51 protein-coding genes (1 of these 51 cut by a window edge) are annotated in these 57,145 nt (G+C 71.3%); 31 read left to right on the top strand and 20 right to left on the bottom strand.

The genetic code is table 11. The features are described from left to right. Together A6R01_RS02875 and A6R01_RS02870 are read right to left on the bottom strand one after the other, a co-directional pair. Window positions 1-867: the 5' portion of a type IV toxin-antitoxin system AbiEi family antitoxin domain-containing protein gene (locus A6R01_RS02875; protein WP_292603352.1), read on the bottom strand. 69 nt of this gene lie to the left of the window's left edge; only the first 867 of its 936 coding nucleotides appear in the window; the start codon lies at window positions 865-867; the stop codon falls past the left edge of the window. A 176-nt stretch (window positions 868-1,043) separates the two neighbouring features. Next, complete coding sequence (locus A6R01_RS02870; RefSeq protein ID WP_292603350.1) at window positions 1,044-2,207, bottom strand: steroid 3-ketoacyl-CoA thiolase; 1,164 nt, start codon at window positions 2,205-2,207, stop codon at window positions 1,044-1,046. Between the two features lie 237 nt (window positions 2,208-2,444). Here A6R01_RS02870 and A6R01_RS02865 point away from each other — a divergent pair, with 237 nt between their 5' ends. Genes A6R01_RS02865 through A6R01_RS02855 form a run of 3 tightly spaced genes read left to right on the top strand, consistent with a single transcriptional unit; the run spans window position 2,445 to window position 6,245 of the window. Then, window positions 2,445-3,683, top strand: coding sequence for a cytochrome P450 (locus tag A6R01_RS02865; RefSeq protein ID WP_292603348.1), 1,239 nt, complete (start codon window positions 2,445-2,447; stop codon window positions 3,681-3,683). 44 nt (window positions 3,684-3,727) lie between these two features. Continuing rightward, entirely contained in the window at window positions 3,728-4,972 is a 1,245-nt protein-coding gene (locus A6R01_RS02860; protein WP_292603346.1) for a cytochrome P450, read from the top strand. Between the two features lie 25 nt (window positions 4,973-4,997). After that, window positions 4,998-6,245, top strand: a complete 1,248-nt coding sequence (locus A6R01_RS02855) for a SpoIID/LytB domain-containing protein (protein ID WP_292603344.1) — start codon at window positions 4,998-5,000, stop codon at window positions 6,243-6,245. An 18-nt stretch (window positions 6,246-6,263) separates the two neighbouring features. Here the strand turns inward: A6R01_RS02855 and map are convergent, their stop codons facing one another. Genes map through A6R01_RS02835 form a run of 4 tightly spaced genes read right to left on the bottom strand, consistent with a single transcriptional unit; the run spans window position 6,264 to window position 10,169 of the window. Beyond that, window positions 6,264-7,031 (bottom strand): type I methionyl aminopeptidase, encoded by a 768-nt coding sequence (map, locus tag A6R01_RS02850; RefSeq protein ID WP_292603342.1) that lies wholly within the window; start codon window positions 7,029-7,031, stop codon window positions 6,264-6,266. Between the two features lie 31 nt (window positions 7,032-7,062). Then, entirely contained in the window at window positions 7,063-8,223 is a 1,161-nt protein-coding gene (locus A6R01_RS02845) for a thiolase domain-containing protein (protein ID WP_292603340.1), read from the bottom strand. Further along, complete coding sequence (locus A6R01_RS02840) at window positions 8,220-9,179, bottom strand: thiolase domain-containing protein (protein WP_292603338.1); 960 nt, start codon at window positions 9,177-9,179, stop codon at window positions 8,220-8,222. The genes A6R01_RS02845 and A6R01_RS02840 overlap by 4 nt, the downstream gene beginning before the upstream one ends. Before the next feature lie 27 nt (window positions 9,180-9,206). Beyond that, complete coding sequence (locus A6R01_RS02835) at window positions 9,207-10,169, bottom strand: Zn-ribbon domain-containing OB-fold protein (RefSeq protein WP_292603336.1); 963 nt, start codon at window positions 10,167-10,169, stop codon at window positions 9,207-9,209. 58 nt (window positions 10,170-10,227) lie between these two features. Between A6R01_RS02835 and A6R01_RS02830 the strand changes: the two genes are divergently transcribed. The 3 genes from A6R01_RS02830 to fadD8 are packed head-to-tail and all read left to right on the top strand — an operon-like array spanning window position 10,228 to window position 13,575. Next, a complete protein-coding gene (locus A6R01_RS02830) occupies window positions 10,228-11,271 on the top strand; it encodes an LLM class F420-dependent oxidoreductase (RefSeq protein ID WP_292603334.1) in 1,044 nt (347 codons plus the stop codon). 1 nt (window position 11,272) lies between these two features. Further along, the gene (locus tag A6R01_RS02825; protein WP_292603332.1) at window positions 11,273-11,911 is read left to right on the top strand and encodes a PaaI family thioesterase; all 639 of its coding nucleotides are present in this window, start codon (window positions 11,273-11,275) and stop codon (window positions 11,909-11,911) included. 59 nt (window positions 11,912-11,970) lie between these two features. Further along, a complete protein-coding gene (fadD8, locus tag A6R01_RS02820) occupies window positions 11,971-13,575 on the top strand; it encodes a fatty-acid--CoA ligase FadD8 (RefSeq protein ID WP_292603330.1) in 1,605 nt (534 codons plus the stop codon). An 812-nt stretch (window positions 13,576-14,387) separates the two neighbouring features. Here the strand turns inward: fadD8 and A6R01_RS02815 are convergent. Continuing rightward, window positions 14,388-15,170 (bottom strand): crotonase/enoyl-CoA hydratase family protein, encoded by a 783-nt coding sequence (locus A6R01_RS02815; RefSeq protein ID WP_292603328.1) that lies wholly within the window; start codon window positions 15,168-15,170, stop codon window positions 14,388-14,390. Between the two features lie 46 nt (window positions 15,171-15,216). Here A6R01_RS02815 and A6R01_RS02810 point away from each other — a divergent pair, with 46 nt between their 5' ends. From A6R01_RS02810 to A6R01_RS02800, 3 genes are read left to right on the top strand one after another with little or no spacing between them, the layout of a single operon-like run. Beyond that, entirely contained in the window at window positions 15,217-16,857 is a 1,641-nt protein-coding gene (locus A6R01_RS02810; protein WP_292603326.1) for an acyl-CoA synthetase, read from the top strand. 53 nt (window positions 16,858-16,910) lie between these two features. Then, window positions 16,911-18,017 carry a nitronate monooxygenase family protein gene (locus A6R01_RS02805; RefSeq protein ID WP_292603324.1) on the top strand — a complete coding sequence of 369 codons (1,107 nt, stop codon included), beginning with the start codon at window positions 16,911-16,913 and terminating at the stop codon, window positions 18,015-18,017. 59 nt (window positions 18,018-18,076) lie between these two features. Beyond that, window positions 18,077-19,555 (top strand): hypothetical protein, encoded by a 1,479-nt coding sequence (locus A6R01_RS02800; RefSeq protein WP_292603322.1) that lies wholly within the window; start codon window positions 18,077-18,079, stop codon window positions 19,553-19,555. 12 nt (window positions 19,556-19,567) lie between these two features. Here A6R01_RS02800 and fadD1 read toward each other — a convergent pair whose 3' ends face one another. The 4 genes from fadD1 to A6R01_RS02780 are packed head-to-tail and all read right to left on the bottom strand — an operon-like array spanning window position 19,568 to window position 25,182. After that, window positions 19,568-21,136, bottom strand: coding sequence for a fatty-acid--CoA ligase FadD1 (gene fadD1, locus A6R01_RS02795; protein WP_292603320.1), 1,569 nt, complete (start codon window positions 21,134-21,136; stop codon window positions 19,568-19,570). Window positions 21,137-21,190: 54 nt separating this feature from the next. After that, window positions 21,191-22,798 carry a long-chain-fatty-acid--CoA ligase gene (locus A6R01_RS02790; RefSeq protein ID WP_292603318.1) on the bottom strand — a complete coding sequence of 536 codons (1,608 nt, stop codon included), beginning with the start codon at window positions 22,796-22,798 and terminating at the stop codon, window positions 21,191-21,193. 53 nt (window positions 22,799-22,851) lie between these two features. Beyond that, entirely contained in the window at window positions 22,852-23,955 is a 1,104-nt protein-coding gene (locus tag A6R01_RS02785; protein ID WP_292603317.1) for an acyl-CoA dehydrogenase family protein, read from the bottom strand. Between the two features lie 39 nt (window positions 23,956-23,994). Beyond that, complete coding sequence (locus tag A6R01_RS02780; protein WP_292603316.1) at window positions 23,995-25,182, bottom strand: acyl-CoA dehydrogenase family protein; 1,188 nt, start codon at window positions 25,180-25,182, stop codon at window positions 23,995-23,997. A gap of 187 nt (window positions 25,183-25,369) precedes the next feature. Between A6R01_RS02780 and A6R01_RS02775 the strand changes: the two genes are divergently transcribed. The 3 genes from A6R01_RS02775 to A6R01_RS02765 are packed head-to-tail and all read left to right on the top strand — an operon-like array spanning window position 25,370 to window position 27,959. Beyond that, entirely contained in the window at window positions 25,370-26,557 is a 1,188-nt protein-coding gene (locus tag A6R01_RS02775) for a Rieske 2Fe-2S domain-containing protein (protein ID WP_292603314.1), read from the top strand. 1 nt (window position 26,558) lies between these two features. Further along, window positions 26,559-26,864 (top strand): hypothetical protein, encoded by a 306-nt coding sequence (locus A6R01_RS02770; RefSeq protein WP_292603312.1) that lies wholly within the window; start codon window positions 26,559-26,561, stop codon window positions 26,862-26,864. Between the two features lie 6 nt (window positions 26,865-26,870). After that, window positions 26,871-27,959, top strand: a complete 1,089-nt coding sequence (locus A6R01_RS02765) for a ferredoxin--NADP reductase (protein ID WP_292603310.1) — start codon at window positions 26,871-26,873, stop codon at window positions 27,957-27,959. Between the two features lie 25 nt (window positions 27,960-27,984). On the opposite strand, the gene A6R01_RS02760 is transcribed toward A6R01_RS02765, so the two are convergent. Both A6R01_RS02760 and A6R01_RS02755 read right to left on the bottom strand, forming a co-directional pair. Continuing rightward, window positions 27,985-28,659 (bottom strand): MBL fold metallo-hydrolase, encoded by a 675-nt coding sequence (locus tag A6R01_RS02760; RefSeq protein WP_292603308.1) that lies wholly within the window; start codon window positions 28,657-28,659, stop codon window positions 27,985-27,987. Beyond that, entirely contained in the window at window positions 28,659-29,384 is a 726-nt protein-coding gene (locus tag A6R01_RS02755) for a maleylpyruvate isomerase family mycothiol-dependent enzyme (RefSeq protein ID WP_292603306.1), read from the bottom strand. The genes A6R01_RS02760 and A6R01_RS02755 overlap by 1 nt, the downstream gene beginning before the upstream one ends. A 201-nt stretch (window positions 29,385-29,585) precedes the next feature. On the opposite strand from A6R01_RS02755, the gene uvrA reads away from it, so the two are divergent. The 11 genes from uvrA to A6R01_RS02700 all read left to right on the top strand — a co-directional run bounded on the left by uvrA (window position 29,586) and on the right by A6R01_RS02700 (window position 42,220). Next, window positions 29,586-32,639 (top strand): excinuclease ABC subunit UvrA, encoded by a 3,054-nt coding sequence (gene uvrA, locus A6R01_RS02750; protein ID WP_292603304.1) that lies wholly within the window; start codon window positions 29,586-29,588, stop codon window positions 32,637-32,639. 73 nt (window positions 32,640-32,712) lie between these two features. Next, window positions 32,713-33,237: a Rieske (2Fe-2S) protein gene (locus A6R01_RS02745; RefSeq protein ID WP_292603302.1), complete on the top strand. Its 525-nt coding sequence runs from the start codon at window positions 32,713-32,715 to the stop codon at window positions 33,235-33,237. Between the two features lie 123 nt (window positions 33,238-33,360). After that, window positions 33,361-35,379, top strand: coding sequence for an excinuclease ABC subunit UvrC (gene uvrC, locus A6R01_RS02740; protein ID WP_292603300.1), 2,019 nt, complete (start codon window positions 33,361-33,363; stop codon window positions 35,377-35,379). 7 nt (window positions 35,380-35,386) lie between these two features. Next, window positions 35,387-36,256, top strand: a complete 870-nt coding sequence (gene rapZ, locus A6R01_RS02735; RefSeq protein WP_292603298.1) for an RNase adapter RapZ — start codon at window positions 35,387-35,389, stop codon at window positions 36,254-36,256. 1 nt (window position 36,257) lies between these two features. Then, complete coding sequence (gene yvcK / locus A6R01_RS02730) at window positions 36,258-37,286, top strand: uridine diphosphate-N-acetylglucosamine-binding protein YvcK (RefSeq protein ID WP_292603443.1); 1,029 nt, start codon at window positions 36,258-36,260, stop codon at window positions 37,284-37,286. Window positions 37,287-37,318: 32 nt separating this feature from the next. Further along, window positions 37,319-38,305 (top strand): DNA-binding protein WhiA, encoded by a 987-nt coding sequence (gene whiA, locus A6R01_RS02725; protein WP_292603296.1) that lies wholly within the window; start codon window positions 37,319-37,321, stop codon window positions 38,303-38,305. A gap of 228 nt (window positions 38,306-38,533) precedes the next feature. Then, entirely contained in the window at window positions 38,534-39,529 is a 996-nt protein-coding gene (gap, locus tag A6R01_RS02720) for a type I glyceraldehyde-3-phosphate dehydrogenase (RefSeq protein ID WP_292603294.1), read from the top strand. 14 nt (window positions 39,530-39,543) lie between these two features. After that, window positions 39,544-40,749 (top strand): phosphoglycerate kinase, encoded by a 1,206-nt coding sequence (locus tag A6R01_RS02715; RefSeq protein ID WP_292603441.1) that lies wholly within the window; start codon window positions 39,544-39,546, stop codon window positions 40,747-40,749. 3 nt (window positions 40,750-40,752) lie between these two features. After that, window positions 40,753-41,544, top strand: coding sequence for a triose-phosphate isomerase (tpiA, locus tag A6R01_RS02710; RefSeq protein WP_292603292.1), 792 nt, complete (start codon window positions 40,753-40,755; stop codon window positions 41,542-41,544). A gap of 49 nt (window positions 41,545-41,593) precedes the next feature. Next, the gene (secG, locus tag A6R01_RS02705) at window positions 41,594-41,824 is read left to right on the top strand and encodes a preprotein translocase subunit SecG (RefSeq protein ID WP_292603290.1); all 231 of its coding nucleotides are present in this window, start codon (window positions 41,594-41,596) and stop codon (window positions 41,822-41,824) included. A gap of 36 nt (window positions 41,825-41,860) precedes the next feature. Beyond that, a complete protein-coding gene (locus A6R01_RS02700) occupies window positions 41,861-42,220 on the top strand; it encodes an RNA polymerase-binding protein RbpA (RefSeq protein WP_292603289.1) in 360 nt (119 codons plus the stop codon). Between the two features lie 90 nt (window positions 42,221-42,310). Here the strand turns inward: A6R01_RS02700 and pgl are convergent, their stop codons facing one another. Genes pgl through tkt form a run of 4 tightly spaced genes read right to left on the bottom strand, consistent with a single transcriptional unit; the run spans window position 42,311 to window position 47,957 of the window. Further along, window positions 42,311-43,045, bottom strand: a complete 735-nt coding sequence (pgl, locus tag A6R01_RS02695; protein WP_292603287.1) for a 6-phosphogluconolactonase — start codon at window positions 43,043-43,045, stop codon at window positions 42,311-42,313. Further along, complete coding sequence (gene pgi / locus A6R01_RS02690) at window positions 43,042-44,691, bottom strand: glucose-6-phosphate isomerase (RefSeq protein WP_292603439.1); 1,650 nt, start codon at window positions 44,689-44,691, stop codon at window positions 43,042-43,044. Before pgi ends, pgl begins: the two co-directional genes overlap by 4 nt. A gap of 2 nt (window positions 44,692-44,693) precedes the next feature. Then, on the bottom strand, window positions 44,694-45,800 hold the full coding sequence (gene tal, locus A6R01_RS02685; RefSeq protein WP_292603285.1) for a transaldolase: 1,107 nt from the start codon (window positions 45,798-45,800) through the stop codon (window positions 44,694-44,696). A 51-nt stretch (window positions 45,801-45,851) separates the two neighbouring features. Continuing rightward, complete coding sequence (tkt, locus tag A6R01_RS02680; RefSeq protein ID WP_292603283.1) at window positions 45,852-47,957, bottom strand: transketolase; 2,106 nt, start codon at window positions 47,955-47,957, stop codon at window positions 45,852-45,854. An 86-nt stretch (window positions 47,958-48,043) separates the two neighbouring features. On the opposite strand from tkt, the gene A6R01_RS02675 reads away from it, so the two are divergent. After that, window positions 48,044-48,964: a heme o synthase gene (locus A6R01_RS02675; protein WP_292603281.1), complete on the top strand. Its 921-nt coding sequence runs from the start codon at window positions 48,044-48,046 to the stop codon at window positions 48,962-48,964. 93 nt (window positions 48,965-49,057) lie between these two features. Here A6R01_RS02675 and A6R01_RS02670 read toward each other — a convergent pair whose 3' ends face one another. The 3 genes from A6R01_RS02670 to A6R01_RS02660 are packed head-to-tail and all read right to left on the bottom strand — an operon-like array spanning window position 49,058 to window position 51,644. Continuing rightward, window positions 49,058-49,924: a COX15/CtaA family protein gene (locus A6R01_RS02670; protein WP_292603279.1), complete on the bottom strand. Its 867-nt coding sequence runs from the start codon at window positions 49,922-49,924 to the stop codon at window positions 49,058-49,060. A gap of 2 nt (window positions 49,925-49,926) precedes the next feature. Continuing rightward, a complete protein-coding gene (locus A6R01_RS02665; RefSeq protein ID WP_292603277.1) occupies window positions 49,927-50,703 on the bottom strand; it encodes an ABC transporter permease in 777 nt (258 codons plus the stop codon). Continuing rightward, entirely contained in the window at window positions 50,700-51,644 is a 945-nt protein-coding gene (locus A6R01_RS02660; RefSeq protein WP_292603275.1) for an ABC transporter ATP-binding protein, read from the bottom strand. The genes A6R01_RS02665 and A6R01_RS02660 overlap by 4 nt, the downstream gene beginning before the upstream one ends. Before the next feature lie 56 nt (window positions 51,645-51,700). Between A6R01_RS02660 and A6R01_RS02655 the strand changes: the two genes are divergently transcribed. From A6R01_RS02655 to sufC, 7 genes are all read left to right on the top strand, one after another. Further along, window positions 51,701-52,069 carry a hypothetical protein gene (locus tag A6R01_RS02655; RefSeq protein ID WP_292603273.1) on the top strand — a complete coding sequence of 123 codons (369 nt, stop codon included), beginning with the start codon at window positions 51,701-51,703 and terminating at the stop codon, window positions 52,067-52,069. Continuing rightward, window positions 52,062-52,514, top strand: a complete 453-nt coding sequence (locus tag A6R01_RS02650; protein ID WP_292603271.1) for a hypothetical protein — start codon at window positions 52,062-52,064, stop codon at window positions 52,512-52,514. The genes A6R01_RS02655 and A6R01_RS02650 overlap by 8 nt, the downstream gene beginning before the upstream one ends. Before the next feature lie 47 nt (window positions 52,515-52,561). Beyond that, window positions 52,562-53,269, top strand: a complete 708-nt coding sequence (locus tag A6R01_RS02645; RefSeq protein WP_292603269.1) for a metalloregulator ArsR/SmtB family transcription factor — start codon at window positions 52,562-52,564, stop codon at window positions 53,267-53,269. Continuing rightward, a complete protein-coding gene (gene sufB / locus A6R01_RS02640; protein ID WP_292603267.1) occupies window positions 53,266-54,684 on the top strand; it encodes a Fe-S cluster assembly protein SufB in 1,419 nt (472 codons plus the stop codon). Before A6R01_RS02645 ends, sufB begins: the two co-directional genes overlap by 4 nt. 61 nt (window positions 54,685-54,745) lie before the next feature. Further along, entirely contained in the window at window positions 54,746-55,927 is a 1,182-nt protein-coding gene (gene sufD / locus A6R01_RS02635; protein WP_292603265.1) for a Fe-S cluster assembly protein SufD, read from the top strand. Further along, window positions 55,927-56,262 carry a non-heme iron oxygenase ferredoxin subunit gene (locus tag A6R01_RS02630; protein ID WP_292603263.1) on the top strand — a complete coding sequence of 112 codons (336 nt, stop codon included), beginning with the start codon at window positions 55,927-55,929 and terminating at the stop codon, window positions 56,260-56,262. The genes sufD and A6R01_RS02630 overlap by 1 nt, the downstream gene beginning before the upstream one ends. A gap of 76 nt (window positions 56,263-56,338) precedes the next feature. Beyond that, a complete protein-coding gene (gene sufC, locus A6R01_RS02625) occupies window positions 56,339-57,097 on the top strand; it encodes a Fe-S cluster assembly ATPase SufC (RefSeq protein ID WP_292603261.1) in 759 nt (252 codons plus the stop codon). Window positions 57,098-57,145 lie beyond the last annotated feature (48 nt).

Here is a 57,145-nt window from a genome sequence, read left to right as displayed (position 1 = left end):
CCAGGTCATGCGGAGCACGGTCCAGCCCTCGTCGCGCATGCGGTCCTCTCGGAGCTTCTCGCGCACCACGGCTTGCTCGATGGTCTCCCCGGGCCTGCGGAGGCGGTGGTACTTCGTCATCCCGTCGAACTCGACGATGAGTCGCTGCCCGGGCCAGGCGAAGTCGACACGTCCGATGAATGCGCCCGTCTCGTCGCGGATCTCGAGCTGGAGGACGGGCGTCGCCAGACCGTGGTCCTGGAACAGCAGGCGCGCCCGCGACTCACCGACACTCTCACTGCCGACTTGGGACTGGTCCACCTTCAGGAGGACGTCGAGGTGGGCAGACCACTGCTGCCGCCTGCCCAAGGACAGAGCGAGCTCTGCCTTCGTCACCAGGCCCGTGTGCAGGAAGTGATCCAGGAGCGCCACGGCGGGGGAGCGGGGGAGCACCGCGGCTGCGTCAAGTGCGGTGCGGACTGGCGTGGTGATCCAGTGCTCGTCAAGCCGCCTCACGTCATGGACGTCGCAACGCCCTTGGTGGTGGTGCACCGACGCCTGACGTCGCTCACCGGCCGAGTACAGGTCGGTGAGGTGTACGTACTTGAGGGGGATGGCCCAGTCGGGTGCGCCGTACGCCATCGCCGCGCTGGTGTGCGAGAGGGCGACGTCGTCTCCGTACATCTGCAGCACTCCTCGTGCCAGCATCAGGTGCCGTTGAGGAGGTGGGGCCGCCTCCCAGCGCGTCGGGTCGACGTACACGCCGTGGCGAACCCTGAGCAGCGACCCTGCCCGCCGCAGCCTGAGGATGGCTTGGTCGTGGACCCCTGCGGCCACCAGGTCGCGGCGCAGCGTGACGCCGTGCTCGTCGAAGAGGTGCTCGATCATGCGCCCAGCATGGGAGCCGGCGCGGATCGCCGCAGCCGGTCATCCACAGGCGCCTGCGAGCGAGGCCTGCGAGGTGCGTCGGCGCCCCGCTGAACCTCACGCCGCACCGATGAAGCTGCGTCCGGCCTCCGTGAGGTTCATCGGGGCGCCGATCAACCTTCCAGCGCGGCGACCCCTCAGAGCCGCTCGATCACGGTCCCGGTCGCCATGGCACCACCGGCGCACATCGAGATCAGGGCGGTGGAGGCGTCGCGGCGCTCGAGCTCGTGCAGGGCGGTGGTGATGAGGCGGGTGCCGGTGGAGCCGACGGGGTGGCCGATGGCGATGGCGCCGCCGTTGACGTTGACCTTGTCCATGTCGACCTCGTGCTCGCCGGCCCACGAGAGCACGACCGAGGCGAAGGCCTCGTTGACCTCGAACAGGTCGAAGTCGGAGATCGACATGCCGGTGCGGTCGAGCACGCGGCGGGTGGCGTCGACCGGGCCGTCGAGGTGGAAGTACGGGTCGGAGCCGACCAGGCAGTGCGTGACGATCCGGGCGCGGGGCTTCAACCCCAGCGAGGCGGCGAGGTCGGAGTCCATCAGCAGCACCGCGGAAGCGCCGTCGGAGATCTGGGAGGAGGTGCCGGCGGTGTGCATGCCGTCGGGCAGCACCGTGCGCAGTCCCGACAGTCCCTCGAGCGTGGTGTCGCGCAGGCCCTGGTCGGTGTCCACCAAGCGGCGCTCGCCGGTGGGCTTGCCCTCCTCGTCGAGCACGGGGGCGTCGTACGCCGCGATCTCGCGCTTGAAGCGACCCTCGTCGACGGCGACGCGGGCCTTCTGCTGCGAGGCGAGCCCGAAGGCGTCGAGGTCCGCGCGGGTGATGCCCCGGTGCTTGGCGATCCGGTCGGCGGCCTCGAACTGGTTGGGCATGTCGATGGTCCAGTCGTCCGGACGCGGGTCGCCCATCCCCGGCGGCACGTTCGCCCCCAGCGGGATGCGCGACATGGCCTCGACGCCGCACGCGATGCCGACCGTGATGGTGCCGGCGGAGATCATGTCGGCGACCAGGTGCGTGGCCTGCTGGCCGGACCCGCACTGGGCGTCGATGGCGGTGCCGCCGGTGTGCTGGGGGAGCCCCGCGTGCAGCCACGCGCGTCGCACCATGTCGTTGGACTGCTCCCCGGCCTGGGTCACGCAACCGCCGACGACCTGCTCCACGAGCTCGGGGTCGACCCCGGCCCGCGACAGCACCTCGCGCTGCACGAACCCGAGCAGCTGGGCGGGGTGCACGCCGGCCAGCCAGCCCTTGCGCTTGCCGAGGGGGGTGCGGACGGCGTCGATGATCACTGGGGTACCCATGAGGCAAAACTAGAACACGTTCTCGTACGTCGACAAGGCCCGCCACCCCGTGGCAGTCGAGTGCCACCTCGGGTCGCACCGTTGCTGACCTACCGACGGTATGTAATGCTGCTCACTAGAACATGTTCCACCTGCCGTGCTCGACGCGACCGGGTGCGGACACCCCACGACCTGCACACGACCGCACGAGCCCAGCGCCCCACCACGGCGCGACCGCCACCACCAAGGGAGTCCCCAGTGACGATCGCCGACACCCCGCTCGCAGCCTTCGACCCGACCGATCCCGACGTGCTCGCCGAGCGGGTGCCGCACGAGGAGATGCTCGCCATGCGGCGTACGGCGCCGGTGTCGTTCGTGGCCCAGGACGAGGACGCGCGGGCCGGCTTCCCCGACCACCAGGGCTTCTGGGCGCTGAGCAAGCACGCCGACGTGGCCGCGGTGTCGAAGAACCAGACCGACTTCTCCACCCAGGCCAACGGCGTGATCATGCGCTTCGCCCCGGGCATGACCAAGGAGGAGCGGGAGCAGTCCGGCTTCCTGCTCATCAACCACGACGCCCCGGACCACACCAAGCTGCGCCAGATCGTGTCCCGGGCCTTCACCCCGCGCGCGATCAACGCCCTGCACGACGACCTCAAGGCCCGCGCCCAGAAGATCTGGGCCGACGCGGTGGAGTCCGGCAGCGGTGACTTCGTGGAGCAGGTGGCGGCCGAGCTGCCGCTCCAGGCGATCGCCGACCTGCTCGGGGTGCCGCAGGAGGACCGCGGCAAGCTGTTCGAGTGGTCGAACCAGATGATGTCCTACGACGACCCGACGGTCGAGGGTGACCAGATGGTCGCCTTCATGGAGATCCTCGCCTACTCGATGGCCCTGGCCGACGAGCGCCGCAAGAACCCCCAGGACGACATCGTCACCAAGCTGGTCACCGCCGACGTCGACGGTCGCGGCCTGACCGACGACGAGTTCGGCTTCTTCATGATCCTGCTGGCCGTCGCCGGCAACGAGACCACGCGCAACGCGATCACCTGGGGCATGCACGCGTTCGCCACCAACCCGGACCAGTGGGAGACCTTCGTCGCCCAGCGGCCGGCCACCGCGACCGACGAGATCATCCGCTGGGCGACCCCGGTGACCGCGTTCCAGCGCACCGCGCTGCGTGACGTCGAGGTCGGTGGCGTCACGATCCCCGAGGGCGAGCGGGTGGGGTTGCTCTACGCGAGCGCCAACTTCGACGAGGACGTCTTCACCGACCCGTTCACCTTCGACGTGCTCCGCGAGCACAACCCCCACCAGGCCTTCGGCGGCCACGGTGCGCACTACTGCATCGGCGCCAACCTCGCGCGCATGGAGGTCGACCTGATCTTCAACGCGATCGCTGACAGCGGCGTGCGCGTCGAGCTCCTCGGCGAGCCCGCGCGGCTGCGCAGCGGCTGGCTCAACGGGGTCAAGAGCCTGCCCGTCGCCTACCACCGCTGACACCCCACTCCCGTCCGTCCCGCCACGCCCACCCGAGGAGTTCCATGTCCGTCGCCGACGTCCTGCCCGAGGGCTTCACCGACTTCACCGACCCGTTCCTGCTCGAGCGCGGCATCCCGCACGAGTCCTTCCGGGCTGCCCGCCAGCAGTTCCCGGTCACCTGGGTCGAGCAGGCGCCGGGCTCGTACGACGGCATGTCGGTCGAGTCGGGGTCCGGCTACTTCGCGGTGACCCGGCACGCCGACGTCGCGGCGGTCTCGAAGAACTCCAAGGACTGGTCGACCGAGGAGAACGGGGCGATCATCCGCTTCTCCGAAGGCATGCAGCGCGAGCAGGTCGAGCTGCAGCGCACGATCCTGCTCAACCAGGACCCGCCGCACCACACCCAGCACCGCGCGATCGTCAGCCGAGGCTTCACGCCCCGCTCGATCGCCGAGCTGGAGGAGACGATGGAATCCCGCTCGCGTCAGATCGTCTCGGACGCGGTGAAGCAGGGCAGCGGCAACTTCGTGGAGCAGGTGGCCGCCGAGCTGCCGCTGCAGGCGATCGCCGACCTCATCGGGGTCCCGCAGGAGGATCGGCACAAGATCTTCGACTGGTCCAACCAGATGCTGGCCTCCGACGACCCCGACATCCAGGGGGAGCCGGACGTCGCGGCCGCCGAGATCCTGGCCTACGCGATGATGATGGCCGCGGACCGCAAGGCCAACCCGCGCGACGACATCGTCACCAAGCTCGTCAACGCGCACATGGGCGACCGCGGCCTGACCGACGACGAGTTCGGCTTCTTCGTGATCCTGCTGGCGGTCGCCGGCAACGAGACCACGCGCAACGCCATCACCCACGGGATGAACGCCTTCTTCGAGAACCCCGACCAGTGGGAGCTGTGGAAGTCCGAGCGTCCGGACACCATGGTCGACGAGGTCGTGCGTTGGGCCAGCCCCATCAGCGTCTTCCAGCGCACCGCGCTTAACGACACCGAGGTCGGTGGGGTGCCGGTCGCCAAGGGCCAGCGCGTGGGCCTGTTCTACGCCAGCGCGAACTTCGACGAGGACGTCTTCACCGACCCGTTCCGGTTCGACATCACCCGTGACCCCAACCCGCAGCTCGGGTTCGGCGGCCACGGCGCGCACTACTGCCTCGGCGCCAACCTGGCGCGGCAGGAGATCCGGCTGATCTTCCACGCGCTCGCCGACCTCGCCCCCGACATCAGCCGCCTGGCCGAGCCCTCCCGGCTGCGCCACGCCTGGGTCAACGGCATCAAGGACCTCCAGGTCTCCTACACCTGAGCAACTCGCTGCCGATGGGAGAGGGGTGACCCGCTCCTCTCGGCTTCTCGTGGCGCTCGCGCTCCTCGCCGGCACTCCCTGGCCGGCGCAAGCGGTGCCACGGGGCGACGAGGCCGTCCTGGAGCAGGTGCCTGCCCGTGAGCGGGACCGCACCGACCTGGTGCCGGTCCCGCAGCGGGCCTGGGTCGTGCTGCGCGGCCACGGCTGGGGCCACGGCCACGGGATGAGCCAGTACGGCGCCGGCGGAGCCGCCGAGGCCGGACTCACCTGGCGCGAGATCCTCGACTTCTACTACCCCGGCACCGACACAGGCCACGCCGACGGTGAGATGCGGGTCCTCGTCACCGCCGACACCACGCCCGACCTCGTCGTGCGGCACCAGTCCGGCCTGACGCTGCTCGACGGCGCCGGGGGAGCCGCAGCGCTGCCCGCCGGCGTGACCGACCAGTGGCGGATCACGCCGACGGCGACGGGTACGGTCCTCCAGCGTCGTACGACGCAGGGCGGCGCGGTCCGCTGGCGCAAGGACCGCGCGGTGGGCGCGGGGGCGGGGTTCACCGCCGGCGGCGCTCCGGTGATGCTGGTGACCCCGTCCGGCGAGGTCAGCTACCGGGGGCGACTGGTCTCGGTGCCCGGCTCCGACGGGCGCGACACCGTCAACGTGCTGGGGCTCGAGGACTACGTCCGCGGTGTCGTCACCCGCGAGATGCCCGCGTCCTGGCCCGCCCAGGCCGTCGCCGCCCAGGCGGTGGCTGCCCGCACCTACGCCGTCCGGTCCCGGGCCGGTGCGGCCGGTCGCACCTACGACGTCTGCGACACCACCGCCTGCCAGGTGTACGGCGGAGCAGCCGGTGAGTCCGCGGCCGGGTCGGCGGCGGTGTCGGCCACCGCGGGGACGATCCTGACCTGGCAGGGCGCTCCGGCGCTCACGATGTACTCCTCCAGCAACGGCGGCCGCGCGCTCGGCGTGGACGGCATCCCCTACCTGGTCGACCAGCGCGACCCGCACGACGACTGGGCGCCGAACCCGAACCACACCTGGATGCGGCGGATCGCCGACGACACCCTCGAGGCCCGGTGGCCCGTCGTGGGCGAGCTCACCGGCATCCGCGTGCTCTCCCGCGAGGGCGGGGGCGAGTGGGGTGGCCGCGCCCTCGCCGTCCGGCTCGTCGGGACCGCCGGAGCGGTCACCGTACCCGCCTCGGAGCTGAAGGCGGCGCTGGGCCTCAAGGAGCGGTGGTTCACCCTCGTCGGCGCGCGCCGACGCTGGTGACCGGTCGGCGGAGCCGGTTCAGTCGCGCGCGGTCAGGACGAGCGGCCCGTCCTCGGTGATGGCGACGGTGTGCTCCATGTGCGCGCCGCGGGAGCCGTCGGCGCTGCGCAGGGTCCACCCGTCGGCATCGGTGTAGATCTCGTCGGTGGTGTGCAGGAACCACGGCTCGATCGCGATGACCAGGCCGGGCTGCAGCTTGAAGCCGCGACCGGCGCGGCCGTCGTTGGGGATGTGCGGGTCGCCGTGCATGGTGCGCCCGACCCCGTGCCCGCCGAACTGGGTGTTGATCGACAGCCCGGCCTCACGGGCGACGCCGGCGATCGCGGCGGAGATGTCACCGATCCGGTTGCCGGGGCGGGCTTGCGCGATGCCGGCCTCGAGCGCCCGCGTGGTGACCTCGATGAGCCGCAGGTCCTCCTCGCGCGGGGTTCCCACAACCACCGACAGGGCGGAGTCCGACACCCAGCCGTCGACCGAGGCCGCGAAGTCGACCGAGAGCAGGTCGCCGTCGGCGAGCACGTAGTCGTGGGGCAGACCGTGCAGCACGGCGTCGTTGACCGACGTGCACAGCACCTTGCCGAACGGCGAGGCCCCGAAGGAGGGGTGGTAGTCGATGTAGCAGGACTCCGCGCCGGCCTCGCGGATCATGTCGTGGGCCAGCGCGTCGAGCTCGAGCAGGTTGACCCCCGGGGCGGCCTTCTCAGCCAGCGCGGTGAGCACCGAGGCCACGAACCGCCCCGCGGGGCGCATCTGCTCGATCTGGGCCGGCGTCCTGAGCTCGATCATGACGCCGACCCTACCGAGGAGGGACGCGACCTCAGTTGCTCGGCTTCTCCGAGCCCACGACCCACATGGCGAAGAACTGTGAGCCACCGCCGTAGGCGTGCCCGAGAGCCCGTCGGGCCCCGTCGACCTGGTGCTCGCCGGCCGCACCGCGCACCTGCAGGGCCGCCTCGCCGAAGCGCAGCATCCCCGAGGCGCCGATCGGGTTCGAGGACATGACGCCACCGGAGCAGTTGACCGGGATCCTGCCGTCCATGGCCGTCGCGCCGGACTCGGTGAGCCTCCACCCGGCGTACTCCTCGGCGAAGCCCAGCGACTCCAGCCACATCGGCTCGAACCACGAGAACGGCACGTAGATCTCGGCGGCGTCGATCTCGTCGATGGGTGAGGTGATGCCGGCCTGCTTCCACAGGGCGGCCGCGGCGTCGCGCGAGGCCTGCGGGTTGACCTGGTCGCGCTCGGCGGCCGTGGTGGCCTCCGAGCGCATGACGGTGCCGTGGATCCACGCCGGGTTGGCCGACGACCTCGCGGTGTCCTCGTCGACGATCACCAGGGCGCACGCGCCGTCGGAGGAGGGGCAGGTCTCGTCGTAGCGGATTGGGTCCCACAGCATCTGCGAGGCCAGCACCTGCTCGACGGTCTTCTCCTCGCGCAGGTGGGCGTAGGGGTTCTTCAGCGCGTTGGTGCGGTCCTTCGCGGCCACGATCGCGCCCACGTGGGTGGGGGCCTCGGAGCGGCGGATGTAGGAGCGCACGTGCGGGGCGAAGTAGCCGCCCGCGCCGGCGTGGACGGGCATGTTGAACGGCACGGGCACCGACAGCGCCCACATCGCGTTGGACTCCGACTGCTTCTCGTAGGCCACGGTCAGGACGCGCTTGTGCACGCCGGCCTGGACGAGGGAGGAGGCAACGATCGCGGTCGAGCCACCCACCGAGCCGGCGGTGTGGACGCGCAGCAGCGGCTTGCCGGCCGCGCCGAGCGCCTCGGCGAGGAACAGCTCCGGCATCATCACGCCCTCGAACAGGTCCGGCGCCTTGCCGACGACGATCGCGTCGATGTCGTCGAGGGTCATGTCCGCGTCGAGCAGCGCCCGGTCGATGGCCTCGCGGCACAGACCGGCCATCGAGACGTCCTTGCGCTGGGCGCGGTGGTGGGTCTGGCCGACGCCGATCACCGCGGCGGGCTGCTTGCTCATCGGTTACCTCCGGTGGTCGAGCCCGTCGAGACCTCGAGGGTGCACATGAAGTTCTGCTGCAGCGCCGGGCCGCTGGTCGCGTGGGCGAGCGCCTTGTCGGACTCCCCGGCCCAGATGCGGCGCGCGGCCTCGCCGACGCGGATGCCGCCGGCGGAGAACATCGGGTTGCTCGCCAGCGCCCCGCCCGAGGGGTTGATGGTCACGTCGTCGGCCAGGCCGGCCTCCCGACGCAGCACCAGCTCCTGGTGGCTCGTCGACAGGCCGGTGAGCCACGCCGGTCGGTCGCACACCTCGCGGGCCCGGTCGCCGGCGGCCAGCACGATCGCAGCGGCACCGTCGGTCACCGGGGCGCAGTCGTGCTTGCGCAGCGGGTCGGCGTACATCGGGCGCGCCAGCAGCTCCTCGACCGAGGAACCGCCCTTGCGTAGCGCCCAGTCGTTCTTCTCGGCGTCGGTGAGCGAGCGGTTCACGACCTCGGCCATGGCGCGCTCGTCCCACAGGCCGGCGTCCATGCCGGCGCGGGCCTGCAGGCCGGCCAACGACACGGTGTCGGGCCACAGCGGGGTCATCGTGTAGGGCTCGAGCTGCAGCGACAGCGTGCGGCGCAGCACGCCGGCCGAGGACTTGCCGAAGGCGTAGACCAGCGCGGTGTCGACCTCGCCGGTCTGGATCTTGATCCAGGCCTCGTACATCGCCCAGGCCAGGTCCATCTCGACGTGCGACTCGTTGACCGGCGGGATGACGCCGATCGCGTCGACGGCCTGCACGAAGGAGAAGGAGCGGCCGGCCAGGTAGTCGGAGGACCCCGAGCACCAGAAGCCCACGTCCTTGCGGGTCCAGCCGGTCTGCTCGTAGCACTCCTTGAACAGGGGGACGAGCAGCTCCACGCACGTGGGCGACCCGTCGAAGTCCCTCATCTGTCGCTGGGCGAACCCGACGACGGCGACGTCTCTCATGTGATCTCTTCCCGTCTCTTCCGCCGCTTACAGGTGCTGCTTGTAGGTCTCGAAGTCCGCGTCCGGCTCACCGGTCGGCGCGAAGTGGCTGATGTTCTCGATCGTGGTGCCCCACTCGTCCTCGGGCTTCCACACCGCCTTGACCCGCATGCCCATCCGCACCTCGTCGGCGGGGCAGTCGAGGATCAGGTGCAGGACGGCGATGTCCGCGCCGTCGAGGAGGATGTACGCCGAGACGTACGGCGGGGTGATCCGCTGGCCGAGGAACGGCACGTTGACGATGCAGAAGGTCGTCACGGTGCCGGTGTGGGACAGCTCGACCTCCTCCGCGGTGGGGGTGCCGTCCGAGGGGCACGCCGCGCGCGGCGGGATGTAGACCTTGTTGCACGTGGGGCAGCGCTGGCCGACGATCCGGCCCTGCTCCAGGCCGCGGTAGAACGCGGACTCCTCGGGGCTGGCGGCGTAGGTGTAGTCCAGGCTGACCGGCACGACGATCCCGGTGACGGGATCGACCGCACCGCTCGGCGCCACCACCGGGGCGGCCTCCTCGCCGGCGGGCAGCGGCTCGAGACATGCGATGTCGGTGATGGCTCCGACCCGCTCCTCGGCCCACCGCACCCGCACCCGCATGCCGGTGGACACCTCGTCGGGGGACGAGACGTCCAGCGCGTGGAGGAAGGGCTTCGTCGCACCGTCGAAGGTCACCAGGACGTAGGCGAAGGGACGGTCGAAGGGCTGGTGCTTGACCGGCTCGGGCACCCACGTCCAGGACGTGACCGTCCCGACGGGGGAGACCTCGACGAAGTCCTCGAGCGCCTGGTGCGTCACCGGGTCGTACTCCGGGGGCGGCACGACGACCTGCCCGTCGGAGGTGCGGCCGGCGACGACGACGCCGTCGCGGAGACCGGTGAGGAACCGGCCGAGCACAGGACCGGTGGAGCGGGTGTAGTCGAAGGCGACCGTCACCGGCGCCGACAGGGTGCGGGACATGCCTCAAAACTAGAACGTGTTCTATGCCGATGGCAACTGTTCTGGCAGGGTGTCCCTCATGAAACTGGGACTTCAGCTGGGTTACTGGCAGGCGCAGATGCCGACGCACCACGGCGACCTCGTGCAGGCCGCCGACGAGTCCGGCTTCGACGCGATCTTCACCGCCGAGGCCTGGGGCTCCGACGCGTTCACGCCGCTGGCCTGGTGGGGTCGGGAGACGAGCAACGTGCGTCTCGGCACCTCGATCGTGCAGATGTCGGGCCGCACCCCCACCTCCATCGCCATGCACGCGCTGACCCTCGACCACCTCTCCGGCGGCCGGCTCGTGCTCGGCATGGGCGTGAGCGGCCCCCAGGTCGTGGAGGGCTGGTACGGCCAGCCGTTCAAGAAGCCGCTGGCCCGCACCCGCGAGGTCGTCGACATCATCCGCCAGGTGCTGCGCCGCGAGGGCCCGGTCACCAACGACGGCCCGCACTACCCGCTGCCCTACACCGGCGAGGGTGCGATGGGCCTGGGCAAGCCGCTCAAGCCCATCACGCACCCGCTGCGCGCCGACGTCCCGATCTGGCTCGGCGCCGAGGGCCCCAAGAACGTCGCGCAGACCGCCGAGATCGCCGACGGGTGGATCCCGATCTTCTACACGCCCAGGTCGGCGGGGATGTACCAGGACTGGCTCGACGAGGGCTTCGCCCGTCCCGGCGCCCGGCGCACCCGCGAGACCTTCGAGATTGCGGCGACCTGCCACCTGCAGATCGTGAAGGACGAGGCCGAGAAGCGCGCCGCGCTCGACGCGATGAAGCCCTTCGCCGCGCTCTACATGGGCGGCATGGGCGCCCAGGAGATGAACTTCCACAACCAGGTCTTCGTGCGGATGGGCTACGAGCAGCTCGCCGAGGAGGTGCAGAAGCTCTTCCTCTCCGGGGAGAAGGAGCGCGCCACCGCACTCATCCCCGACGAGCTGGTCGAGGACATGCACATCATCGGGACCGAGGGCGAGGTCAAGGAGAAGGTCGCGGAGTGGGAGTCCACCGGCGTCACCACGCTCATGGTGAGCCTGCACTCGCCCGACGAGGTCCGCCGGGTCGCCGAGCTGCTGGCCTGAGATGACCGAGGTCATCGGGCTCAGCGCCTTCGCGCACTCCGACCTGCCCACTGCGGAGGTCGACCGGCAGCAGGAGGTGTACGACGCGCTCGCCGACGCCGTCCGCGGGCTCGTCGACGCCACCATCCGCTCGACGGTGCCGGAGGAGCGCATCAGGTCCGTCGAGGAGCGGGTGCGCGCGCTGACCGAGGAGCTGCGTGCCGAGCAGCTGCCCGGCCCGTTCGGCATCCACTACAACGACGAGGGCCGCTCCTGGAACTGGGGCAACGCCGTCGTCGGTCGTCGCAACGCGATCGCCCCGCCGCTGGAGCTGCTCGAGCGGCCCGGGGGAGGGCTGCGCACCGAGGTCGAGCTGGGTGCGGCGTACGAAGGTCCGCCGGGGCTGGTCCATGGCGGCGTCACCATGCTGCTCCTGGACCACCTCATGGGCGAGGTCGGCAGCGACGGCCACCGCCGGGTCACGATGACCGGCACGCTCACGGGTCGGTACGCCGCTCCGACGCCGCTCGGCCCGGTCGTGCTGGAGGGCTGGATCGCCCGCGAGGAGGGCCGCAAGGTCTTCGTCGAGGCGACGCTCGGCACGCCGGACCAGGTCACGGTCGAGGCGCACGGCGTGTTCATCATCCCGTCCTGGGCCTGAGACGACCCGCCGGCGGACCACCCTGGCGCAGAACTGGAACACGTTCTAGTGTCGCCCCCATGAGCGACCTGGACACCCTGCGCACCGGCACCCACAACGGCCACCTCATGGTCGCCGCCCTCAAGCGGCACCGCACCAAGCCCGTCATGCACCTCGGTGACACGGTGCTGACCGGCGGCGAGACGGCGGCGCGGATCAGCCAGTACGCCCAGGCGTTCGAGTCCCTCGACGCCGGTCGTGGCACGGCTGGCGCGCTGCTGGCGCTGAACCGACCCGAGGTGCTGTTCATCCTCGGCGCCGGCCAGACCCAGGGCTACCGACGCACCTCGCTGCACCCGCTCGGCTCGCTGGACGACCACGCCTACGTCATCAACGACGCCGAGATCAGCGTGCTGGTCGTCGACCCGGTCTTCGCCGACCGTGCCGCAGGCCTCCTGGAGAAGTGCCCCGGCCTCAAGCAGGTCCTCACCATCGGGCCGGTGCCCGACCAGCTCGCCCACGTCGGCAAGGACCTCGTGGCCACGGCTGCGGAGTTCGAGCCGAAGCCGCTGGAGGCGGTGCTGCTCCCGCCCGACCACATCACCTCGATCACCTACACGGGCGGCACCACCGGCAAGCCCAAGGGCGTCATCGGCCTGGCGCAGTCGTTCTCGACGATGACCGCGGTCCAGCTCTCGGAGTGGGAGTGGCCGACCAACCCCAAGTTCCTCATGTGCACCCCGCTCTCGCACGCGGGTGCGGCGTTCTTCGCCCCGACCGTCATCAAGGGCGGTGAGCTGCACGTGCTGACCAAGTTCGACCCGGCCGAGGTGCTGCGCGTGATCGAGGAGGAGAAGATCACCGCCACCATGCTGGTGCCCTCGATGCTCTACGCGCTGATGGACCACCCCGACAGCCGCACCCGCGACCTGTCCTCGCTGGAGACGGTCTACTACGGCGCCTCGGCGATCAACCCGGTGCGGCTGAAGGAGGCCATCGAGCGGTTCGGCCCGATCTTCGCGCAGTACTACGGCCAGTCCGAGGCCCCGATGGTCATCACCTACCTGTCCAAGGAGGACCACGCCGAGGCCGTCGCGACCGGCAACGACGCACGCCTCTCTTCCTGCGGTCGGCCCGCGGCGATGCTCCGCACCGCGCTGCTCGGCGAGGACGGCAACCCGGTCCCCGTCGGCGAGCCGGGGGAGATCTGCGTCGCCGGCCCGCTGCTCTCCGGCGGCTACTGGAAGCTGCCCGAGGTCACCGCCGAGACCTTCCGCGACGGCTGGATGCACACCGGCGACGTGGCGCGCGAGGACGAGGACGGCTTCTGGTACATCGTCGACCGCACCAAGGACATGATCGTCACCGGCGGGTTCAACGTCTTCCCGCGCGAGGTCGAGGACGTCGTCGCCGAGCACCCCGCGATCGCCCAGGTCGGGGTGATCGGCACCCCGCACGAGAAGTTCGGCGAGGCGGTCACCGCCGTCGTCGTGATGCGCGAGGGCCACGAGCTCACCGACGCGGTGATCGCCGAGATCCAGGAGATGGTCAAGGACCGCAAGGGCTCGGTGCAGGCGCCCAAGCAGGTCATCGCCACCGACGCCCTGCCGCTCACCGGCCTCGGCAAGCCGGACAAGAAGGCGCTGCGCGCGCAGTTCTGGACCGGGGACCGCTCGGTCGGCTGACCCCGTCGTCTCCGGCCGCGGATCTGCGAGGACGGACTTCAGCAACCATCGTCACGTCCGGTGCGTCATAGGGGAGTGGCGCGCATGACCATCGACCGAGGGACCGACCGGATCATCGCGCTCGCCATGACGCCGATCTGGAGACGGGCGCGGTGACCACGACCCGTGCGTCCGCCGCCGGGTTCGTCACAGCTTCGTGGATCCCCGGGACCACGATGGTGGCGTGGCGTGGAACGACGCTCTACCTCGTCACGGGCGAGTCCACGCGCACACCTTGGCGCTCGGCAGATCAGGTCGGGTTCGAGCCTGATGGCACGCCGGTCCTCGTCGCGGCTGACATCGACGGCAGCGCCGTTCTCTCGAGTGGAACGGGGACGAGCGTGTGGCCCGCGCTCCTGTGGTCGATGTCGACGTCTCCTCCAGCCGTCACGTGGGTGTGAGCTCGAACGCTGCTGGTGGCGGTTCCGCAGGACGGAGCTGCCACCGTCGTCGATGCGCGGACCGGCGCCACCGTCGGCGAACTCAGACACGGTCGCGGAGTCCTCGCCTACACCGACCAGTGGATCGACGACGAGACGCTGTTCGTTGCTGCGGCGCCGTACTTGCTGGCCTGGCGCCCTGTGTCCGGTGCGCTACTCAGGGTCGCAGATGCCCGGACTCCGGGGGCTACTGGGACGTCGATCTCGTCCCGCCCCCACGTCGGGTGGCGTCCGCGGGTCCGTGACCGAACCTTGAAGTTGGACGCTGTTGTTCCATCGTCCAGCGGCAAGGTTCATCGGCCGGCCGATAAACCTTGCCGCCCCGCCGGGCCGTCAGCGGCCCTGGAACTCCGGCTTGCGCTTCTCCAGGAACGCCCGCGGGCCCTCCTTGGCGTCGTCGGAGGAGAAGACCGCCGCGCCGACCTTCGCGTCGTCGGCCCAGCACTCCTCCTCGTGCTTGCCCTCGGAGTCGCGCATCGTCTTGAGGATCGCCTGGACCGCGAGCGGGCCGTTGGCGGCGATCATGTCGGCGATCTCGCGTGCCTTCTCCAGAGCCGAGCCGTCGGGGACGACGTGGCCGATGAGGCCGAGCTCCTTGGCCTCGGCGGCCATCAGCGTGCGCCCGGTCAGCAGCAGCTCGGCGGCCACGGTGTAGGGGATCTGGCGGGGGAGCCGGACCGCGGAGCCGCCCATCGGGTAGAGCGACCAGCGGGCCTCCGCGACGCCGAACTTCGCCGACTCGCCGGCGACCCGGATGTCGGTGCCCTGCAGGATCTCGGTCCCGCCGGCGATCGCCGGACCCTCCACCGCGGCGACGAGCGGCTTGGTGAGCCGGAAGCCCTTGAGGAGCCCCTTGATGACCGAGGGATCGAACTCGCCGGACTCGAAGCTGTCCGAGGGTGGCTTCTCGTTCGCGGTCTTCAGGTCCATCCCGGCGCAGAAGTAGCCGCCCGCGCCGGTGAGGATGCAGACGCGGATCGAGTCGTCGGAGTTCACCCGGTCCCAGGCGTCCTCCATGATCCGCAGCATCTCGCTCGAGAGCGCGTTGCGGCGCTCGGGACGGTTCATGGTCACGGTCAGGACGTGGCCGTCCTGCTCCACCAGGCAGTCAGTCATGGCGGTGATGCTAGCCACAAACGAGAACGTGTTCTAGTCTGCGGTCGTGGCCCTCAACATCGCTGACCTGTTCGAGCACGCGGTCGACGCCGCCCCCGACAACCCCGCCGTCAAGGTGGGCGATCGCATCGCGACGTACGCCGACCTGGAGGCCGAGTCCAACCGGCTCGCGCACTACCTGCAGAGCCAGGGCGTCGGCCCCGGCGACCACGTGGCGATCTACGCCAAGAACTCCGTCGAGCACGTCGTCGCCGTGCTCGCCACGGTCAAGATCCGTGCGGTGACGATCAACGTCAACTACCGCTACGTCGAGGGGGAGCTCAACTACCTCTTCGACAACGCCGACGTGGTCGCCGTGGTCTTCGAGCGCTCCTACGCACCGCTGCTGGCCGCGGTCGCGCCCAACCACGAGAAGCTCAGGACCTTCGTGGCGATCCCCGACGCGATCGACCCAGACGACGCCTCGGACATCTCCTCCTTCGGCGGTGTGCTGTACGCCGACGCCATCGCCGACCAGAGCGCCGAGCGGGACTTCGCCGAGCGCAGCGCCGACGACCTCCACATCATCTACACCGGTGGCACGACCGGGTTCCCCAAGGGCGTCATGTGGCGCCACGAGGACTTCTGGCGCGTGCTCGGCGGCGGCATCGACTTCTACACCGGCGAGCCGCTGGAGGAGTACGACCAGTCCAAGCAGGCCACCGACCCGCGGATGACGACCTTCCCGCTCAGCCCGCTGATGCACGGCGGCGCCCAGGCCGGCCTGCTCATGCATCTGTTCGCCGGCCACCTCACGGTGCTCGAGCCGAAGTTCGACCCCCAGCGCACCTGGGAGATCATCGAGGCCGACAAGGTCCAGTTGATCTTCATGACCGGCGACGCGATGGCGCGGCCGCTCATCGAGGAGTACGAGCGCAAGAAGGCCACCGGCACGCCGTACGACGGCAGCAGCCTGTTCGCGATCTCCAGCTCGGCCGCGATCTTCTCCCCGCCGGTCAAGAAGCGCTGGATGGACGAGTTCACCGGCGCGGTCTTCACCGACTCCATCGGTGCGACCGAGACCGGCTTCTCGGGCATGGGCATGCAGGACAAGGACGCCATCAGCACCGACGGCCCGGTCGTCGCGCTCGGTCCCGCATCGGTCGTGCTCGACGAGGACAACCGTCCGATCCCGATAACCGAGATCGGCAGGATCGGGCGTCTGGCCCGCGGCGGCAACATCCCGCAGGGCTACTACAAGGACCCGGAGAAGTCCGCGGCGACCTTCATCGAGGTCGACGGCACCCGCTACTCCGTGCCCGGCGACTTCGCCCGCATCGAGGCCGACGGCAAGGTGACGCTGCTCGGCCGCGGCTCCAACTGCGTCAACACCGGCGGCGAGAAGGTCTACCCCGAAGAGGTCGAGATGGCCATCAAGGGTCACCCGGCCGTCTACGACACCCTGGTCGTCGGCATCCCCGACGCCACCTACGGCCAGGCCGTCGCCGCCGTCGTGGAGCTCCGCGACGGGCAGAGCCTCGAGCTCGAGGAGCTGCGCGAGTACCTCCGCGCCCACCTGTCTGGCTACAAGCTGCCCCGGTCGCTCACGGTCGTCGACACGATCCCTCGCAACGCCACCGGCAAGGCGCAGTACCCCGCGGCCAAGGAGATGGCGCTCGCCGCCCAGGCCGCGCCCACCGCCGGCTGACCGGCCGTCCGACCCGCACCCGCCTCCCCACCACCTGCCAGGAGAGACCTGACATGCGCACCCCGATCTGCGACGAGTTCGGCATCGAGTACCCCATCCTCGCCTTCACCCCCTCCGAGCACGTGGCGGCGGCCGTGTCGCGTGCCGGCGGCCTGGGGGTCCTGGGCTGTGTCCGGTTCAACGACACCGAGGAGCTCGACCGGACCCTCACGTGGATGGACGAGAACACCGACGGCAAGCCGTACGGCGTCGACGTTGTCATGCCCATGAAGATCCCCACCGAGGGCACCTCGACCGACCTGTCGAGCTACATCCCCGAGGAGCACAAGAAGTTCGTCGACGAGACGCTGCTCAAGCTCGGCGTGCCGCCGCTCCCGGAGGGCGAGGGCCGAGAGGGCGTGCTCGGGTGGCTGCACTCGATGGCCCGCTCGCACGTCGACGTGGCGCTGCAGCACCGCCCGGTCTTCATCGCCAACGCGCTCGGCTCGCCGCCGGTCGACGTGATCGAGCAGTGCCACGCGGGTGGCCTCAAGGTCGGCGCCCTGGCCGGTGCCCCCAAGCACGCGCTGAGCCACGTGGCCAACGGCGTGGACATCATCATCGCGCAGGGCTACGAGGCCGGCGGCCACACCGGTGAGATCGCCTCGATGGTGCTCACCCCGGACATCGTCGACGCCGTCGGCCCCGACGTCCCGGTGCTCGGCGCCGGTGGCATCGGCTCCGGTCGCCAGGTCGCCGCCTCCCTGGCCCTCGGCGCCCAGGGCGTGTGGACCGGGTCGATCTGGCTCGGCACCGAGGAGTACCGCAACCTCTCGGCCAACCACTCCGCCTGGGAGACGGCCTTCACCCGCGCCACGTCGGCCGACACCGTGCGCACCCGCGTCTACACCGGCAAGCCGGCCCGCCTGCTCAAGACCAAGTGGACCGAGGCCTGGGCGGAGGAGGGCGCCCCGCAGCCGCTGCCGATGCCGCTGCAGAACCTCCTGGTCGCCGAGGCGCACAACCGGATCGTCGCCTCGAACGACCCCGACGTGATCTCGATGCCCGTCGGCCAGATCGTGGGCCGGATGAACGAGGTGCGTCCGGTCGCCGACGTCATGGCCAGCCTGGTGGCCGAGTTCGAGGAGGCCGTCGCCGCCCTCAACAAGGTCAACGGCTGAGCGTTCCCAGTCACTGGTCGAGGCCCCGAGCGAGCGCTCGGGGCCTTAGCCTTTCCGGTGTGACGGACGCAACTCGCTCTGGTGGTCCCTGGCGTCGCCTCGCCCTGGTCGGCGTCGCCCTCGCGCTCGGCGGCGGGGGCCTGGTGGCGCAGGGCGGCACGGTCTCGGCGGACGACCCGTTCCCCAAGCCGGTGCCGCAGGCCCGCTGCGGCAAGGGGTCGAACCCGGAGACCGACATCCAGGGCCGGGTGCCGCGGGCCGACTACCGCTCGGGTCGGGCGGCCGAGGGCTACACCTGCAACACCAAGGAGCTGGCCCACGAGGGCGGCTCCGGCGGGTTCAAGGTGCTGCGCTACACCGACGAGCAGGGCAACACCTGCGCGTTCTACGACAACACGCTGCTCTTCCCACGCGACGTCGTGAACAACCTGACGACCGGCCAGGGCACCGTCGTGCTCGACATGAACGAGCCGCGACGGCCCGTGCGCACCACGACGCTGGACTCCCCAGCGATGGTGAGCCCGCACGAGACGCTGCTGGTCAACCGCAAGCGCGGCCTGCTCGCCGCGGTGCTGGGCACGGCTGCGACGTACCCCGGCGTCCTGGACGTGTACGACGTCAGCCAGGACTGCCGCGACGCGCAGCTGCTCTCCTCGACCCTGTCGGGGGTGCTCGGCCACGAGTCGGGCTGGTCCAACGACGGGCTGACGTTCTACAGCTCCAGCACCGTCGCCTCGCTGGCCGCCATCGACCTGACCGACCCCGCGGACCCGCAGGTGCTCACCACCCAGTGGGGCGTGAACTACCACGGCATGCGGCTCTCCGACGACGGCCGCACCCTCTACGCCGCCAACATCGGCGACGTCGGCCCGACCGGGGTCACCGACGGTGGCATCGCGATCCTCGACGTCTCCCAGGTGCAGGACCGGGTCGAGGACCCCGACATCACGATCCTGTCGAAGCTCACCTGGCCCGAGCACTCGATCCCGCAGGTCGCCGAGCCGTTCACGCGCAAGGGCCGGCACTACGTCCTGGAGATCGACGAGTTCGTCGACTTCTTCGAGGCCACCAACGCGCTGGCCTACCCGGGCTCGCCGGTGGGCGTCGCGCGCATCATCGACGTCGAGGACCCGACCGACCCGAAGGTCGTCTCCAACATCCGCCTCGAGGTGCACCAGCCCGAGAACCGCGCCGGCGCCCAGCTCCGCGACCCGGGCGCCTGGTTCCCCGCGCAGGGGTACGCCGGGCACTACTGCTCGCTGCCGAAACGCCGCAACCCCAAGCTGGCCGGCTGCTCGATGATCGCCTCGGGACTGCGGCTCTTCGACATCCGCGACGTCGAGCACCCGCGCGAGGTCGGCTACTTCAACAAGCCGCTGATCCCCGGTGGTGCCCTGAAGCTGCCGACGCTCGGTGGCGCCTACGCGATGTCGGCACCGGCGTACGACCGCAGGCGCGGCCAGGTCTGGTACACCGACACCAACTCCGGCTTCTACAACGTCAAGCTCACCAACGGCCTGAAGAAGCTGCTCCGCTGACCCCTTCTGGCCTCAGGCGTACGCCGTCCCGCGCTCCTCGCGCGTCCACAGCTCACCGTCGCCGGCGGTGACGCCCTGCGCCATCAGCTCGCGCTTGAGCACCTTGTTGGTGGCGGTGGCGGGCAGGTCGTGGTTGATCCGGACGTAGCGCGGCCAGGCCTTGGGGGAGAGGTCGGGCTGCTCGCGCAGGAACGACTCGAACTCCGCCTGGGTGACCTTCTCGCCCTCGTTGAGCACCATCGCGGCCATCACCTGGTCGCCGACCTGGGCGTCGCGGACGGCGTAGACCGCCACGCGGTTGAGGGCGGGGAGCCGCTGCAGGATGCGCTCGATGGGGCCGGCGGCGAGGTTCTCGCCGTCCACGCGCATCCAGTCGGCGGTGCGGCCGGCGAGGTAGATCCAGCCGTCGGCGTCCTTGTAGGCCAGGTCGCCGGACCAGTACATCCCGTGCCGCATCCGGTCTGCGTTGGCGTCGGGGTCGTTGTAGTAGCCCTGGAAGTAGCCGCCGCCGGTGGTGTTGACCAGCTCGCCGACCGCCTCGTCGGCGTTGAGGAGCGCGCCGTGCTCGTCGAAGCGTGCGACCGGGCACTCGGTGACGGTCTCGGCGTCGTAGATCGCGACACCGTCCATGCCCTTGCCGATCGAGCCCGGCGGGGTGCCGGGCTCGCGCAGGATGATGATCGCCAGCTCGGTGGAGCCGAAGCCGTCCATGACGTCGCAGTCGAAGCGGCGGGCGAACTCGGCGATGTCGCGGTCGCTGGCCTCGTTGCCGAAGGCGACGCGCAGGGTGTTGTCGGCGTCGTCGTCGCGCTCGGGCGTGGCCAGGACGTAGGCCAGCGGCTTGCCGACGTAGTTCATGTAGGTGACGCCGTAGGCGCGCACGTCGTCGAGGAAGCGCGAGGCCGAGAACCTCGTCGGCACCATCGTCGCCCCGCAGCCGACGGCGACCGCCCAGCCGGCGACGACGGCGTTGGAGTGGAACAGCGGCATCGAGAGGTAGCAGACGTCGTCGGGGGTCATCGAGAACCGGTCGACCAGGTTGAGCCCGGAGAAGAGCACCATCAGGTGCGCCACCTGCACCGCCTTGGGGTCCCCGGAGGTGCCCGAGGTGAAGATCATCATGAAGGTGTCCATCGCCTCGACCTCGCGCAGCGGGGTCAGGTCGCCGGCGCCTGCGACCTCCTGCGCCCAGGCGTCGGAGCCGACGTCCACGACCCTGACGTCACCGAGGTCGACGCCCTCCAGCAGCGGCAGGTGCTCGGCGTCGGTGAGCAGCAGCTGGCACTCCGCGCGGCGTACGTCGGCCGAGAGGCCCTCGCCGCGGCGGGTCGTGTTGATGCCGCACAGGACGTAGCCGCCGAGACCCGCGCCAGCCATCGCCCGCAGCATCGCAGGGGAGTTGCCCAAGAGCGTGCCGACGTGCGGCGCACGCTGGGCGTCGAGCGCGGCGATCACGGCAGCCGCCTCTGCCGAGGCCTCGGCCAGGTGTTCGCGCCAGGTCCAGGTCCGGTCAGGGGTCGCGATGGCGGTGCCGTCGTCCTCCAGTCGGTCCCGAAGCATCTGCTGCACGTTCTCGGCCACACGTCCCCCTCGTAGAACACGTTCTAGTTGACGCGTGTCAACGTATGGCGCCCGTCACACCTGGTCAAGCACCTCGCCGAGATCGGTGACGTCGACGTACGCCGTTCCGCGCTCCTCCCGCTCCAGGAGACGTCCGCGGCCGGCCACCGGCCCCTGCGCCGCCAGCTCGCGCTTGAGCACCTTGGTCGTCGCGGTCCGGGGCAGCTCGTCGAGGTCGGCGAGCAGCCGGACCCAGCGGGGACGGCCCTTGGTCGGCAGGTCGGCCTGCTCGTCGAGGAAGCGTGCGACCTCGTCGGCGGCGAGCGGACGCTCCGTCAGCAGCGCTGCGACGACCTGGTCGCCGACCCCCAGCGGGCCGGGGTCCGGCACCGCGTACACCGCCGCCTGGGCCACGGCGGGGTGCCGCAGCCAGATCCGCTCGAGCGGGGCGGCCGCGAGGTTCTCGCCGTCCACGCGCATCCAGTCGGCGGTCCGCCCGGCGAAGTAGACCCACCCCTCGGCGTCGCGGTAGGCCAGGTCGCCCGACCAGTACATCCCGCCGCGCATCCGCTCGGCCTCGGCGTCGGGGTCGCCGTAGTAGCCGGCGAAGGCGCCGGCGCCGGTGGTGTTGACCAGCTCGCCGATCGCCACGTCGCCGTTGGTGAGCCGCCCGGCGCCGTCGAACTCCGCGTCGGGCACCGGCTCCCCGGTCTCGGGGTCCAGCACCGCCACGCCCGGCAGGGGACGGCCGAGGGCGCCCGCCGGCATGCCGGGCTGGCGCTGCACGATGACGGCGTTCTCCGTGGAGGAGTAGGAGTCGACGACCGTGCACCCGAAGCGGCGCCCGAACTCGTCGATGGCGCGCTCGTTGGCCTCGTTGCCGAAGACCAGCCGCAACGGGTTGTCGGCGTCGTCGTCGCGTTCAGGCGTGGCCAGCACGTAGGACAGCGGCTTGCCGACGTAGTTGGCGTACGTCGCCCCGAAACGACGCACGTCGGGCAGGAACCCGGAGGCGCTGAACCGGCGGGCCAGCGCCACGGTGGCGCCACCGGCCAGTGCGGGCGCCCACCCGGCCATCACGGCGTTGGAGTGGAACAGCGGCATCGACAGGTAGGCGGTGTCGTCGCCGCTCAACCCGAAGCGCTCGGCCAGCATCACCCCCGGGCCGGCCACCTTCGCGTGCGTCACGCGCACGGCCTTCGGGTCGCCCGAGGTCCCCGAGGTGAAGATCAGCATCAGCAGGTCGTCGGGCCCGACCGGCCCCTCGTGGGGTCCGGCGCCCTGGTGGTGGTCGAGCAGCCGGATCCAGTCAGGGCAGTCGACCGGGACCACGGGCACGTCGTCCAGGGCATCGACCAGGTCGGGCTGCTCGTCGAGGTGCTGGGCGTCGGTGAGGACGAGCTGGCAGTCGGTGCGGCGTACGTCGGAGGCCAACGCGGCTCCGCGGCGGGTCGGGTTGAGCCCGACCACCACGAGGCCCCCGAGCGCCGCGGCGCCCAGGGTCAGCAGGAAGTCGGGGGTGTTCTCCAGCAGGACCCCCACGTGGGGCGGTCGCCCGTCGTCGAGCAGGCTGCGCAGCGCGGCGGCCCGCTGGTGCCCCTGCGCCACGACCTCGGCCCACGACAGCCGCTCACCCTCGAACAGCAGGCCGTCCCCGTGGTCGTCCGCGCGTGCCAGGAGCATGTTTCGGACGCTGGTCTCGACGCCCGCTCGCTGCTCGACCACCGCGGCGGGGCTCAGACCGGCTCGGCCGCGAGCACCCGCCCGATGGCGAGCGCCTGCTCGGTGGTGCCGCCGAACGCGAACTCCAGCCGCTTGGCGGTGGTGAAGTAGCGGTGCGCCTCGCCGTCGAGGTCGATGCCGACACCGCCGTGCACGTGGACGGTCGTGTGGGCGAGCCTGTGCGCCGCGTCGGCCGCCCAGAGCTTGGCGATCGCCACCTCGGTCTCCGAGGGCAGCCCCTCGGCCAGCCGCCACGCCGCGGACCAGAGGGTGAGTCGCTGGCCCAGCACGTCGATGTAGCCGTCGGCCAGGCGCTGCGAGACGGCCTGGAAGGTGCCGATCGGGCGGCCGAACTGCTCACGCGTCTTGGCGTACTGCGCGGTCAGGCGCAGGGCGCCCTCGGTGATCCCCAGCAGCTCAGCGCCGGTCGCGACCGTGACCAGGTCGCCGAGGCGACGGGCGGTGCTGCCGTCGAGGTCGCCCACGAGGGTCGCCGGAGCCTCCTCGAGGTCGAGCCGGGCGACCGTGTCGCCGTCGCTGGTGCGCCCCGGGGTGGTGCGCACGCCGTCGGCGCCTGCTTCCACCAGGAAGACGCCGACGCCCTCGGACGTCCCCGCGCTCACGAGGTACGCCGCTGCGCTGGTGCCCGCGCGGACCAGCGACTTCGCGCCGGAGACCGACCAGCCCGAGCCGGTGCTGCTCGCGGTGGTGACCGGGAGCGCGGGCAGGTGCGAGCGCTCCTCGCTCAAGGCCACGGTGAGGACCTGCTCGCCGGAGGCGGCACCCGGGAGCCAGGCACCGGCCAGGTCCGCGTCGGCCGACTCGGCGAGCAGCAGCGCCGCGGCGCCGTGCGTCGCGAGCGGGACCGGGGCGACGCGCTGGCCGACCTCGTGCAGCACCCGGCACAGCTCGACGAGGCCGAGCCCGGCGCCGCCGTACTGCTCCGGCACCGCGAGGGAGAGCAGGCCCGCCCCGCCGAGCGCGGCCCACAGGTCGCGGTCGAAGCGGCTGCCGTCGGCCTCGACGGCCTTCTGCCGGTCGAGGGTCACGCGGTCGTCGAGGATCGAGGCGGCCAGCGCCGCGGCGTCGTCCTGCTCGGGGGTGAAGGAGAAGTCCATGTCAGTCCGTCCTGGTGCTGGTCGAGAGGGGGCCGCGGGTCAGCGCTTCGCGGCGGGCAGGCCGAGACCGACGTAGCCGATGATGTCGCGCTGGATCTCGTTGGTGCCGCCGCCGAAGGTCATCACCAGCGAGGAGCGGAAGAAGCGCTCGAGGCGGCCGGCGATGACCGCGCCCTCGGAGTCGGCGGTGAGGCCGGCGTGCGGGCCGACGATCTCCATGAGGGACCGGTAGACCTCGGTGGCCAGCTCGGAGCCGTAGATCTTGGTGGCCGACGCCTCGGCGGGGGAGAGGTCGACGCCGCGGTCGGCGTCCGAGGCGAGCTTCCAGTTGAGCAGGGTCAGCATCTCGACGCGGGCGTGGGCGCGGCCGAGGGCGACCTGCACCCACTCGGTGTCGATGACGCGCTGGCCGTCGGGGTTCTTGGTCTGCTGCGCCCACTCGCGCACCAGCTTCACCGACTGGGTCAGCGGCGCGGAGGAGGTGAGGGCGACCCGCTCGTGGTTGAGCTGGTTGGTCATCAGCGACCACCCGCCGTTGAGCTCGCCGACCAGGTTGCCGACGGGGACTCGCACGTCCTCGTAGTAGGTGGCGCTGGTGTGGACCCCGGCGACGGTGTGCACGGGGGTGTAGGAGAAGCCGGGGGAGTCGGCCGGCACCAGGATCATCGACAGGCCCTTGTGGCGGGGCAGGTCGGGGTCGGTGCGGCACGCCATCCAGATCCAGTCGGCGTACTGGATCAGCGAGGTCCACATCTTCTGGCCGTTGATCACCCACTCGTCGCCCTCGCGGACGGCCTTGGTGCGCAGCGACGCCAGGTCGGTGCCCGAGCCGGGCTCGGAGTAGCCGATGGAGAAGTGCAGCTCGCCGGCGAGGATCTTCGGGAGGAAGTAGTCCTTCTGCTCCTGGGTGCCGTAGCGCATGATCGTCGGCCCCACCGTGTTGAGCGTCAGGTAGGGGATCGGCACGCCGAAGTCGGCTGCGACGTCGGTGAAGATCAGCTGGTCGACCATGGAGCGGTCCTGGCCGCCGTACTCCTTGGGCCAGCCGATGCCGAGCCAGCCGTCGGTCCCGAGCTGGCGGATCACGCCCTTGTAGACGCCGGCCTCGCCGAACTCGCCGGTGGCGGCGCTCAGCCCGGCACGGATCTCGGGGGTGACGAGGTTGCCGAAGTACTCCCGCAGCTCCTCTCGCAGCGCGATCTGGGCGGGTTCGAGGGCGAGGTGCATGGAGGGCTCCCGTGGGCGGAGGCGGATGTCGCTCGGATGACGCTGGAATGGCGCAGGATGGGGGCGAGACCGGGTGTGACGCTGGCCTCGCCGTCCCGAAAACTATAACCTGTTCTCGTTTTGGTCCACCGTCCCCGACGACGGACCACGTCCGGCCCCGACTCCGTCACCGACCAGGGAGGTCCTCATGACCGGCACGGCCACCCCCACCGGCACCCGCCACCTCGACCAGGGCACGCCGCCGGACCGGTACGCCCGCGGCTGGCACTGCCTCGGCCTGGCCCGCGACTTCGGCGACGGCAAGCCGCACGCGATCGACGCCTTCGGCGGCAAGCTCGTGGTCTGGCAGGACAGCAAGGGCGAGCTCAACGTGCTGGACGGCTACTGCCGGCACATGGGCGGCGACCTGACCCAGGGCACCGTCAAGGGCGACCAGATCGCCTGCCCGTTCCACGACTGGCGCTGGGGCGGCGACGGCAAGTGCAAGCAGATCCCCTACGCCCGCCGCGTCCCGCTGCGCGCCCGCACCCAGCGCTACGAGACCGCGATCCGCAACGAGTCGCTGTTCATCTGGTACGACCCCGAGGGCTCGGCCGGCGACCACGACCTGCTCCCGCCCGAGCTGCCGGGCCTCGCGTCGGGCAAGTACACCGACTGGTTCTGGGAGACCGAGCACATCGAGGGCTCCAACTGCCGCGAGCTCATCGACAACGTGGTCGACATGGCGCACTTCTACTACGTGCACTTCGCCTTCCCCACGAGCTTCCGCAACGTCTTCGAGGGCCAGCAGGCCACCCAGTTCATGGAGTCCAAGGGGCGCCCGGACGTCAGTGGCGGCTACGGGTCGGAGGAGCTGTTCCTGAAGTCCGAGGCCACCTACTACGGGCCGTCGTACATGATCAACTGGCTCTGGACCGACTACAAGGGCTTCAAGACCGAGGTCGTGCTGGTCAACACCCACATCGCGACGGGTCCCAACTCCTTCACCCTGCAGTACGGCATCCTCGTCGAGAAGCCCGAGGGCATGGACGACGAGACCGCCAACTTCATCGGCAAGAAGTACGCCGACATGTTCGGCCAGGGCTTCCTCCAGGACGTGCACATCTGGAAGAACAAGGTGCCCGTGCAGAACCCGCTCCTGTGCGAGGAGGACGGGCCGGTCTACCAGTTGCGTCGGTGGTACGAGCAGTACTACGTCGACGTCGCCGACATCACCTCCGACATGGTCGACCGCTTCGAGTTCGAGGTGGACACCACGAAGGCCAACGAGTTCTGGCAGGACGAGGTCGCCCAGAACCTCGAGAAGAAGGCGGCCGAGGACGCCGCGGGCGAGACCGAGGGCAGCGACGACCCGGCCCTGATGTCGGGCACCTGAGATGGCGTCGTTCGTCCCCAGGAGCGCCGAGACGCTCGAGGACCAGCGCCTCTACACCCAGGCCAGGCTGATCCGCGTCGAGTGCCTGGACTGCCTGGCCGCCGTGGGCGTGAAGAAGAACAGCGACCACCACACGTCGGTCCAGTGGACCGCGGAGGCCGCCGAGCAGTGCCCCGACCTCGCGCGACGGAAGGCCGAGAGGCCCGACGGGCGGCTCGCGTTCCATGCCTGCCCCCGGATGACCGCGAGCATCGAGGCCGCTGTGCGGGACGGCCGGCTGACCATCGGAGCAGAGGACGGATACTGAGCCACCGTGACCGACTCCTATGTGCTGGAGGTCGTGGAGGTCGTCGACGAGACGGCAGACGCGCGCTCCATCTCCTTCCGGGTGCCCGAGGGCGCCGAGTCCGCCTTCGAGTACAAGCCGGGCCAGTTCCTGACCCTGGCGGTGCCGAGTGACCGGGACGGCCTCGCCGCCCGCTGCTACTCGCTGTCCTCGAGCCCGCACGACGGCGGCCCGCTGACGGTCACGGTCAAGCGCACCGTCGACGGCTACGCCTCCAACTGGGTCTGTGACCACCTCGAGGTCGGCTCGACCATGCGGGTGCTGCCGCCCAGCGGCATCTTCACCCCGGCCTCGCTCGACGCCGACCTGCTGCTCTTCGCCGGCGGCAGCGGCGTCACCCCGATCATGTCGATCACCCGCACCGCGCTCGCGCACGGCTCCGGCCGGATCGTGGTGTTCTACGCCAACCGCGACGAGCGCTCGGTGATCTTCGCCGACGAGCTGAGCCGACTGGCCGCCGAGCACCCCGACCGGCTGCAGGTCGTGCACTGGCTGGAGTCCGTGCAGGGCCTGCCGACCGGCGAGCAGCTGAAGGCGTTCGCGTCGGCGTACACCACCTGGGACGCCTTCGTCTGCGGCCCGGCGCCGTTCATGAAGATGGTCGTCACCGCGTTGCGCGAGCTGGAGTTCCCCCGCGAGCGTCGCCACCAGGAGAAGTTCGTGTCGCTCGGCGGCAACCCGTTCGGTGACGTGGCAGAGGTGGCGTCGGCCGCCCAGGAGGTCGCGGAGGCCGAGTCGGAGACCGACGCGCCCGTCGAGGTGCCCGACGGCCCGCAGGCGCCGGTGCGCCTCGAGGTGGAGCTCGACGGCGAGACGCACGCGTTCGACGACTGGCAGCCGGGCAGCACGCTGCTCGAGCACCTGGAGTCCAAGGGCGTGAAGGCGCCGTACTCCTGCCGCGAGGGGGAGTGCTCGGCCTGCGCGGTCCGCCTGCTCGAGGGCGAGGTCAAGATGCTGCACAACGACGTGCTCGACGACGAGGACATCGCCGACGGCATCCGGCTGGGCTGCCAGTCGATCCCCGTCACGGACACGGTGCGCGCGACCTACTCCTGACCGGCCGCGCGGGGGGCGGGTGTGGCTACCAGCCGCGCTCGCGCCACTCCGCGAGGTGCGGGCGCTCCTCGCCGAGCACCCCGTCCTTGCCGTGCCCGGGGTAGAAGTGCGTCTCGTCGGGCAGCGTGCCGAAGACCTTCTCCTCCACGTCGTCGATGAGCTGGGCGAAGGCGTCGGCGTCCCCGAACGTCGCGCCGACCCCGCCGGGGAAGAGCGAGTCGCCCGTGAGCAGGTGCGTGCCGCCGTCCGCCGCGCGGTGCAGCAGGGCGATCGAGCCGGGGGTGTGCCCCGCGATCGCGATCACCTCGAGCTCGCAGGCGCCGACCTGCACGCGGTCCCCGTGCTCGAGGCGTACGTCGACGGGCACACCGGTCTGCTCGGTGACCGCGTCCGCGTCCGGCTCGCCGACCAGCACCTGCGCGCCGGTCCGCTCCACGACCTCGGCGAGCGCGCGGTGGTGGTCCCAGTGCTGGTGGGTCGTCACGACCGAGACGAGCCCGCCGTCCCCGACGAGGTCCAGCAGCGTGCCGGCCTCGTCGGCGGCGTCGACCAGCACCTGGTCACCGGTCTGCGCGCAGCGCAGCAGGTAGCTGTTGTTGCTCATCTTCGGGTCGACGGCGACCTTGGTGAGGGTCAGGCACCCCAGGTCGCGGGTCTGCGCGGCATCGCCCGGCGAGACGTCTCCGGTGTAGGTCCCCATCACCATGCTCCGATCTGCGGCAGCTCGCCGCCCTCACTGGTCATCCCGGTCCCGTCCCCGCGGCCGCTGAGCCACCAGGCGGCGTCGGCCGCCGTGCCCCGGACCACGGGTGCGTCGGGAGCGACGCTACCCACCTCCCGTTCCCGGTCGACGTCGGTGAGCACCAGGCGGAACCCGGGGGAGAGGTCGCGCAGACGGCCGGTCATCGCCCCCAGCGCCGCCTCGGCGAAGGCGACGGGCCAGTCGCGGTGCGAGTAGCCGACCAGCAGGTCCGCGTGGTGGATCTCGACCTCCCTCCACCGCATCGCCGGCACCGCCGCCGCGGCGAAGGTGATCCCTCCGGGGACCCGCTCGATCCGCTCGCGCCAGTGCTCCTCGCCCATCGCTGCGACGGCGTCGGCGAACCTGCTGGTGGAGGCCAGCAGCCGGTCGCGGACGGGGTGTACCTCGTCGGCCGAGAGCTCCTCGATGTCGTGGTCGCGCGCCTCGGGGGAGACGTACATCGGCACCGGCTCCCCGGCGCGCACCCCCTCCAGCGCCCCGGCCAGCCCCTCCGCGTTGAGGACCAGGTGGGCCACGAGGTGCGCACGGCTCCAGCCGGGCAGGAGGCTCGGTGCCCGCCAGCCCTCGTCGTCCAAGGAGTCGACGGACCGGACCAACCGTCGGGTGGCGTCGTGCAGGGCGTCGACGACGGCGTCGTCCATGGGGGCGGGGGTGTCACTCACCTCACCATCCTGCACCGGGCGTGCGGGGCATGAACCCCCTCGCCCGGGTGTTCCGAGGACTGTCGGTGCTGCGTGAGATGGTGCCCGACGGGCGTCGACCAGGCGGGCGGCGTACGATGACGAACACGTGTTCGAACGCGCGCGACGCGCTCGACCACCACCGACCCGGACCGCCGGGCACCGATCCCAGGAGACCTCTCTGTGGCCGACCAGCTGATCATCCGCGGCGCGCGCGAGCACAACCTCAAGGACGTCTCGATCGACCTGCCGCGCGACTCGCTCATCGTCTTCACCGGCCTCTCCGGCAGCGGCAAGTCCTCGCTGGCCTTCGACACGATCTTCGCCGAGGGCCAGCGCCGCTACGTCGAGTCGCTCTCGGCGTACGCCCGCCAGTTCCTCGGCCAGATGGACAAGCCCGACGTCGACTTCATCGAGGGCCTGTCCCCGGCGGTCTCCATCGACCAGAAGTCGACCTCGCGCAACCCGCGCTCGACGGTCGGCACCATCACCGAGGTCTACGACTACCTCCGCCTGCTCTACGCCCGTGCCGGCCGGCCACACTGCCCGACGTGCGGCGCCAAGATCGAGCGGCAGACGCCGCAGCAGATCGTCGACCGTGTCCTGACGCTGGAGGAGGGGCGCCGCTTCCAGGTGCTCGCCCCGGTCATCCGCGGCCGCAAGGGCGAGTACGTCGAGCTCTTCAGCCAGCTCCAGACGCAGGGCTTCTCCCGGGTGCGCGTCGACGGCGAGACCCACTCGCTGGACGCCCCGCCGACGCTGGACAAGAAGCTCAAGCACACCATCGAGGTGGTCGTCGACCGGCTCGCGGTCAAGGAGTCCGCCAAGCGCCGGCTCACCGACTCCGTCGAGACCGCGCTGACCCTGTCGGGCGGCCTGGTCGTGCTCGACTTCGTCGACCTCCCCGAGGACGACGAGCACCGCGAGATGCGGTTCAGCGAGAAGATGGCCTGCCCCAACGACCACACCATCGACGTCGACGAGCTCGAGCCCCGCTCGTTCTCCTTCAACTCCCCGTACGGCGCGTGCCCGGCCTGCACCGGTCTGGGCACCCGGATGGAGGTCGACGCCGAGCTGGTCGTCCCCAACCCCTCGGCGACGCTCGGCGAGGGCGCCATCCAGCCGTGGTCGCACGCCCACGTCAGCGACTACTTCCTGCGGCTGCTGGGTGCCCTGGGCGACGAGGTCGGGTTCGACCTCAACACGCCCTGGGAGGAGCTCCCGGCCAAAGCGCAGCGCTCGATCCTCGACGGGCACGGCAGCAAGGTCCACGTCGTCACCCGCAACCGCTACGGCCGTGAGCGCGCCTACTACGCCGACTTCGAGGGCGTGCGCGGCTACGTCGAGCGCCGCCACCGCGAGGCCGAGTCCGACACCAGCCGCGAGCGCTTCGAGTCGTTCATGCGCGAGGTGCCCTGCCCGACCTGCAAGGGCTCGCGCCTGAAGTCGGTCTCGCAGTCGGTCACCCTGCAGTCCGGCTCGGGCGAGCAGCGCGGCATCGCCGAGGTCTGCGCCCTGCCGATCAACGAGTCCGCCGCGTTCCTCGCCGACCTCGAGATGACCGAGCGTGAGCGGCAGATCGGCGAGCGGGTGCTCAAGGAGATCCACGAGCGGCTGCAGTTCCTGCTCGACGTGGGGCTCGACTACCTCTCCCTCGACCGGGCCTCCGGCTCGCTGTCCGGCGGCGAGGCGCAGCGCATCCGGCTGGCCACCCAGATCGGTGCCGGCCTGGTCGGTGTCCTCTACGTCCTCGACGAGCCCTCGATCGGCCTGCACCAGCGCGACAACCACCGGCTCATCGAGACCCTCGTCCGGCTCAAGGACCTCGGCAACACCCTCATCGTGGTCGAGCACGACGAGGACACGATCAAGGTGGCCGACTGGGTCGTCGACATCGGCCCAGGTGCCGGCGAGCACGGCGGCCAGGTCGTCCACAGCGGCACCGTCGACGACCTGCTGGCCCACCCCGACTCCCTGACCGGTCAGTACCTCTCGGGCCGGCGCGAGATCCCGGTCCCCGCCAAGCGCCGTCCGCGCACCGAGGGCCGCGAGCTCGCCGTCCTCGGGGCCCGTGAGCACAACCTGCGCGACGTCGACGTGACCTTCCCGCTCGGGCTGTTCGTGGCCGTGACCGGTGTCTCCGGCTCCGGCAAGTCGACCCTGGTCAACGACATCCTCTACACCTCGCTGGCCAAGCAGCTCTACAACGCGCGCACCCTGCCCGGGCGGCACAAGGCCATCACCGGCCTCGAGCACGTCGACAAGGTGATCCACGTCGACCAGTCACCGATCGGGCGCACCCCGCGGTCCAACCCGGCGACGTACACCGGTGTCTTCGACCACGTGCGCAAGCTGTTCGCGGCCACCCCCGAGGCGAAGATGCGCGGCTACCTCCAGGGCCGCTTCTCCTTCAACGTCAAGGGCGGGCGCTGCGAGGCCTGCGCCGGCGACGGCACGATCAAGATCGAGATGAACTTCCTGCCGGACGTCTACGTCCCGTGCGAGGTCTGCCACGGCGCCCGTTACAACCGCGAGACGCTCGAGGTCCACTACAAGGGCAAGACCATCGCCGAGGTCCTCGACATGCCCATCGAGGAGGCGGTGGACTTCTTCGCCGCGGTGCCGGCGATCTCGCGGCACCTCAAGACCCTGGTCGAGGTCGGCCTGGGCTACGTCCGCCTCGGTCAGCCGGCGACCACGCTCTCCGGAGGAGAGGCGCAGCGCGTCAAGCTGTCGGCCGAGCTGCAGAAGCGCTCGACCGGCCGCACCGTCTACGTCCTCGACGAGCCGACCACGGGCCTGCACTTCGAGGACATCCGCAAGCTGCTGCTCGTGCTCGGCCGACTGGTCGACGCGGGCAACACGGTGCTGGTCATCGAGCACAACCTCGACGTCATCAAGACCGCCGACTGGCTGGTCGACATGGGTCCCGAGGGCGGCTCGCGCGGCGGCACCGTCGTCGCCGAGGGCACCCCCGAGGCGGTCGCGGCCAACCCCGACAGCCACACCGGCCGCTTCCTCGCACCGCTGCTGGAGGGCAAGGAGGCCGAGCAGCCCGACGGGCTGCTGGCCGCCTCGGCCGCGCCGGCCCAGGTCCGCGCCACCCGTCGGCAGGCGGCGCAGCGCACCGCCAACGAGCGGGCGGCCGCCAAGCGGACCGCGACGAAGAAGACCGCCACGAAGAAGACGGCTGACACGAAGAAGGCGGCGGCCAAGAAGACGGTGAAGAAGGGCTGAGAGGAGTCGGTGTCCCGCGACGGGTCGGGTGCGCCTGGCTAGGCTCGGCGCACCGACCCTCGAGAGGACCCCGATGAGCCAGCCCACGGAGCCCCGCACCACTCGTCCGACCGACCAGCGCCCTACGCTCTCGCGCCGTCACGCCCTCGGCGGCGTCGCCGGTGTCGGGCTCGGGCTGCCGCTCCTCGCGGCCTGCGGCGGCGACGACTCCAGCGCCACCGACCCGGCCGGCGGCTCCGGTGCCTCCAGCGGTGGCTCGCCGTCGACGGCCGGTTCGGAGGGGGCCGAGGGCTCGGGCGGCTCGGGCGGCTCGTCCGCGTTCGCGTCGACCTCCGACGTGCCCGTCGGCAGTGGTGCGGTCTTCCCCGACGAGGGCCTCGTCGTGACCCAGCCGACCGAGGGCGAGTTCCTGGGGTTCTCGATCACCTGCACCCACCAGGGCTGCCCCGTCGACTCCGTCAGCGACGCCGGCATCAGCTGCCCCTGCCACGGCTCGATCTTCGACCTCTCCTCCGGCGCCCCGACCGCGGGTCCGGCGACCTCGGCCCTCGGCTCGGTCTCCCTGACCGTCGACGGCGACGAGATCTCCCGCGCCTGACCCCCGCCCTCCTCCCGCCGAGCCGGCGCGTCCTTCCGGAAGGTCGCGCCGGCTCGACGCGTCGCGGGGTGTCCACGGCCCCACGACGCGGGGAGTGTCCCCGGTCCCTCGTAGGCTGATCGCGTGCCCGCCCGACCGACTCCCCGCACGTCCCGCGGACCGCTGTCCTACCGTCCCGAGCCGGGGTCGATCCCGACCCAGCCGGGCGTCTACCGGTTCCGGGACGCCCAGCGCCGGGTGATCTACGTCGGCAAGGCCAAGAACCTCCGGGCCCGGCTCTCGTCGTACTTCCAGGACATCGCCAACCTGCACCAGCGCACCGCCACCATGGTCACCACCGCGGCGTCGGTGGAGTGGACCGTCGTGGCCACCGAGGTCGAGGCGCTGCAGCTGGAGTACTCCTGGATCAAGGAGTACGACCCGCGCTTCAACGTGAAGTACCGCGACGACAAGTCCTACCCCTGGCTGGCGGTGACGCTCGGCGAGGAGTTCCCGCGGGTCATGGTCGGGCGCGGCGCCAAGCGCAAGGGCACCCGCTACTTCGGCCCCTACTCCCACGCGTGGGCGATCCGGGAGACCGTCGACATCCTGCTGAGGGTCTTCCCGATGCGCTCCTGCAGCAACGGGGTGTTCAAGCGCTCCGCGCAGGTGGGGCGCCCGTGCCTGCTGGGCTACATCGACAAGTGCTCGGCCCCCTGTGTCGGCGAGGTCTCCGCCGAGGAGCACCGCGCCATCGTCGAGGACTTCTGCGACTTCATGGGCGGCCAGACCAAACCGTTCATCCGCCGCATCGAGAAGGAGATGTACGCCGCCAGCGAGGCGCTCGACTTCGAGAAGGCCGCCCGGCTGCGCGACGACCTCGGCGCCGTGCAGCGCGCCCTGGAGAAGCAGGCGGTCGTGCTGGGAGACGGCGCGGACGCCGACGTGGTCGCGCTGGCCGAGGACCCGCTCGAGGTGGCCGTCCAGGTCTTCTACGTCCGCGGCGGCCGCATCCGCGGACAGCGCGGGTGGGTGGCGGACCGGATGGACGAGGGCGAGACCCCCGACCTGGTCGAGCACTTCCTGCTCCAGCTCTACGCCGGTGACGCCGACTCGATCCCGCGGGAGGTGCTCGTGCCCGCCCTGCCGCCGGACGCGGAGACCCTCGAGGAGCTGCTGAGCGACCTGCGGGGCAGCCGGGTCCGCATCCGGGTGCCGCAGCGAGGCGACAAGCGGGCGCTGGCCGAGACGGTGGCGAAGAACGCCCAGCAGTCGCTGGCCCTGCACAAGACCAAGCGGGCCAGTGACCTCACCACCCGCAACCGCGCGCTGGAGGAGATCCAGCAGGCCCTCGAGCTCGACGACGTCCCGCTGCGCATCGAGTGCTACGACGTCTCCAACCTCCAGGGCACCGAGGTGGTCGCCTCGATGGTGGTGTTCGAGGACGGTCTGCCACGCAAGGGGGAGTACCGCAAGTTCGTCATCAAGGGTGTCGACGGGCAGAACGACGTCGCGTCGATGCACGAGGTGATCACCCGGCGCTTCCGGCGGCTGCTCGACGAGCAGGCCCGCTCGGAGCTCAAGCCCGGCACCGAGGAGTCCGGGCCGATGCTGGTCGACCCCGACACCGGCCGCCCCCGCAAGTTCGCCTACGCCCCGGGCCTGGTCGTCGTGGACGGCGGCCCGCCCCAGGTGGCCGCCGCCCAGCGGGCGCTGGACGAGCTCGGCATCGACGACGTCCCGGTCTGCGGCCTGGCGAAGCGGCTCGAGGAGGTCTGGCTGCCCGACGAGGAGGACCCGGTCATCCTCGCCCGCAGCAGCGAGGGCCTCTACCTCCTGCAGCGCATCCGCGACGAGGCCCACCGCTTCGCGATCGCCCACCACCGCAACCGTCGGTCCAAGTCGATGGTCGAGTCGGTGCTCGACGACGTGCCCGGTCTGGGAGAGGTGCGTCGTCGGACGCTGCTCAAGCACTTCGGCTCGTTGAAGAGGCTCCGGGAGGCCGACGCCGAGCAGATCGCCCAGGTGCCGGGCATCGGGGTCCGCACCGCCGAGTCGATCAAGGCGGCCGTGTCCGGCGGCGCGGGTGAGGGCGCCGAGGTCGGTGCCGGGCCTACGGTGGTCTCCGTCAACACCGCGACCGGCGAGATCGAGGAGGAGTGACGCGCCGATGAGCACGCCCCAGCCCGGACCCCTGGTGGTCGTCACCGGCATGACCGGTGCCGGACGCAGCACCGCGGCCAAGGAGCTGGAGGACCTCGGCTACTTCGTCGTCGACAACCTGCCGCCGGCGCTCCTGCCGGACGTCGTGCGCCTCGTCGACGAGTCCCGCGGCCCGCAGCAGCCGATCGCCGTGGTGGTGGACGTGCGGTCCGGCTCCTTCTTCGACGACCTGCAGGAGCAGCTGGCGCACGGCGCGACCGGTCGCCACGCCACGCTGGTCTTCCTCGAGGCGAGCGACGACCTGCTCGTACGCCGCCAGGAGGCCGCTCGACGCCCGCACCCGTTGCAGGGGACCGGTCGGCTGCTGGACGGGCTGGTCCGCGAGCGCAGCGTGCTGGCCGACCTGCGCGGCGAGGCGGACCTGCTCATCGACACGACCTCGCTCAACGTCCACCAGCTGACCGCTCGCATCCGCGAGGCGTTCGGCACCGAGGAGACCACCCGTCTGCACATCCGCGTGGTGTCCTTCGGCTTCAAGTACGGCATCCCCGTCGACGCTGACTACCTCGCCGACATGCGCTTCCTGCCCAACCCGCACTGGATCCCAGAGCTGAGGGCGCACACGGGCCGCGACGGTGACGTGTCGTCGTACGTGCTCTCCCAGCCCGGCGCCGCGGAGTTCCTCGACGCCTACGTGCCGGTGCTCACCGGGGTGGCGGAGGGCTACCTGCGGGAGGGCAAGCGCTTCATGCGCGTCGCGATCGGCTGCACCGGCGGCAAGCACCGCAGCGTCGCGATGACCGAGGAGATCACCCGCCGTCTGCAGGACCTCGGGCACCAGGCGACCGCCACGCACCGGGACCTCGGCCGTGAATGACATCTGGTCCCACGACCCGCTCCCGACCGACCCCTCCGTCCCGTCCGGCGGCCTCGACCGAGCCCAGGCCGTGGTGGCGCTCGGTGGCGGGCACGGCCTGCACGCCTCGCTGCGCGCGCTGCGCCACCTCGTCGACGACGTGGTGGTGGACGACCTGACCGCAGTGGTCACCGTGGCCGACAACGGCGGCTCGTCGGGCCGGTTGCGTGGCGAGTTCGGTGTCCTGCCGCCCGGTGACCTGCGGATGGCGCTCGCCGCGCTGTGCGGCGAGGACGAGTGGGGCCGCACCTGGGAGGGTGTCCTCCAGCACCGCTTCGCCGGCGAGGGCGAGATGAACGGCCACGTCGTCGGCAACCTGCTGATCGTGGCGTTGTGGGAGCAGCTCGGCGACCACGTCGGCGCCCTCGACATCGTGGGGCGGCTCCTGGGGGCCAAAGGTCGCGTGCTCCCGATGGCGCTGTGCCCGATGGACATCCACGCCGAGGTCCGCGGGCTCCACCCCGAGGACCCCGAGGCGCTCGAGGTCGTGCGCGGGCAGGTCGAGGTGGCGACGACCGAGGGCGTCATCGCCAGCGTGGCGCTCGACCCGCCCGCCCCGCCCACCAGCCCCGAGGCGCTGGACGCGGTCGCGGGAGCCGACTGGATCTTCCTCGGCCCTGGGTCGTGGTTCAGCTCGGTCATCCCGCACCTGCTCGTCCCCGACCTGCGCGACGCGCTGACCTCGACCGACGCCAAGGTCGTGGTCGTGCTCAACCTGGCCGAGCAGCCGGGGGAGACCGGGGGCTTCAGCCCGGCCGACCACCTCTCGGTCCTGCTCGAGCACGCACCCGACCTCAGGCTGCACAGCGTCCTCGCCGACGCAGGCACCCTGCGACGTGCTGGGGCCGAGGCGGCGTGGCACCTGGAGGAGGTCACCTCCGCGGTCGGCGCGCGCCTGGTGCTGGCCGACGTGGCCGCTGCCGACGGTTCTCCCCGCCACGACCCGCGGCTGCTGGCCGACGCCTACGAGAAGGTCATGGCCGGGGCCTGAGGGTCGTTGACTCACGTGCGAGGATCGGCCCCATGGCGATGACGGCACAGGTCAAGGCGGAGCTGTCGAGCACCCAGATCACGAAGACCTGCTGTCGCAAGGCCGAGGTCGCCTCGATGCTCCGGTTCGCCGGGGGGCTCCACATCGTCAGCGGTCGCATCGTGGTCGAGGCCGAGCTCGACACGGGTGCCGCGGCGCGTCGCCTGCGCAAGGACGTCGCGGAGGTCTACGGCGCCCATTCCGACGTCGTGATGGTGCAGGGCAACGGCCTGCGCAAGGGCAGTCGCTACATCGTCCGCGTCGTGCGTGACGGCGAGGCGCTGGCCCGCCAGACCGGGCTGCTCGACCAGCGCGGCCGCCCGGTCCGGGGCCTGCCGCCCGCGGTCGTCTCCGGCGGCGCCTGCGACGCCGTCGCGGCCTGGCGGGGCGCGTTCCTGGCGCACGGGTCGTTGACCGAGCCCGGTCGCTCCTCCTCGCTCGAGGTCACCTGCCCCGGTTCCGAGGCCGCGCTCGCGCTCGTCGGCGTCGCCCGCCGGCTCGGCATCTCCGCGAAGGCCCGCGAGGTCCGTGGCGTCGATCGCGTGGTGATCCGCGACGGCGACGCCATCGGCCAGCTGCTCACCCGCCTCGGCGCCCACGAGTCGCTCATGGCCTGGGAGGAGCGGCGGATGCGCCGCGAGGTGCGGGCCACCGCCAACCGGCTGGCCAACTTCGACGACGCCAATCTGCGACGCTCCGCGCGCGCCGCCGTCGCCGCCGGTGCCCGCGTCGAGCGGGCCCTGGAGATCCTCGGTGACGAGGTGCCCGACCACCTCAAGCTCGCGGGCAGCCTGCGGGTCGAGCACAAGCAGGCCTCGCTCGAGGAGCTCGGCCAGCTGCACGAGCCGGTCCTGACCAAGGACGCGATCGCCGGTCGCATCCGGCGCCTGCTCGCCATGGCGGACAAGCGTGCCGAGGAGCTCGGCATCCCCGACACCGAGTCGTCGCTGACCCCGGAGATGCTCGCCGAGGACGCCTGACCGGCCTCCCCGGGCCTCGGGCCCCGAGCCCGACCCCGGTGCACGTCGACGGACGACCCGACGGACGACCCCGTCGTACGACGCCGGGCGGCGGTGCCCGTCCGTGCCCGACGACCCCCGGAGACCCGCCGGCGCGCTCGCGGTAGGGTCGCCGGAGGAGCCGGTCCACCGCGGCCGGACGCCCTCACACGACCCCGATCGACCATGTCGGACGACCCAGGAGCAGCAGTGACCGTGCGCGTAGGTATCAACGGATTCGGCCGGATCGGCCGCAACTTCTTCCGGGCCGTGGCGGCCTCGGGCGCTGACGTGGAGATCGTCGGCATCAACGACCTCACCGACAACTCGGTGCTGGCCCACCTGCTGAAGTACGACTCGATCCTGGGTGTCCTGGGCGAGGACGTCGAGGCGACCAGCGACTCGATCATCGTCGGCGGCCGCGAGATCAAGGTCTCCTCCGAGCGCGAGCCCGGCAACCTGGGCTGGGGCGACCTCGGCGTGGACGTCGTCGTCGAGTCCACCGGCTTCTTCACCGACGCCACCAAGGCCAAGGCCCACGTCGACGCCGGCGCCAAGAAGGTCATCATCTCCGCGCCCGCCTCCAACGAGGACATCACCATCGTGATGGGCGTCAACCACGAGCTCTACGACCCCGCCGCGCACACGGTCATCTCGAACGCCTCGTGCACCACCAACTGCCTGGCCCCCATGGCCAAGGCGCTGCACGACGCGGTCGGCATCAACAAGGGCCTGATGACCACCATCCACGCCTACACCGCCGACCAGAACCTCCACGACAACATCCACAAGGACATGCGTCGTGCCCGCGCCGCCGCGCTCAACATCGTGCCGACCTCGACGGGTGCGGCCAAGGCCATCGGCCTCGTCCTGCCCGAGCTGAAGGGCAAGCTCGACGGCTACGCGCTGCGCGTGCCCACCCCGACCGGCTCGATGACCGACCTGTCCTTCGAGGCCAGCCGCGAGACGTCGGTCGAGGAGATCAACGCCGCGGTCGAGGCAGCCGCCGACGGCAAGATCCTGAAGTACTCCACCGCGCCGATCGTCTCCTCCGACATCGTCACCGACCCGGCGTCGTGCATCTTCGACGCGCCGCTGACCAAGGTCATCGGCAACCAGGTCAAGGTCGCCGGCTGGTACGACAACGAGTGGGGCTACTCCAACCGCCTCGTCGACCTCATCGGCTTCGTGGGCGAGTCCCTCTGAGCATGACTGGTGCGATGACGGGTCTCGACCAGCTCCTCGAGCAGGGCGTCACCGGCAAGCGGGTCCTGGTCCGCTCCGACCTCAACGTCCCGCTCGACGGAGCCGTCATCACCGACGACGGGCGCATCCGCGCGAGCGTGCCGACGATCCGTCGGCTCGCGGACGCGGGCGCCCGCGTGGTGGTGACCGCGCACCTCGGCCGCCCCAAGGGCGCCCCCGAGGAGCGCTACTCCCTGGCTCCCGTGGCGGCTCGCCTCGGTGAGCTCCTCGGTGCCGACGTCGCGTTCGCCCGCGACACGGTGGGGGAGTCGGCGCACGAGACCGTCGCCCAGCTCGAGGACGGGCAGGTCGCCCTGCTGGAGAACGTCCGCTTCAACGCGGGCGAGACCAGCAAGGACGACGGCGAGCGCGCCGGGTTCGCCCGGCAGCTCGCCGACCTCGCCGACGTCTTCGTCTCCGACGGCTTCGGGGTCGTGCACCGCAAGCAGGCCAGCGTCTACGACGTCGCGCAGATCCTGCCCAGCGCCATGGGCACGCTGGTCTCGACCGAGATCGACGTGCTGCGTCGCCTCACCGAGGAGCCGCAGCGTCCGTACGTCGTCGTGCTCGGTGGCTCCAAGGTCTCCGACAAGCTCGGCGTGATCGACAACCTGCTGGGCAAGGCCGACAAGCTGCTCATCGGCGGGGGCATGGTCTTCACCTTCCTCAAGGCCCAGGGCCACGAGGTCGGCAAGAGCCTCCTCGAGGAGGACCAGCTCGAGACCTGCCGCACCTACCTCGCGCGGGCCGAGGAGCTCGGGGTGCAGATCCTGCTGCCCGGCGACATCGTCGTCGACAGCGAGTTCCCCGCGGGTGACCGCACCCCGGAGCCGCGGGTCGTGCCCGCGTCCGAGATCCCGGCCGACTGCCTCGGCCTCGACATCGGTCCCGCGGCCGGTGCCGACTTCGCGGCTGCGCTCTCGGACGCCCGGACGGTCTTCTGGAACGGTCCGATGGGCGTGTTCGAGGTGCCGCAGTTCGCCGACGGCACCCGAGCGGTCGCCGACGCGCTGACCCGCACCGACGGCCTGTCGGTCGTCGGCGGCGGTGACTCCGCCGCCGCCGTGCGCACGCTCGGCTTCGACGAGGCCGCCTTCGGCCACATCTCCACCGGTGGCGGAGCCAGCCTGGAGTACCTCGAGGGCAAGGCCCTCCCCGGCATCGACGTCCTGGAGGGCTGACCCATGGCCGCACGCACCCCGCTCATGGCGGGCAACTGGAAGATGAACCTCAACCACCAGGAAGCGGTGGTGCTGGTCCAGAAGCTCGCGTGGACCCTGTCGGACAAGAAGCACGACCCGGCGCGCTCCGAGGTCGTCGTGGTGCCGCCGTTCACCGACCTGCGCTCGGTGCAGACCCTGGTGGACGGCGACCGGCTGCCGATCAAGTACGCCGCGCAGGACTGCTCCGCGCACGACTCCGGCGCCTACACCGGCGAGATCTCCACCTCGATGCTCACCAAGCTCGGCTGCTCCTACGTGGTGCTCGGCCACTCCGAGCGCCGGGAGTACCACCAGGAGTCCGACGAGCTGGTCAGCGCCAAGGCGCACAAGGCCGTCGAGGCCGGGCTGGTGCCGATCGTGTGCGTGGGCGAGGGCCTCGAGGTCCGCCAGGCCGGCGAGCATGTCTCCTACACCCTGGCGCAGGTCGAGGGCTCGCTCGCGGGCTTCTCGGCCGAGCAGGTGGCGGCGCTGGTCGTGGCCTACGAGCCCGTCTGGGCCATCGGTACCGGCGAGGTTGCCACGCCCGAGGACGCCCAGGAGGTGTGCGGCGCCATCCGCGCGCGGATCCGGGAGCTGCACGCGGACGCGGCAGCCGACGGCGTACGCGTGCTGTACGGCGGGTCGGTCAAGGCCGCCAACGTCGGCGCGATCATGGCGCAGGCCGACGTCGACGGGTGCCTCGTCGGTGGGGCGAGCCTGCAGGCCGACGAGTTCGGTGCGATCTGCCGCTTCTACGACATGCCCGTCCTCTGACGCGGCCCGCCGCCTCGACCGTCACGACGATCACGTAGGATCTGCGACCGTGGAACTGCTCTTCACCATCATCCTGATGATCACCAGCCTGCTGATGATCGTGCTGGTGCTCCTGCACAAGGGCCGCGGTGGCGGTCTCTCCGACATGTTCGGCGGCGGTGTCTCCAGCTCGCTCGGCGGTTCGTCGGTGGCGGAGCGCAACCTCGACCGACTGACCGTGGGCATCGGTGGCATCTGGTTCGCCACCGTCATCGCCCTGGGGCTCCTGCTCGCCTACTGACCTTGACCTCTCGGGCCTGACGAAGGAGAACGGACCATGGCTGGTGGAGGAAACGCGATCCGGGGCAGCCGGGTCGGCGCAGGACCGATGGGCGAGGCCGAGCGCGGTGAGGCGGCACCCCGTCAGACCGTGACGTACTTCTGCTCTCACGAGCACCGTGTCGTCGTGGCGTTCGCCGCCGAGGCACAGGCCCCCGAGTCGTGGGACTGCCCCAAGTGCGGCCTCCCGGCCAGCCTCGACAGCGACAACCCGCCGCCGGCGCCGAAGATCGAGCCCTACAAGACGCACCTCGCCTACGTGAAGGAGCGTCGCTCGGACAAGGAGGCGGCCGACATCCTCGACGAGGCCCTCAAGCTCCTCCGCTCCCGCCGCAAGTCCGGCGACCTGATTTTCTGACGCGAGCGGTCCACCAGGACGCCCGCTGACCGGAGGGTGTGTCGTGAGAAGGGTTCACGACACACCCTCCGGTCGTATGCCCTCGGCGGGTCAGAGGCGGGAGGCGGCGTCGCGGTCGAGGAACCAGACGGTCTCCTCGCGGCCGGAGACGCCGGAGGCGGGGGTCTCCTCGATGGTGGTGCCGGCAGGGGAGAGTGCCCGGGCGACGGCCTCGGACTTGGCGTCGCCGCTGACCAGCAGCCACGTCGCACGCGAGCGCGCGAGGGTCGGGTAGGTCAGGCTGACGCGCTCGGGCGGCGGCTTCGGGGAGTCGGTGACAGGGACGGTGGGGCGGTCGGTCACGGCGAGCTCGGGACGCCCGGGGAAGAGCGAGGCGATGTGGCTGTCCGGGCCCACGCCCAGCATCAGCACGTCGAACTCGTCCGGCCCATGAGCGGCCAGCTCGTCGGCGTACGCCGCTGCGGCCGCCTCGACGTCAGGCGCCTCGCCGGTGGCCGCGACCTCGTGCACGCGGTGCTCGGCGACGCCGACGGCGTCCAGGAAGGCCTCTCGCGCCTGCACGGCGTTGCGGTCGGACGAGTCGCGCGCGACGAAGCGCTCGTCGCCCCACCACAGCTCGACAGAGCCCCAGTCGACCCCGGAGGCGGGGGTGAGCCGGGCCACCTCGCGGTGGATGGCGTCGGCGATCGAGCCGCCGGTCAGCACCACGTGCGGGATCCGCCCCGCGGCCTGGGCGTCGGCGAGGACCCGGAGCAGCTCACCGGCGACCGAGGTCGCCAGCTCGCCGGCGTCCGCGTGCACCTCGACCCGCGGAGACCCGTTCACGAGCGGTGCTCCCGGTAGTAGGCGACCAGGGACCGGGTCGAGGGGTCCTGCTCCTCGAGCGCGTCGGCGTCACCGGCCAGGACCGGGCCCAGCTCGGTGGCGAGCTGCTTGCCGAGCTCGACGCCCCACTGGTCGAAGCTGTCGATGCCCCACACGACGCCCTGGGTGAACGTGATGTGCTCGTAGAGCGCGACCAGCTGGCCCAGCACCGACGGCGTGAGCCGAGGCGCCATGATCGAGGTCGAGGGGCGGTTGCCGCCGAAGACCCGGGCCGGGACGATCTCCTCGGCCGTCCCCTCGGCGCGCACCTCCTCGGCGGTCTTGCCGAAGGCCAGCGCCTTGCTCTGTGCCAGGAAGTTGGCGAGGAAGAGCTCGTGGACGTCCTGGTCGCCGTCGCTGAGCGGGTACGACGGCTCCGCGAACGCGATGAAGTCGCACGGGACGACCTGGGTGCCCTGGTGCAGCAGCTGGTAGAAGGCGTGCTGCCCGTTGGTGCCGGGCTCGCCCCAGAACACCTCACCGGTGCCCGCGGTGACCGGGGCACCGTCCCACCGCACGCTCTTGCCGTTGGACTCCATGGTCAGCTGCTGGAGGTAGGCCGGGAAGCGGTGCAGCAGCTGGGCGTAGGGGAGCACCGCGTGGGTGCGGGCGCCGAGGAAGTCGGAGTACCAGACGTTCAGCAGGCCCATCAGGGCCGGGACGTTGGACTCCAGGGGAGCGGTGCGGAAGTGCTCGTCGACGGCGTGCATGCCCGCCAGCAGCTCGGCGAAGGCCTCCGGGCCGATCGCGAGCACCAGCGAGGTGCCGATCGCGGAGTCCATGGAGTAGCGCCCACCGACCCAGTCCCAGAACCCGAAGGCGTTGTCGGGGTCGATGCCGAAGTCGGCGACCTTGTCCAGCGCGGTCGAGACGGCGACGAAGTGCCGCGCCACGGCCTCCTCGCGCGTGGACTCCGGGAGCCCCTCGAGCAGCCAGCTGCGGCACAACCGGGCGTTGGTCAGGGTCTCCAGGGTCCCGAATGTCTTCGACGAGACCACGAAGAGCGTGGTCTCCGGGTCGAGCCCCCGCAGCGTCAGCGCCGCGTCGGTGGGGTCGATGTTGGACAGGAACCGGCAGGCCGGACCGTCGACGAAGGGCTGGAGCGCCTCGTAGGCCATCACCGGGCCCAGGTCGGAGCCGCCGATGCCGATGTTGACCACGGTCTCGATCCGCCTGCCCGTGACGCCGGTCCACTCGCCCGAGCGGACCTTCTCGGCGAACGCGTAGACCCGGTCGAGCACCTCGTGCACGTCGGCGACGACGTCCTGGCCGTCGACCTCCAGCGAGGCCCCGCGGGGCAGGCGCAGCGCCGTGTGCAGCACCGCACGGTCCTCGGTCACGTTGATGTGCTCACCGCGCATCATCGCGTCGCGGCGGTCCTCCAGCCCGACCGCGCGGGCGAGGTCGACCAGGGCACCCAGGACGGCGTCGTCGACCAGGTTCTTCGACAGGTCGACGTGCAGGTCGGCCATCCGGTGCGTGAGCCGCTCCGCGCGCCCCGGATCATCGGCGAACCAGCGCCGGAGGTCGGGCTCCAGCCCGCCGGCCAGCGCCGTGAGGCGCGGCCAGGCCGCGGTGGACGTGGGGTCGACCGGTGCCTGGCCCATGCTCACGCCCTCGCCTTCTCCATCTGGCCGCGCACGGTCTCGACCAGCTCGTCCCACGACGCCTCGAACTTCGAGACGCCCTCGGACTCCAGGACCGCGAGGACGTCGGCCCAGTCGACGCCGACCTCCACGACCGCGTCCAGCACCTCCTGTGCCTCCCGCGCGCGGCCGCTGACCTGGTCCCCATGGAGCTCCCCGTGGTCGGCCATCGCCTCGAGGGTCTTCTCCGGCATGGTGTTGACCGTGTCGGCCACGACGAGGTCGGTGACGTAGAGGGTGTCGGGGTAGTCGGGGTTCTTGACCCCGGTCGAGGCCCACAGCGGACGCTGCGGGCGAGCACCCGCCGCAGCGAGCTGCTGCCAGCGCTCGGAGGCGAGCACGCCCTCGAACGCGCCATAGGCGACGCGCGCGTTGGCGACCGCCGCCCGACCCCGCAGGGCCAGCGCCTCGTCGGTGCCGATCTTCTCGAGCCGGCTGTCGACCTCGCTGTCCACGCGCGAGACGAAGAACGAGGCGACCGAACGGATCGTGGAGAGGTCGTGGCCGGCGGCCTTGGCCTTTTCCAGGCCCTCGAGGTAGGCGTCCATGACGGCCTGGTAGCGCTCGACGCTGAAGATCAGCGTGACGTTGACGCTGATCCCCTCGGCGATGACCGCGGTGATGGCCGGCAGGCCGGCAGCGGTGGCCGGGATCTTGATCAGGACGTTGGACCGGTCCACGGCCGCCCACAGCGCCTTGGCCGACGCGATCGTCGCCTCGGTGTCGTGGGCCAGGTCGGGCTCCACCTCGATGGAGACGCGGCCGTCGTCTGCGGTCCGCTCCGCGACGGGGGCCAGGACGTCGCAGGCGTTGCGGACGTCCTCGGTGGTCAGCTCGAAGATCACCTCGTCGACGTCCTTGCCCGCGGCGACGAGCTCTCGGACCTGCTCGTCGTAGCGCTCGCCGTCCGCGATGGCGCCGGCGAAGATCGTGGGGTTGGTGGTGACCCCGACGACCGACTTCTGCTCGACGAGCTCGGCGAGGTTGCCGGTCTCGATGCGCTCGCGGGACAGGTCGTCCAGCCAGATCGACACCCCGGCGTCGGCCAGGGCCTTCAGTCGCTCACTCATGCGTGCTCCTCGGTGTCGAGTCGTGCGTGGTGGTGGAAGGGGGTGCGGCGCTCAGCCGGCGGCGGAGATGCTGTCACGCGCGGCGTCGGCGACGGCCCGCGCGGTGAAGCCGTACTCGGCGAAGAGCCGGGCGTAGTCGGCCGAGGCACCGTAGTGGTCGATCGAGACGGTCCGACCCGCGTCGCCGACGTACTCGCGCCAGCCCATCTTCACGCCGGCCTCGACCGACACACGGGCCTTGACCTGCGGCGGCAGCACGGTGTCGCGGTAGGACTGGTCCTGCTCCTCGAACCACTCCAGGCAGGGCAGCGAGACCACGCGGGCGGCGATGCCGTCCTCGGCGAGCATGCCCCGGGCCTCGACGGCCAGCTGCACCTCGGACCCGGTGGCCATGAGGACCACGTCGGGCTCACCGTCGGTGTCGAGCAGGACGTAGCCGCCGCGGGCGACGCCCTCGACCGAGCCCCAGACCTCGCCGTCGTGCTCCCCGCGCGGGAAGACCGGGACGTTCTGACGGGTCAGGGCCAGCGCGGCCGGCCCCTCGGTACGCCGGAGCACCTCGGCCCACGCCGCCGAGACCTCGTTGGCGTCGGCCGGCCGCACGACGTCCAGCCCGGGCATCGCGCGCAGGGCGGCCAGGTGCTCGATCGGCTGGTGCGTCGGGCCGTCCTCGCCCAGACCGATGGAGTCGTGGGTCCACACGTAGGTGACCGGCAGCCGGCTCAGCGCCGCCACGCGCACCGCACCGCGCATGTAGTCGGAGAAGGTGAGGAAGGTGCCGCCGAAGACGCGGGTCAGGCGGTCGGCCGCGATGCCGTTCATGATCGCGCCCATGCCGTGCTCGCGGATGCCGAAGTGGAGCACGCGGCCCTGGTAGGGGTCGGCCTCGTAGCCCTCGGCGTCGCTGTCGGCGGGCAGGAAGGACGGGGCGTCCTTGATGGTGGTGTTGTTGGAGCCGGCGAGGTCGGCCGAGCCGCCCCACAGCTCGGGCATCAGGCCGGCGACGGCGTTGATGACCTTGCCGGACGCCGCACGCGTGGCGACGCCCTTGGCGTCGGGCTCGAAGGTGGGCAGTGCCGCCTCGAAGCCCTCGGGCAGGTCGCGGCGCTTGAGCCGGTGCAGGAGCTCGGCGCGGTCGGGGTGGGCCTCGGCCCAGGCGGCGTAGCGCTCGTCCCACTCCTTGCCCCACGCCGCACCGCGCTCGCGCAGGCTCCGGGTGTGGGCGAGGACCTCGTCGGAGACCTGGAAGTGCTGCTCGGGGTCGAAGCCGAGCACCTCCTTGGTCGCAGCGACCTCCTCCGCACCGAGGGCGCTGCCGTGGGCGGCCTCGGTGCCCTGGGCGTTGGGGGCCGGCCAGGCGATGATGGTGTCGAGCACGATCATCGAGGGCTTGTCGGTGACCTCGGAGGCGGCGCGCACGGCGTCGTAGAGGGCGTGCACGTCCTCCTTGTAGGTCTCCCCGCCCTGGGTCCAGTCGACGGTCTGCACGTGCCAGCCGTAGGACTCGTAGCGCTGGGCGACGTCCTCGGTGAACGCGACGTCGGTGTCACCCTCGATGGAGATCCGGTTGCGGTCGTAGATGACCGTGAGGTTGCCCAGCTTCTGCGTGCCGGCGATCGAGGAGGCCTCGCTGCTCACGCCCTCCTGCAGGTCGCCGTCGGAGCACAGGACGTAGACGTCGTGGTCGAAGAGGCCCTCGCCGGGAGCTGCCTCCGGGTCGAGCATGCCGTGCACCCGACGACCGGACATCGCCATGCCCACGGCGTTGGAGACGCCCTGGCCCAGCGGCCCGGTCGTGACCTCGACACCGGCGGTGTGACCGAGCTCGGGGTGGCCGGGGGTCTTGGAGCCCCACGTGCGCAGCGCCTGGAGGTCGCTGAGCTCGAGGCCGAAGCCGCCGAGGAAGAGCTGGGTGTAGAGGGTGATGCTCGAGTGGCCGCAGCTGAGGACGAAGCGGTCACGGGCGACCCACTCGGGGTCGGCCGGGTCGTGGCGCATGACCTTCTGGAAGAGCAGGTAGGCCACGGGGGCCAGGCTCATGGCCGTGCCGGGGTGTCCGTTGCCGACCTTCTGCACGGCGTCCATCGCCAGGACCCGGGCGGTGTCCACCGCCTTGTCGTCGATGTCGGTCCAGTCCAGCTGCTGGCTGAGGGTCACAGGGTTCCTTCCGGTGCGGTCGTGGGGCCTGCGAGCAGGCGGTTCCGAGCCTACCGATCCTGCGCAGTAGACTCCCACCCGCACCGGTGAGGATCATCCGAACTCACCCGCACGGTTCCATCCGCACCAGCACCACCGCACCAGTTTCGAGGGACGTCCGTGACCCACGTCGGCCACCAGGCCGCTGCCGAGCAGCGGCACGAGCCGACCGCCGACGACCGGGCGTCCCGCCGGTCGGCCTGGTCCTGGCGACCGTCGTCGGCGGCACCTTCTCCGCGGGGTCCGCGTCGGTCTTCAACTGCGTCTACGACCGCGACATCGACGAGCAGATGCGCCGGACCCGTCGCCGGGCCCTGCCGCGCCACATCGTGAGCGCCCGCGCGGCGCTGGTCTTCGGCACCGTGCTGGGCGCGCTGTCCGTCGTGGTGCTGCTCCTGTGGGTCAACCCGCTCTCCGCGCTGCTCGCGGTGAGTGCCGAAGCCTTCTACGTCTTCGTCTACACGATGCTGCTCAAGCGGCGTACGACGCAGAACATCGTCTGGGGCGGCCTCGCCGGCTGCTTCCCGGCGCTGATCGGCTGGACCGCGGTCACCGGGGAGCTCGCCTGGACCCCGGTGGTGCTGTTCGCGGTCGTCTTCTTCTGGACCCCGCCCCACACCTGGGCCCTCGCGCTGCGCTACCGCGAGGACTACGCGAACGTCGACGTCCCGATGCTGCCGGTGGTCGCCTCCGCGCACGCCGTGTCGCGCCAGGTCGTCGTCTACTCGTGGGTGATGGTGGCGACCTCGCTCCTGCTGTGGCCCGTGGCCTCCACCGGGCCGTTCTACCCCGTCGTCGCGGTCGTGCTGGGGGCGGTCTTCCTCGTCGAGGCGCACCGGATGCTCATCCGGGCCCGCGGCACCGAGGAGCTCTCGGTGATCTCACCGATGCGCCTGTTCCACGCCTCGAACCTCTACCTCAGCCTGTTGTTCGTGGCCGTGGCGCTGGACCCGCTGCTCTTCTCCTGAGCCCCGCACCGGGCCGGCGCCCGCGGCGGGACCCCGGCCGCGAACCCGCCTCCGACCCCGGCTCTGGCTCCAGCCCTGGCTCCAGCGGGCCGGCTACGCCTCCGGGTGCCGCACGCGCAGCAGCGCGGCGGTGGTGAGCGCCGAGAGGATCGCGGCGCCGAGCATGTGCAGCCCGACGAGGAGCTCGGGCAGGTCGTTGAAGTACTGCACGAAGCCGATCGCCCCCTGGGCGAGCTGCGCGACGAGCAGCCACACCACGACGCGCACCGCGGCGCGGTCGGCACGCACGGCCATCAGGCACAGCAGCAGGCCGATGGTGAGCCCGAGGTAGAGGAACACCGCGTCGGCGTGGAGCTGGCTCCACTGCAGCGGGTCGAGGCCGTTGCGGGGGGAGTCGGCGTCGCCGGCGTGCGGCCCGGAGCCGGTGACGACCGTGCCGAGGTAGAGCACGACCCAGGCGGCCGCGAGGACGATCCACGCCAGCGTGGTCGCCGGGCCGCCCACCGCGGGGGTCGGACGGTCCAGGACCTGCAGGAAGCGCACCGACAGGCCCACCAGCGCCATCGACAGCAGCAGGTGCAGCGACACGATCCACGGGTTGAGGTCGGTCAGCACCGTGATGCCCCCGATGACCGCCTGCAGCGGGATGCCCGCGGCCAGCACGGCGGCCAGCCCGACCAGGTGCCGGCGTCCGGTGCGCCACGCCGCGACGAACGTGAGCACCGCGACGGCGACGAGCACGAAGGTCAGCAGCCGGTTGCCGAACTCGATGGCGGAGTGGAAGTCCAGCGCCCCGTGCGGGGTGAAGTCCTCCTCGGTGCACCGCGGCCAGGTGGGGCAGCCCAGGCCGGAGCCGGTGAGCCGCACCGCCCCGCCGGTCACGACGATGCCGGTGTTGGCGACGAGGGAGGCCCAGCCGGCCCAGCGGGCCTGGCGGTGCCGGAGGGCGGGGTCGGTCATGCTCACTCCCACGTGAAGGTACGGGCGGTCAGGACCGTACCCAGGGCCGCCCAGCCGAGCAGGGTCAGCATCGACGTGACGTCCGCCGCACCGTCCAGCAGGGCAGCACGCATGCCCTCGCCCAGCGCGCCCGACGGCAGCCACGTGGCCACGTCGCCGAAGCCGCCGTACGCGTTGGCGGGCAGGACGACCGCACCGCCGGCCATGAGGAGAAGGTAGACGAGGTTGGCGGCGGCGAGCGTGGCCTCGGCGCGCAGCACCCCGGCGACGAAGAGGCCCAGGGCGGCGAACGCGGCGGTGCCGACGGCCGCCACGCCGAGGGCGGAGAGCAGCCCGACCGCGGTCGTCTCCGGCTGCCAGCCGAGAGCCAGGGCGACGGCGCCGAGCACCACCACCTGCAGCGCTTCCACCAGCAGCAGGGCGAGCACCTTGCCCGCCAGCAGGCCGCCCCGGGGGAGCGGGGAGCTGCCGAGCCACTTGATGACGCCGTAGCGGCGCTCGAAGCCGGTCGCGATGGCCAGCGAGGTGAACGCCGTCGACATGACCGCCAGGGCGAGGACCCCGGGGGCGAAGGTGTCGATGGCCGGGGCGTCGAGCTCCAGGCCCACCCGCTCCGACCCGGCGACGGCGCCGACCAGCACGATCACGGGGATGACGACGGCCAGCAGCAGCTGCTCGCCGTTGCGCAGCATGAGCCGCGCCTCCATCCGGGCGTGCGAGAGGACCTGGCGCCCCAGCGGCGCGGCGCCGGGGGCGGGCGTGAAGGTGCCGGCGCTCATGCCGAGAGCTCCCGTCCGGTCAGCTCGAGGAAGACGTCCTCGAGGCTCCTGGTGCCCAGGCTCAGCGACTCCGGGAGCACGTCGTGCTCCTCGCACCAGCGCGAGACCCGGGCCAGGGTCGAGCCGTCGGCCGGGCCGGTGACGAGGAGGCTGAGCGGGTCGAGCACGGTGACGCTCGTCGCGGGCCCCAGCGCCTCGGTCAGCGACTCGGGCGCACCCGGCGGGAACGGCCGGGTGACGACGAGCCGGATTGTGGAGACGCGACCGCCGCGGGTCAGCTCCACCGGCGAGCCGGAGGCGATCAGCTGTCCGCGGTCGATGATGTGCACGGTGTCGGCCAGCGACTCCGCCTCGTCCATGTAGTGCGTGGTGAGCACGACGGTCACGCCGTCCGCGCGCAGCTCGCGCAGCAGGTCCCAGGTGTCACGTCGCGCCTGCGGGTCCATGCCGGCGGTGGGCTCGTCGACGAAGACCAGCTCGGGGCGCCCCACGATGGCCATCGCCAGCGCGAGCCGCTGCTTCTGCCCGCCGGAGAGACGGCGGTACGGCGTCCGTCCGCAGGCTGCGAGTCCGAGCCGCTCCACGAGCAGCGCGCGGGGCAGCGGGGCGGCGTGCAGGGAGGCGGCGTGCCGGAGCATCTCCTCGGCCCGCACACCGCTCCAGGCGCCGCCCTCCTGCAGCATCACGCCGATGCGGGGGAGGAGGGCGCGCCGGTCGGCCTGCGGGTCCAGCCCCAGCACACGGACGGTGCCGCGCTGCGGACGGCGGTAGCCCTCACAGGTCTCCAGCGTCGTGGTCTTCCCGGCGCCGTTGGGACCGAGCACGGCGGTGACGCTGCCTCGGGCCACGGTCAGGGAGAGGCCGTCGACGGCGGTCTTGGAGCCGTAGCGCATCTCGAGGGAGTCGACCATGACGGCGTGGTCGGGGTCGGGCGCTGGCACGACGGCAGTCTAGGGAGGCGTCGGGTCGCTCCCGGCCCCGCCCTAGGCTCTGGGACGTGACTGGCTGGCTGGTGGTGACCGTGCTGCTGCTGACCGCGGTGGCGGCGGCATGGACGGTCGTGATGATCGTGCGGGACGAGAGTCCTCCCAGCGACCGGTTCTTCGTCGTGCTGGGCGTCCTGCTTCTGGTGCTCGTCGTGCAGCTGGTGGCGGGCCTGGTGGCCCTGGCGACCACGGACCGCGACGTCGACGGGGTGACCTTCGTCGCCTACCTGCTGACCGTCGTGCTCGCGCCGCCCTTCGGTGCGGCGCTGGCGCTGGTGGAGCGCAGCCGGTGGGGGACCGCGTCGCTGCTGGTGGCGCTGGCCACGGTGGCGGCGATGGAGGTGCGTCTCGACGCGCTGTGGGCGGCCGCCGGTGCGTGAGCTCTCGACCGGGCCGGGGCGCGTGCTCGTCGCGGTCTACGCCGTCTTCGCCGTCGCGGCCACCGGGCGCTCACTGGTCCAGCTGGGCACCGACGCCGGTCGCGCACCGCTGGCGTACTCGCTCTCGCTGCTGGCCGCGGTGCTCTACCTGGTGGCCACGACCTGCCTGTTGCGGGGCGGGGAGGTCGCGCGCCGCGTGGCGCTGGTCACGGTCTTCGTCGAGGCGACCGGCGTGCTGGTGGTCGGGACGCTGTCCTACCTGGTCAGCGACTGGTTCCCCGACAAGACCGTGTGGTCCCACTACGGCCAGGGCTACGGCTTCCTACCCCTCGTCCTGCCCTTCCTGGGCCTGTGGTGGCTGCTCCACCCCGGTGTCCACCCCGGTGCCCGAGCGGGGAGGAGCGCCGGGGGCGACCAGGTGTCGAGTCCACCCCCGGGCACTTAGGCGACCCTTCCTTGAACGACCGTTTCCATTAACGGCACACTGGCGTTGTGGAATTCACCCGCGACGACCTGAGTACGCGCCAGCGTGTCGCGCGGTCGATCCTGGTGAACGGGCCCTCGACCGCGGCGACGCTGGCCGAGCAGCTCGACCTCACACCGGCCGCCGTGCGCCGACACCTCGACCAGCTGGTCGAGGAGGGCGCCGTCGAGCCGCGCGACCCGCGCCCCGGCGCCAGCCGGGGTCGGGGTCGGCCGGCCAAGCTCTTCGCGTTGACCGAGCTCGGCCGCGAGGGCTTCGACCAGCAGTACGACGACCTCGCCGTCCAGGCGCTGCGCTTCCTCGCCGACACCGGCGGGGACGACGCGCTGCGCGCGTTCGCCGAGCAGCGGGTCTCCTTCATCGAGGCTCGCTTCGGGGCGACCCGGGAGGCCCACCCCGAGCTCACGCCCGCGCAGGTGCTGGCCCGCGTCTTCACCGACGAGGGGTACGCCGCGGGAGTCCGCGAGCTGCCCGTGGTCAACGGCCAGAGCGCCGGTGAGCAGCTGTGCCAGCAGCACTGCCCGGTCTCCCACGTGGCCCACGAGTTCCCCCAGCTGTGCGAGGCCGAGACCCAGGCGATCAGCCGGGTGCTCGGGCGACACGTCCAGCGGCTGGCCACCATCGCCCACGGCGACGGCGTCTGCACCACCTGCATCCCCGACCTCCCCACCACGTCCACGACGTCCAGCACAGAGAAGGAGAGGGTCACCTCATGACCTCGATCGAAGAACTCAACCCCGAGCTCCAGGGCATCGGCCGCTACGAGTTCGGCTGGGCCGACCCGGACGTCGCCGGCGCCTCCGCGCAGCGTGGCCTCAACGAGGCGGTCGTGCGCGACATCTCCAGCAAGAAGAACGAGCCGCAGTGGATGCTCGACCTGCGCCTGAAGGGCCTGAAGCTCTTCGACCGCAAGCCCATGCCCACCTGGGGCTCGGACCTGTCGGGCATCGACTTCGACAACATCAAGTACTTCGTGCGCTCCTCGGAGAAGCAGGCCACCTCCTGGGAGGACCTGCCCGAGGACATCAAGAACACCTACGACAAGCTCGGCATCCCGGAGGCGGAGAAGCAGCGCCTGGTCGCCGGTGTCGCCGCGCAGTACGAGTCCGAGGTCGTCTACCACTCGATCCGCGAGGACCTCGAGGAGCAGGGCGTCCTCTTCCTCGACACCGACACCGCGCTGAAGGAGCACGAGGAGCTCTTCAAGGAGTACTTCGGCACCGTCATCCCCGTCGGTGACAACAAGTTCTCCGCGCTCAACACCTCGGTGTGGTCCGGCGGCTCGTTCATCTACGTCCCGCCGGGCGTGCACGTCGACATCCCGCTGCAGGCCTACTTCCGGATCAACACCGAGAACATGGGCCAGTTCGAGCGGACGCTGATCATCGTCGACGAGGACGCCTACGTGCACTACGTCGAGGGCTGCACCGCGCCGATCTACAGCTCGGACTCCCTGCACTCCGCGGTCGTCGAGATCGTGGTGAAGAAGGGCGGCCGCTGCCGCTACACGACCATCCAGAACTGGTCGAACAACGTCTACAACCTCGTCACCAAGCGCGCCACCTGCGAGGCCGGCGCGACCATGGAGTGGGTCGACGGCAACATCGGCTCCAAGGTGACGATGAAGTACCCCGCGATCTACCTCATGGGCGAGCACGCCAAGGGCGAGACGCTCTCGATCGCGTTCGCCGGCGAGGGCCAGCACCAGGACGCCGGCGCCAAGATGGTGCACGCGGCCCCGCACACCTCGAGCTCGATCCTGAGCAAGTCGGTGGCGCGCGGCGGTGGCCGGACGTCGTACCGCGGCCTGATCCAGGTCAACGAGGGCGCCCACGGATCGAAGTCCAACGTGCTGTGCGACGCGCTGCTCGTCGACCAGGTCAGCCGCTCCGACACCTACCCCTACGTCGACATCCGCGAGGACGACGTGTCCATGGGCCACGAGGCGAGCGTCTCGAAGGTCTCCGACGACCAGCTCTTCTACCTCATGTCGCGCGGCATGGAGGAGGACGAGGCTATGGCGATGATCGTCCGCGGCTTCGTGGAGCCGATCGCCAAGGAGCTGCCGATGGAGTACGCCCTCGAGCTCAACCGCCTCATCGAGCTGCAGATGGAGGGCGCGGTCGGCTGAGGCCGGCCACCGCTCCCACCTGCACCCCCGACGCCCCAGACGCTAGGAAGACACCCCACACGTGACCGTGACTGCTGACCCCCGCGACAGCGTGGCCTCCGCCCTCGAGGTGGACCACGTGGAGTCCCACCTGCACCCGGTGAGCTCCTTCGACCTCGACGACCACCCGATGCCCACCGGCCGCGAGGAGATCTGGCGCTTCACCCCGCTCAAGCGGCTCGCCGGTGCCCTCGACGACACCCCCGGTGACGCCGACGCGCTGAGCGTGGAGACCATCGGCGACGCGTCGTACGTCGTCGGCACGCTCGCCCCGGGCCAGGCCCCGCGCGGCGTGGCGCTCGTCCCCGACGACCGCGCCTCGGCGCTGGCCTCCAAGCACGCCGGCGACGCCGTGCACGTGAAGGTCCCCGCCGACGCCGAGCTCGCCGAGCCGATCGGTCACCGGGTCACCGGCACCGCCGGCACCCGCACCCACCGCCACACGGTGATCGAGGCCGGCACCCACTCGCGTGCCACCTACGTCCTGGACCACCGCGGCTCGGGCGTGCACGCCGGCAACGTCGAGGTCGTCGTCGGTGACGGCGCCGACCTGACCGTCGTGACCCTGCAGGACTGGGACGACGACGCCGTGCACGTCGGCACCCACGAGGCCGTGGTCGGGCGCGACGCGCGCTACCGCCACATCTCGGTCACCTTCGGCGGCTCGGTCGTGCGCACCAGCGCCAACGTGCACTACGCCGGCCCCGGCGGCGAGGCCGAGCTGCTCGGTCTCTACTTCGCCGACGCCGGCCAGCACTTCGAGCACCGCCTCTTCGTCGACCACAACGCGCCGCGCACCAAGAGCAACGTGGTCTACAAGGGCGCGCTGCAGGGCGAGAAGGCGCGCACCGTGTGGATCGGCAACGTGCTCATCCGCAAGGTCGCCGAGGCCATCGAGACCTACGAGGAGAACCGCAACCTCGTGCTCACCGACGGCTGCCAGGCCGACTCGGTGCCCAACCTCGAGATCGAGACCGGTGAGATCGAGGGTGCCGGTCACGCCTCGGCCACCGCCCGTTTCGACGACGAGCAGCTGTTCTACCTGCGCAGCCGCGGCGTCTCCGACGAGGAGGCTCGCCGCCTGGTGCTGCACGGCTTCTTCCAGGACCTGATCCGCAAGATCGGGCTGCCCGAGCTGGAGGAGAAGCTCACCGCGGCCGTCGAGGACGAGCTGGCGCGCAACGTCGCCGGCAAGGTCCTCTGATGGCGTTCGAGCGCGCCTGCGCCCTGGCCGACGTGCCCGCCGACGAGGCGCTCGCGGTCCAGGTCGGCGAGCACACCGTGGCCGTCACCCGTGACGGCGACGAGGTCTTCGCCCTGCAGGACCTCTGCAGCCACGCCGCGGTCTCGCTCAGCGAGGGCGAGGTCGCCGGCGGCACCCTCGAGTGCTGGCTGCACGGCTCCTGCTTCGACCTGCGCACCGGCAAGCCGACCGGTCTGCCCGCCACCGAGCCGGTGGCGACCTTCCCCGTCCAGGTCAAGGACGGCGACATCTTCATCGACACGACCACCACCCTGAACGGAGTCACCCCCACGTGATTGAGCGCAGCGAGATCACCAACAAGAACAGCGCGCGTGGTGCCTCATGCGTGCCCGGAACGAAGTGAGGACACGCATGAGCAACCTACAGATCACCGACCTCCAGGTCTCCGTCGCCACCGAGGACGGCCCGAAGGAGATCCTCAAGGGCGTCACGCTGACCATCAAGGACGGCGAGACCCACGCGATCATGGGCCCCAACGGCTCCGGCAAGTCGACCCTGGCGTACTCGATCGCCGGGCACCCGAAGTACACCGTCACCGGTGGCTCGGTCACCCTCGACGGCGAGGACGTCCTGGAGATGTCGGTCGACGAGCGCGCCCGCGCCGGTCTCTTCCTGGCCATGCAGTACCCCGTCGAGGTCCCCGGCGTCTCCGTCGCGAACTTCCTGCGCACCGCCAAGACCGCCGTGGACGGCGAGGCCCCCAAGCTGCGCACCTGGGTCAAGGACGTCAACGCCGCCCTCGAGCAGCTCAACCTCGACTCGACCTTCTCCCAGCGCTCGGTCAACGAGGGCTTCTCCGGCGGTGAGAAGAAGCGCCACGAGATCGCGCAGCTCGACCTGCTCGACCCGAAGGTCGCCATCCTCGACGAGACCGACTCCGGCCTCGACATCGATGCGCTGAAGATCGTCTCCGAGGGCGTCAACCGCTTCCGCGAGCGCGACGCCAAGGGCGTCCTGCTGATCACGCACTACACGCGCATCCTGCGCTACATCACCCCCGACTTCGTCCACGTCTTCGTCGACGGCAAGGTCGCGGAGTCCGGCGGCCCCGAGCTCGCCGAGGCGCTGGAGGCCGAGGGCTACGACAAGTACCTGTCGGCGGCGCGATAGGCGGCGCTGCGCTGCGTTGTCGTCGCTCGACGACCGCTCCGCTCCAAG

Source organism: Nocardioides sp. REDSEA-S30_B4 (assembly GCF_001627265.1).
Classification (GTDB): domain Bacteria; phylum Actinomycetota; class Actinomycetes; order Propionibacteriales; family Nocardioidaceae; genus Nocardioides.
This window is presented reverse-complemented; position numbering and strand designations above follow the sequence as displayed.

Bases quoted from the DNA above. Each gene is read 5' to 3' on its own strand.
- A6R01_RS02870 (WP_292603350.1), bottom strand. From the start codon at position 2,207: ATGGGTACCCCAGTGATCATCGACGCCGTCCGCACCCCCCTCGGCAAG.
- A6R01_RS02860 (WP_292603346.1), top strand. From the start codon at position 3,728: ATGTCCGTCGCCGACGTCCTGCCCGAGGGCTTCACCGACTTCACCGAC.
- map (WP_292603342.1), bottom strand. From the start codon at position 7,031: ATGATCGAGCTCAGGACGCCGGCCCAGATCGAGCAGATGCGCCCCGCG.
- A6R01_RS02845 (WP_292603340.1), bottom strand. From the start codon at position 8,223: ATGAGCAAGCAGCCCGCCGCGGTGATCGGCGTCGGCCAGACCCACCAC.
- A6R01_RS02840 (WP_292603338.1), bottom strand. From the start codon at position 9,179: ATGAGAGACGTCGCCGTCGTCGGGTTCGCCCAGCGACAGATGAGGGAC.
- A6R01_RS02835 (WP_292603336.1), bottom strand. From the start codon at position 10,169: ATGTCCCGCACCCTGTCGGCGCCGGTGACGGTCGCCTTCGACTACACC.
- A6R01_RS02830 (WP_292603334.1), top strand. From the start codon at position 10,228: ATGAAACTGGGACTTCAGCTGGGTTACTGGCAGGCGCAGATGCCGACG.
- A6R01_RS02825 (WP_292603332.1), top strand. From the start codon at position 11,273: ATGACCGAGGTCATCGGGCTCAGCGCCTTCGCGCACTCCGACCTGCCC.
- fadD8 (WP_292603330.1), top strand. From the start codon at position 11,971: ATGAGCGACCTGGACACCCTGCGCACCGGCACCCACAACGGCCACCTC.
- A6R01_RS02815 (WP_292603328.1), bottom strand. From the start codon at position 15,170: ATGACTGACTGCCTGGTGGAGCAGGACGGCCACGTCCTGACCGTGACC.
- A6R01_RS02805 (WP_292603324.1), top strand. From the start codon at position 16,911: ATGCGCACCCCGATCTGCGACGAGTTCGGCATCGAGTACCCCATCCTC.
- A6R01_RS02790 (WP_292603318.1), bottom strand. From the start codon at position 22,798: ATGCTCCTGGCACGCGCGGACGACCACGGGGACGGCCTGCTGTTCGAG.
- A6R01_RS02785 (WP_292603317.1), bottom strand. From the start codon at position 23,955: ATGGACTTCTCCTTCACCCCCGAGCAGGACGACGCCGCGGCGCTGGCC.
- A6R01_RS02780 (WP_292603316.1), bottom strand. From the start codon at position 25,182: ATGCACCTCGCCCTCGAACCCGCCCAGATCGCGCTGCGAGAGGAGCTG.
- A6R01_RS02775 (WP_292603314.1), top strand. From the start codon at position 25,370: ATGACCGGCACGGCCACCCCCACCGGCACCCGCCACCTCGACCAGGGC.
- A6R01_RS02770 (WP_292603312.1), top strand. From the start codon at position 26,559: ATGGCGTCGTTCGTCCCCAGGAGCGCCGAGACGCTCGAGGACCAGCGC.
- A6R01_RS02760 (WP_292603308.1), bottom strand. From the start codon at position 28,659: ATGGGGACCTACACCGGAGACGTCTCGCCGGGCGATGCCGCGCAGACC.
- A6R01_RS02745 (WP_292603302.1), top strand. From the start codon at position 32,713: ATGAGCCAGCCCACGGAGCCCCGCACCACTCGTCCGACCGACCAGCGC.
- rapZ (WP_292603298.1), top strand. From the start codon at position 35,387: ATGAGCACGCCCCAGCCCGGACCCCTGGTGGTCGTCACCGGCATGACC.
- whiA (WP_292603296.1), top strand. From the start codon at position 37,319: ATGGCGATGACGGCACAGGTCAAGGCGGAGCTGTCGAGCACCCAGATC.
- A6R01_RS02715 (WP_292603441.1), top strand. From the start codon at position 39,544: ATGACGGGTCTCGACCAGCTCCTCGAGCAGGGCGTCACCGGCAAGCGG.
- tpiA (WP_292603292.1), top strand. From the start codon at position 40,753: ATGGCCGCACGCACCCCGCTCATGGCGGGCAACTGGAAGATGAACCTC.
- A6R01_RS02700 (WP_292603289.1), top strand. From the start codon at position 41,861: ATGGCTGGTGGAGGAAACGCGATCCGGGGCAGCCGGGTCGGCGCAGGA.
- pgi (WP_292603439.1), bottom strand. From the start codon at position 44,691: ATGGGCCAGGCACCGGTCGACCCCACGTCCACCGCGGCCTGGCCGCGC.
- tal (WP_292603285.1), bottom strand. From the start codon at position 45,800: ATGAGTGAGCGACTGAAGGCCCTGGCCGACGCCGGGGTGTCGATCTGG.
- A6R01_RS02670 (WP_292603279.1), bottom strand. From the start codon at position 49,924: ATGACCGACCCCGCCCTCCGGCACCGCCAGGCCCGCTGGGCCGGCTGG.
- A6R01_RS02665 (WP_292603277.1), bottom strand. From the start codon at position 50,703: ATGAGCGCCGGCACCTTCACGCCCGCCCCCGGCGCCGCGCCGCTGGGG.
- sufB (WP_292603267.1), top strand. From the start codon at position 53,266: ATGACCTCGATCGAAGAACTCAACCCCGAGCTCCAGGGCATCGGCCGC.
- A6R01_RS02630 (WP_292603263.1), top strand. From the start codon at position 55,927: ATGGCGTTCGAGCGCGCCTGCGCCCTGGCCGACGTGCCCGCCGACGAG.
- sufC (WP_292603261.1), top strand. From the start codon at position 56,339: ATGAGCAACCTACAGATCACCGACCTCCAGGTCTCCGTCGCCACCGAG.